Source organism: Clostridium sp. 1001275B_160808_H3 (genome assembly GCF_015550425.1).
GTDB lineage: Bacteria > Bacillota > Clostridia > Clostridiales > Clostridiaceae > Clostridium.
In genome coordinates this window covers 1-57671 of sequence record NZ_JADNAT010000003.1, presented here as the reverse complement: position 1 = coordinate 57671, position 57671 = coordinate 1, and the positions used below count along the sequence as shown (strand labels likewise).

General features: G+C 25.6%; 48 protein-coding genes and 2 riboswitches. Of the genes, 9 read left to right on the top strand and 39 right to left on the bottom strand.

Going from position 1 to position 57671, the window contains the following annotated elements:
* The 6 genes from I2A75_RS03355 to I2A75_RS03330 all read right to left on the bottom strand — a co-directional run bounded on the left by I2A75_RS03355 (position 1) and on the right by I2A75_RS03330 (position 6051).
* Entirely contained in the window at positions 1-399 is a 399-nt protein-coding gene (locus tag I2A75_RS03355) for a PTS fructose transporter subunit IIA (protein WP_195263062.1), read from the bottom strand.
* Between the two features lie 82 nt (positions 400-481).
* Positions 482-1357, bottom strand: a complete 876-nt coding sequence (locus I2A75_RS03350) for a DMT family transporter (RefSeq protein WP_195263061.1) — start codon at positions 1355-1357, stop codon at positions 482-484.
* A 91-nt stretch (positions 1358-1448) separates the two neighbouring features.
* Positions 1449-1640, bottom strand: coding sequence for a DUF1450 domain-containing protein (locus I2A75_RS03345; protein ID WP_195263060.1), 192 nt, complete (start codon positions 1638-1640; stop codon positions 1449-1451).
* Between the two features lie 385 nt (positions 1641-2025).
* Positions 2026-3222, bottom strand: a complete 1197-nt coding sequence (locus I2A75_RS03340; RefSeq protein WP_195263059.1) for an acetate kinase — start codon at positions 3220-3222, stop codon at positions 2026-2028.
* Between the two features lie 130 nt (positions 3223-3352).
* Complete coding sequence (locus I2A75_RS03335) at positions 3353-4627, bottom strand: metallopeptidase TldD-related protein (protein WP_195263058.1); 1275 nt, start codon at positions 4625-4627, stop codon at positions 3353-3355.
* A gap of 11 nt (positions 4628-4638) precedes the next feature.
* Positions 4639-6051 carry a TldD/PmbA family protein gene (locus I2A75_RS03330; protein WP_195263057.1) on the bottom strand — a complete coding sequence of 471 codons (1413 nt, stop codon included), beginning with the start codon at positions 6049-6051 and terminating at the stop codon, positions 4639-4641.
* A 203-nt stretch (positions 6052-6254) separates the two neighbouring features.
* Here I2A75_RS03330 and I2A75_RS03325 point away from each other — a divergent pair, with 203 nt between their 5' ends.
* Positions 6255-6971 (top strand): HAD family hydrolase, encoded by a 717-nt coding sequence (locus I2A75_RS03325; RefSeq protein ID WP_195263056.1) that lies wholly within the window; start codon positions 6255-6257, stop codon positions 6969-6971.
* A gap of 57 nt (positions 6972-7028) precedes the next feature.
* On the opposite strand, the gene metH is transcribed toward I2A75_RS03325, so the two are convergent.
* The gene (gene metH, locus I2A75_RS03320) at positions 7029-10679 is read right to left on the bottom strand and encodes a methionine synthase (protein WP_195263055.1); all 3651 of its coding nucleotides are present in this window, start codon (positions 10677-10679) and stop codon (positions 7029-7031) included.
* A gap of 120 nt (positions 10680-10799) precedes the next feature.
* Positions 10800-10896, bottom strand: a riboswitch (SAM riboswitch).
* A gap of 304 nt (positions 10897-11200) precedes the next feature.
* On the opposite strand from metH, the gene aspD reads away from it, so the two are divergent.
* Positions 11201-12829, top strand: a complete 1629-nt coding sequence (gene aspD / locus I2A75_RS03315; RefSeq protein WP_195263054.1) for an aspartate 4-decarboxylase — start codon at positions 11201-11203, stop codon at positions 12827-12829.
* 59 nt (positions 12830-12888) lie between these two features.
* Here the strand turns inward: aspD and I2A75_RS03310 are convergent, their stop codons facing one another.
* From I2A75_RS03310 to I2A75_RS03285, 6 genes are all read right to left on the bottom strand, one after another.
* Positions 12889-13218, bottom strand: a complete 330-nt coding sequence (locus tag I2A75_RS03310; RefSeq protein WP_195263053.1) for a hypothetical protein — start codon at positions 13216-13218, stop codon at positions 12889-12891.
* Positions 13219-13424: 206 nt separating this feature from the next.
* The gene (locus I2A75_RS03305; RefSeq protein WP_195263052.1) at positions 13425-15218 is read right to left on the bottom strand and encodes a WG repeat-containing protein; all 1794 of its coding nucleotides are present in this window, start codon (positions 15216-15218) and stop codon (positions 13425-13427) included.
* A 491-nt stretch (positions 15219-15709) separates the two neighbouring features.
* Positions 15710-16585, bottom strand: coding sequence for a PHP domain-containing protein (locus tag I2A75_RS03300; RefSeq protein ID WP_195263051.1), 876 nt, complete (start codon positions 16583-16585; stop codon positions 15710-15712).
* A gap of 127 nt (positions 16586-16712) precedes the next feature.
* Positions 16713-16991, bottom strand: coding sequence for a YciI family protein (locus I2A75_RS03295; RefSeq protein ID WP_195263050.1), 279 nt, complete (start codon positions 16989-16991; stop codon positions 16713-16715).
* Between the two features lie 21 nt (positions 16992-17012).
* Complete coding sequence (locus I2A75_RS03290; RefSeq protein ID WP_195263049.1) at positions 17013-17249, bottom strand: hypothetical protein; 237 nt, start codon at positions 17247-17249, stop codon at positions 17013-17015.
* Between the two features lie 183 nt (positions 17250-17432).
* Complete coding sequence (locus tag I2A75_RS03285; RefSeq protein ID WP_195263048.1) at positions 17433-17951, bottom strand: AAA family ATPase; 519 nt, start codon at positions 17949-17951, stop codon at positions 17433-17435.
* Between the two features lie 880 nt (positions 17952-18831).
* Between I2A75_RS03285 and I2A75_RS03280 the strand changes: the two genes are divergently transcribed.
* Positions 18832-19146, top strand: coding sequence for a hypothetical protein (locus I2A75_RS03280; RefSeq protein WP_195263047.1), 315 nt, complete (start codon positions 18832-18834; stop codon positions 19144-19146).
* Positions 19147-19456: 310 nt separating this feature from the next.
* On the opposite strand, the gene I2A75_RS03275 is transcribed toward I2A75_RS03280, so the two are convergent.
* From I2A75_RS03275 to I2A75_RS03225, 11 genes are all read right to left on the bottom strand, one after another.
* Positions 19457-19888 (bottom strand): GNAT family N-acetyltransferase, encoded by a 432-nt coding sequence (locus tag I2A75_RS03275; protein WP_195263046.1) that lies wholly within the window; start codon positions 19886-19888, stop codon positions 19457-19459.
* Positions 19889-19912: 24 nt separating this feature from the next.
* Entirely contained in the window at positions 19913-20110 is a 198-nt protein-coding gene (locus tag I2A75_RS03270) for a DUF4177 domain-containing protein (RefSeq protein WP_195263045.1), read from the bottom strand.
* 346 nt (positions 20111-20456) lie between these two features.
* The gene (locus tag I2A75_RS03265) at positions 20457-20900 is read right to left on the bottom strand and encodes a hypothetical protein (RefSeq protein ID WP_195263044.1); all 444 of its coding nucleotides are present in this window, start codon (positions 20898-20900) and stop codon (positions 20457-20459) included.
* Positions 20901-21169: 269 nt separating this feature from the next.
* On the bottom strand, positions 21170-21325 hold the full coding sequence (locus tag I2A75_RS03260) for a hypothetical protein (RefSeq protein WP_195263043.1): 156 nt from the start codon (positions 21323-21325) through the stop codon (positions 21170-21172).
* 172 nt (positions 21326-21497) lie between these two features.
* Positions 21498-21689 carry a hypothetical protein gene (locus I2A75_RS03255; protein ID WP_195263042.1) on the bottom strand — a complete coding sequence of 64 codons (192 nt, stop codon included), beginning with the start codon at positions 21687-21689 and terminating at the stop codon, positions 21498-21500.
* Between the two features lie 797 nt (positions 21690-22486).
* Positions 22487-24196: a S8 family peptidase gene (locus I2A75_RS03250; protein WP_195263041.1), complete on the bottom strand. Its 1710-nt coding sequence runs from the start codon at positions 24194-24196 to the stop codon at positions 22487-22489.
* A gap of 4 nt (positions 24197-24200) precedes the next feature.
* Positions 24201-26006, bottom strand: coding sequence for a S8 family peptidase (locus I2A75_RS03245; protein ID WP_195263040.1), 1806 nt, complete (start codon positions 26004-26006; stop codon positions 24201-24203).
* Between the two features lie 82 nt (positions 26007-26088).
* Positions 26089-26862 (bottom strand): peptidase MA family metallohydrolase, encoded by a 774-nt coding sequence (locus tag I2A75_RS03240; RefSeq protein ID WP_195263039.1) that lies wholly within the window; start codon positions 26860-26862, stop codon positions 26089-26091.
* A gap of 1 nt (position 26863) precedes the next feature.
* On the bottom strand, positions 26864-27391 hold the full coding sequence (locus tag I2A75_RS03235) for a flavodoxin domain-containing protein (RefSeq protein WP_195263038.1): 528 nt from the start codon (positions 27389-27391) through the stop codon (positions 26864-26866).
* A gap of 302 nt (positions 27392-27693) precedes the next feature.
* On the bottom strand, positions 27694-27969 hold the full coding sequence (locus I2A75_RS03230) for a hypothetical protein (RefSeq protein WP_195263037.1): 276 nt from the start codon (positions 27967-27969) through the stop codon (positions 27694-27696).
* A 173-nt stretch (positions 27970-28142) separates the two neighbouring features.
* Entirely contained in the window at positions 28143-28940 is a 798-nt protein-coding gene (locus I2A75_RS03225; protein WP_195263036.1) for a DUF368 domain-containing protein, read from the bottom strand.
* Positions 28941-29388: 448 nt separating this feature from the next.
* Here I2A75_RS03225 and I2A75_RS03220 point away from each other — a divergent pair, with 448 nt between their 5' ends.
* Together I2A75_RS03220 and I2A75_RS03215 are read left to right on the top strand one after the other, a co-directional pair.
* Entirely contained in the window at positions 29389-31107 is a 1719-nt protein-coding gene (locus tag I2A75_RS03220; protein WP_195263035.1) for an ABC transporter ATP-binding protein, read from the top strand.
* A gap of 16 nt (positions 31108-31123) precedes the next feature.
* The gene (locus tag I2A75_RS03215) at positions 31124-32857 is read left to right on the top strand and encodes an ABC transporter ATP-binding protein (protein WP_195263034.1); all 1734 of its coding nucleotides are present in this window, start codon (positions 31124-31126) and stop codon (positions 32855-32857) included.
* Positions 32858-32928: 71 nt separating this feature from the next.
* On the opposite strand, the gene I2A75_RS03210 is transcribed toward I2A75_RS03215, so the two are convergent.
* From I2A75_RS03210 to I2A75_RS03190, 5 genes are all read right to left on the bottom strand, one after another.
* Entirely contained in the window at positions 32929-33423 is a 495-nt protein-coding gene (locus tag I2A75_RS03210; protein WP_195263033.1) for a hypothetical protein, read from the bottom strand.
* 5 nt (positions 33424-33428) lie between these two features.
* Complete coding sequence (locus tag I2A75_RS03205) at positions 33429-33839, bottom strand: crosslink repair DNA glycosylase YcaQ family protein (protein ID WP_243241980.1); 411 nt, start codon at positions 33837-33839, stop codon at positions 33429-33431.
* Positions 33840-34052: 213 nt separating this feature from the next.
* Positions 34053-35429 carry a HAMP domain-containing sensor histidine kinase gene (locus I2A75_RS03200; protein ID WP_195263032.1) on the bottom strand — a complete coding sequence of 459 codons (1377 nt, stop codon included), beginning with the start codon at positions 35427-35429 and terminating at the stop codon, positions 34053-34055.
* A gap of 4 nt (positions 35430-35433) precedes the next feature.
* A complete protein-coding gene (locus I2A75_RS03195) occupies positions 35434-36117 on the bottom strand; it encodes a response regulator transcription factor (RefSeq protein WP_195263031.1) in 684 nt (227 codons plus the stop codon).
* Between the two features lie 33 nt (positions 36118-36150).
* The gene (locus I2A75_RS03190; RefSeq protein WP_195263030.1) at positions 36151-37365 is read right to left on the bottom strand and encodes a hypothetical protein; all 1215 of its coding nucleotides are present in this window, start codon (positions 37363-37365) and stop codon (positions 36151-36153) included.
* Positions 37366-37696: 331 nt separating this feature from the next.
* Between I2A75_RS03190 and I2A75_RS03185 the strand changes: the two genes are divergently transcribed.
* Positions 37697-39043, top strand: coding sequence for an MATE family efflux transporter (locus I2A75_RS03185; protein ID WP_195263029.1), 1347 nt, complete (start codon positions 37697-37699; stop codon positions 39041-39043).
* A gap of 60 nt (positions 39044-39103) precedes the next feature.
* Here I2A75_RS03185 and I2A75_RS03180 read toward each other — a convergent pair whose 3' ends face one another.
* From I2A75_RS03180 to I2A75_RS03165, 4 genes are all read right to left on the bottom strand, one after another.
* On the bottom strand, positions 39104-39559 hold the full coding sequence (locus I2A75_RS03180) for a GNAT family N-acetyltransferase (protein WP_195263028.1): 456 nt from the start codon (positions 39557-39559) through the stop codon (positions 39104-39106).
* Positions 39560-39640: 81 nt separating this feature from the next.
* Positions 39641-39985 (bottom strand): phenylpyruvate tautomerase MIF-related protein, encoded by a 345-nt coding sequence (locus tag I2A75_RS03175; RefSeq protein WP_195263027.1) that lies wholly within the window; start codon positions 39983-39985, stop codon positions 39641-39643.
* A gap of 251 nt (positions 39986-40236) precedes the next feature.
* Positions 40237-40716 (bottom strand): PTS sugar transporter subunit IIA, encoded by a 480-nt coding sequence (locus I2A75_RS03170; RefSeq protein WP_195263026.1) that lies wholly within the window; start codon positions 40714-40716, stop codon positions 40237-40239.
* Positions 40717-40761: 45 nt separating this feature from the next.
* Positions 40762-41688, bottom strand: coding sequence for a GNAT family N-acetyltransferase (locus tag I2A75_RS03165; protein WP_195263025.1), 927 nt, complete (start codon positions 41686-41688; stop codon positions 40762-40764).
* A 232-nt stretch (positions 41689-41920) separates the two neighbouring features.
* Here I2A75_RS03165 and I2A75_RS03160 point away from each other — a divergent pair, with 232 nt between their 5' ends.
* Positions 41921-42490 carry a serine/threonine protein kinase gene (locus tag I2A75_RS03160; protein ID WP_195263024.1) on the top strand — a complete coding sequence of 190 codons (570 nt, stop codon included), beginning with the start codon at positions 41921-41923 and terminating at the stop codon, positions 42488-42490.
* A gap of 264 nt (positions 42491-42754) precedes the next feature.
* Here I2A75_RS03160 and I2A75_RS03155 read toward each other — a convergent pair whose 3' ends face one another.
* Complete coding sequence (locus I2A75_RS03155) at positions 42755-43867, bottom strand: L,D-transpeptidase family protein (RefSeq protein WP_195263023.1); 1113 nt, start codon at positions 43865-43867, stop codon at positions 42755-42757.
* A gap of 323 nt (positions 43868-44190) precedes the next feature.
* Positions 44191-44291: riboswitch (TPP riboswitch) on the top strand.
* Positions 44292-44352: 61 nt separating this feature from the next.
* Here I2A75_RS03155 and thiT point away from each other — a divergent pair.
* Complete coding sequence (gene thiT / locus I2A75_RS03150; protein WP_195263022.1) at positions 44353-44997, top strand: energy-coupled thiamine transporter ThiT; 645 nt, start codon at positions 44353-44355, stop codon at positions 44995-44997.
* A 196-nt stretch (positions 44998-45193) separates the two neighbouring features.
* On the opposite strand, the gene pulA is transcribed toward thiT, so the two are convergent.
* The 3 genes from pulA to I2A75_RS03135 all read right to left on the bottom strand — a co-directional run bounded on the left by pulA (position 45194) and on the right by I2A75_RS03135 (position 52607).
* Positions 45194-48100 carry a type I pullulanase gene (gene pulA, locus I2A75_RS03145; protein WP_195263021.1) on the bottom strand — a complete coding sequence of 969 codons (2907 nt, stop codon included), beginning with the start codon at positions 48098-48100 and terminating at the stop codon, positions 45194-45196.
* A gap of 353 nt (positions 48101-48453) precedes the next feature.
* On the bottom strand, positions 48454-50514 hold the full coding sequence (locus I2A75_RS03140; RefSeq protein ID WP_195263020.1) for a hypothetical protein: 2061 nt from the start codon (positions 50512-50514) through the stop codon (positions 48454-48456).
* 14 nt (positions 50515-50528) lie between these two features.
* On the bottom strand, positions 50529-52607 hold the full coding sequence (locus I2A75_RS03135) for a HAMP domain-containing sensor histidine kinase (RefSeq protein ID WP_195263019.1): 2079 nt from the start codon (positions 52605-52607) through the stop codon (positions 50529-50531).
* 330 nt (positions 52608-52937) lie between these two features.
* On the opposite strand from I2A75_RS03135, the gene I2A75_RS03130 reads away from it, so the two are divergent.
* Positions 52938-55358, top strand: a complete 2421-nt coding sequence (locus I2A75_RS03130) for a family 10 glycosylhydrolase (RefSeq protein ID WP_195263018.1) — start codon at positions 52938-52940, stop codon at positions 55356-55358.
* A 180-nt stretch (positions 55359-55538) separates the two neighbouring features.
* Here the strand turns inward: I2A75_RS03130 and I2A75_RS03125 are convergent, their stop codons facing one another.
* Positions 55539-56552: a sensor histidine kinase gene (locus I2A75_RS03125; protein ID WP_195263017.1), complete on the bottom strand. Its 1014-nt coding sequence runs from the start codon at positions 56550-56552 to the stop codon at positions 55539-55541.
* Positions 56549-57220, bottom strand: coding sequence for a response regulator transcription factor (locus tag I2A75_RS03120; protein WP_195263016.1), 672 nt, complete (start codon positions 57218-57220; stop codon positions 56549-56551). Before I2A75_RS03120 ends, I2A75_RS03125 begins: the two co-directional genes overlap by 4 nt.
* Positions 57221-57671 lie beyond the last annotated feature (451 nt).

Below are 57671 nucleotides of genomic sequence, written 5' to 3'. Positions count from 1 at the left end.
TTAATTCAACATGTGAACCAATGTATTTGGAAATTCATTTTTTAATGTTTTAACAAGCTTTACTGCATTACATTTATTATACTGTCCTATCATTATTCCTTCCAAAACTATGGGTAAATTCACTCCAGATAATATAGTGAATCTATTACAATCATATATAGAATTAATTAATGATAATTTGAAGGGACTTCCGGAAAATAAATCACAAAATACTATTATATCTTCATAACATCTTAACTCTTCTAAAACCAATTTAATTTTGTTATCTAATTCATAAATACTGTCACTATCAAGAAAGTCAATTGCCTTAACATTTGAATAAGTTTTATCAACCAACTTACAAGCACTATACATACCTGTTGCAAATTCACCATGCCCAAGAATAATAAAACCTACCAATTAGTCACCACCAGTTTTCTTAATGCTTATATAATAATATTATATGTTTTTTATATAATAGTGTTTAAAACTATAAATTAATTTATTTACCTTCTGCCTTATCTAACTTTTTATTATAAATATACATATAATAAGATGCAGCAAAAATAATAAAATATCCAATGAAACTTAGTGTATCTGGTAATACCCCAAAAATCAAAAAGCTTATAATAGCTGAAAATAAAATATTGGAATAATCAAAAATAGAAATTTCTTTTGCTGGGGCATATTTGTATGCAATAGTTATACCAAATTGGCCTATACTTGCAAATACACCAGCCATTAATAAATAAAAAAGTTGCTGAATAGTCATAGGAGTATATACTGCCATCATAAATGGGAAAATTACTATCAAAGAAAATAATGAAAAATAAAATACTATTGTATAATGCTTTTCTCTTCCTCCAAGTACTCTAAGACAAGTATATGCCCCTGCAGCAAAAACTGCACCTAATATTCCCATAATAGCTGGAATCATATCTAAATTAAAACTAGGTTTTATTATAAATAATGTTCCAATAAAAGCTATAATAATCGCCATAAATTGTTTATAATTTATCTTTTCACTTAAGAACAATGCTGAAAAAATAATTACAAAAAACGGACTCAACTTATTTAACATATTTGCATCTGATAAAACTAATTTATCAATTGAATAGAAATTTAAAACTATTCCTACTGTTCCTAATGCCGATCTTAATAATAAGACCTTTTGATTTTCTTTTTTTCCAAAAAAACTTTCTTTATTCTTTATAATAAAAAATAGCGCTATTATGCAAGATACTAAATTTCTAAAAAATGTTTTTTGAAAGGAAGGTAAATCTCCTGCTAGTTTTACAAAAGCAGACATTACCGCAAAGCCAAAGGCTGAAAATACTAAAAATAGTATACCTTTAGTTCTATTACTTAAATTATTCATATAATCACTCCTTACTTATATATTACCATATTATTAATATATTATAAAAAATTTAACACCCTAGAGTATTATTCTCTAAGGTGTTGTATTACTACTCTTCTATTTCGTTAATAAACTCTTCTTCTGTTTCAGTTTCAATGTATTTTCCATTAGCATATCCTATTATAAGGCCATCTCTTCCGCCACATTCTCCTATACATCCTACTTCTACATTATCTTTTCCAAACTTCTCTTCTAATTTTTCTATATCTATTCCTGAACATACTGGGCAAACTGATATCATTTTTCAATCTCCTTCTATCTTTATTTAATTATTAATTAATTTTATTATATTAATAATGATTATTATTTACAAATCTTAATTATTTTAATAAATTTTATTTATCTATTAAAATCTTTAACTTTCTTAATATTAATCGAATTTTTACAGTTTTTAATTTTATAAAATTAAATTTTCATCAATAATATTTAGCAAAATTCTTTTCATATTTTTTTTACAAATACAATATAACCTAGCTTATTGCTATATACATCTAACTTATAATCATATATTAATTTTTTCTTTGAAATGTATTTTTTCTAATTTCTACAGATTGTAAAATATAAAAGCAGACCTTAGTCAGATCTGCTTCCATAGTGTATAATTATTAATTTTATTTAAATATTTATTACTTATTTATTAACCTTACAGTATCTCTAGCAATCATAAGCTCTTCATTAGTTGGAATTTCATAAACTTTTACTCTTGAATCATTAGTTGAAATTTCTTGAATTTCACCTCTTACAGCATTTTTTTCGTCATCTATCTTAAATCCTAAAAATTCAAGACCATTTAAGCATTCCTTTCTAGTTAAAGAAGAATTTTCTCCTATACCAGCAGTAAATACTATAACATCTACTCCACCCATTATACCTGCATATGCTGCAATTTGAGCTCTAACTTTATAGTGGAATATATCTAATGCAAGTTTAGCTCTTTCATTTCCTTTATTAGCTGCTTCAATAACATCTCTAAAATCTGAAGATACTCCTGAAATACCTAAAACTCCAGATTTTTTATTTAGTAATTCATCTATATCACTAATTTTATATCCATGTTGTTCTGAAAGGAAACTGATAACTGAAGGGTCTATACTTCCTGATCTAGTTCCCATCATTACTCCTGCTAAAGGTGTAAATCCCATAGAAGTATCTATTGATTCTCCACCTTTTACTGCTGCTAATGAACATCCATTGCCTAAGTGGCATGTTATAATTTTTAAATCCTTTATGTCTTTTCCCATTACGTCTGCAACTTTTTGAGATACGTATTTATGTGAAGTACCATGGAATCCATATTTTCTTATGCCATACTTTTCATAAAGCTCATATGGTAGTGGACATATATAAGCTTCCTTTGGCATAGTTTGATGGAATGCTGTATCAAATACTGCTACCATTGGTGTATTTGGCATAAGCTCAATACAAGCCTCAATACCAACTATATTTGGTGGATTGTGAAGTGGAGCAAGAGATATACAATCTCTAATTGAATCTAATACAGTGTCATCTATTATAACTGAATGAGAATATTTTTCTCCTCCATGAACTACTCTATGCCCAACAGCACCAATTTCATCCATTGATTTAATAACGCCATGATCTTTGTTAACTAAAGCTTCTAAAACTAACTTAATTGCCGCCTTATGATTTGGCATAGATTCTCTAATAATATATTTATCTTTACCTTCAACTTTTTGAGTTAATATAGAACCTTCAATTCCTATTCTTTCTACTAATCCTTGTACTAATGAATTTTCTGTTTCCATATCAATTAATTGATATTTTAAAGATGAGCTTCCGCAATTAATTACTAAAGTCTTCATAATTATTCTCCTTTGCATTCATTTGTTTCATTATTTATATAATACACTAAAAATCTATATATTCAAATTGATAGATTTTTCTATATTTCTTAAATAAAAGTAAAAAGGGCTATATATTCAGCCCCTTCCTCTATTTTCCTGAAACTTCCACGCCATTTAACTTTATGGCTAATGGTAATTTATAAGATTCTAAATTTTGTACTTCTTTAGATAAAATAAAATCACCTTGAACATCTTTTATATTAGCAGATAATGACCCTCCAGTTAAAGGAATTATATTATCTCCATCCTTTAATAAAGCAAGTCTAATTTCACCAAAAAAATCTCCTGTTAAAGAATCCATTTGGAAATCTGAAAATTTAATAATGTGAAGATCTCCATTTTTTATCATATCATTAAAAGGTGTGTTTCCTTCCGATATTATTGCCCCATCATATTCACCAATTGGCTCTAATCTTAAGTAGTTCATAAATCTTGAAGATCCATATATACTCTTTAATTCACAATTATCAATTAAAGTTCTATCTATCAATTTAACACCTTCATTACTAAATGGTACGCTAGATGTTAGTTTAATGTTTATTTTATCTCCCTTTACATCTTTTCCTTGAACACTACTATTTATCTTGAAATTTGAATATCCTTGGTAAATCATTGAAGCTTCAGAATTTTCCAAGTAGTAGCTTAATAATGTTTTCACTTCTTCACCTGATAAAATTACATTATAGAAATCTGTTTTAGGTGGATTTAAACTCTTTTCTCTATAACCGGTATTTATAATTGATTCTTTAACTTTTAAACTTAGCTCATCTTCTTCTAAATCATTATAACTAAAGCTATTATATAACTCTACATCTTCTTTATCTATCCATTGAGTTACATATTCTCCATTAGTGCTATATTTTGTATATTCTATATCAGTTCCATTAGATCCTACAATTTTCTTTCTTACCTTTTCAACAAAGATTTCTGCTGAATTAATAAATCCCTTATCTATATTATTATTTTTAAATAGTGCTTTTTCTAATTTTATAGCATTTTCTTCCAAAGTACTTTCAGAAAGTTTGCTTTCAATTAAAATTTTTTCATTTTTATTCCCCTTAGGTAAATCATAATATTTATTCTTAACTAATGAAGCAATATAATATCCTTCTTCAATAGCTTTATCTATCTCCTCCTTTGTCATTGAGGGATATATAGTTAATGTAGTTTCTCCTTTAAATTTTTCTCCATTTTCATCAAAATTATTAAATATTTTAACTGAATAATTCAATAAATGCTTTGACCTCTTCATATCAAGTGAATCTTTTATAAAGTAAAGTTCTACATCTTCGAATTCAGTTTCTGAAACTATATATTCTTCTATATTATGTTTCTTTAATAATTCTTTAATTAAATTTATCATAAAATTCACCTCTATCCCAATCTAGCCTTACATTTTATATAAGGCCCACCTGCTGAAACTTTAACAAATTCTTTATAACCTTTTCCACAATATCCTGTACCACTAGTTCCAAATTCACTTGATATCATTGAAATAGATTTTAACAAATCAGGAACATATCCTGTAATTATTATAGGTGAAAATATCTTTCCAGTTAATTTACCATCTTTTATTTCCCTTCCTATATTTGCAATACATTGAATTCCCCAATTTTTAGGATCTTCCATTCCACTTTCTGCAGAATCTATTAAAAATCCATATTTTACTGATTTTATCATTTCTTCTACAGTACTATTACCATATTCGATATAAGTATTTGTCATTCTAGTATAAGCTTTTCTATCAAAACTTTGCCTTCTTCCATTACCAGTAGTTTTTTCATTTAACGCTAAAGCTGTCAAGCTATCATTTATTCCAGTTTTTAATATCCCATTTTTAATTATTATAGTGTCACTTGCCATATTCCCTTCATCATCAAAGAAATAAGATCCTGTTTCTTCTATAGATGCTGCTCCATCATGCATAGTAACTATATCTGATGCAACATACTCTCCCATAAAGTCTTTGGACTTTGCCCTATCTTTTAAAAACATGTCCATTTCTACCCCATGTCCAAAAGCTTCATGAACTATTAATCCAGTGATATCTGGAGTACATATAACATCATATTCACCTGGCGTAATCTTTTTAGCAGATAGAAGTTTGACTGTTTCATCTACAAGTTCATTTGCAACGCCATTCATTTCATTTAATAATTCTCCACCCTTAGCACCTGAAAAAATTCTTGTTCCAATTTTATTTCCATTTTCATCAGCAGCTATACAAAGGCACATACCATTTCCCCACATTAAACTTTGCTCTAAGTCCTTCTTAGAAGATAAAAATATTTTATTAACGTTCATATATTCGTAAAAAGCTCGAAAATCTACTACATTATTATTTAATGATAATCCTTCATTTTTTATTTTTGATAATGATTCCAATATATTTTTATCACCAATATCTTTAGGATGAATTTTTATCTCTGTTCCTTTAGAGAATTTTATTTCATCTTCATCTATAATCTGATAACTATTAATATTATTGTTAGTAGAATTTTTTGAATTGTTTTTTATTTCTTCAATTATGCCATTAAAATTTTCTTTATTAATATAATTAAAAGCATACTCTGAATAATTTACACCGTTATAAACTTTTACAACAAATCCTCTTTCTATAAATGCCCCATCATTTATACTTACTGTATTTTTAGACACAATAAATCTTTTACCAAAAGAATCTGTAGCCAAAATGGATACATATTTAAAATCTTTTAGTAACTCTTCTAAAAGATTATTTAAAATAGGTTTTATTTCTTTCAAATATTTACTTATTTCTAATTTCATATTATAGCCTCCTTTTTTATTAAGTTTATCACTAATAAATACTACAGTCCACATTATGGTAAAAAATATTAGTATTAAATATAAATTAAATAAAAGTATTTTTGTTTAAAAATACAAATCTTCTATAATTATATATTAATTAGAGGATTTATTCCTTATAAAAGGAATTAGAGTATATATAACTTGATTATGGAGGATTGCACATGTTTAAAAACTATATATTTGATTTGTATGGAACATTAGTTGATATAAATACAAATGAAGATTCACAGCTACTTTGGGAAAAGTTAGCTCTATTTTATTCATATAAAGGAGCAAATTATTCTAGTAAAGAATTATATTATCAATATTCTCGATTAATACGTTCTAATTTAAAATTAAATACAAATACTAATTTTCCTGATTTTAATATAGAAGAAATATTTAAGGAACTATTTAATAAGAAAGCTATTTTTCCAAGTGATGATACAATTAGAGATACAGCACAAATATTTAGGGTACTATCAATAAATAAATTATCTCTTTATAATGGTGTTATTGAATTTTTAGAAGATCTAAAATCTAAAAATAAAAATATATATCTATTATCTAATGCTCAAAGAGTTTTTACTCTTTATGAAATGAAATTGCTCGATATTGATAAATATTTTGATGAAATATTATTTTCTTCAGATTATTGTGTTTGTAAACCAGATAAACTTTTTTATAATTCATTAATTGAAAAATATAATTTAAATCCAATTGAAAGTATAATGATTGGAAATGACTATATTTGTGATATACAAGGTGCAAAAGAAGTAAAATTAAACACCTTATATATTCATTCTAACTTATCTCCTGATTTAGTTGATGACGTTAATAGTAACTATTCAATTTTAGATGGAGATTTCAATAAAGTTAAACCCTTAATATTAAAATAAAAAAAGAGAACTTATAAAGAATGGTTAAACTTTATAAGCTCTCTTTTTTGTAAATAATTATATTAATATATTTGGAAGTCTATTTTTCAATTCTTCTAAGTCTGAATTATTTCTTTTTGCATAATCTTCTAATTGATTGTTATCTATTTTATAAACATCGAAATACTTAGCTACACTATTTGCAAAATATAATCCACAAACTGATGATGGAGGATCAATCATATTACTTTCCGTAACTTTTGCACCAGTTGATTCTTCTCCATTCAATAACTTAAATATCTTTCTTATTTCTTTGTGATCCTTCATTGATGGATAACCTACAGCTGGTCTTATTCCTCTATACTTTCCAGAAAGTAATTCTTCGTGATTTAACCTTTCTTCACTTGAATAACCCCAATAATATTTTCTAACATCCAAGTGTAATTTTTCTGCAAAAGCTTCTGCTAATCTATCACAAACAAAACTTAAAAGCATAGAACTATAATCATCTCCATTTTCTTTCAACTTCTTTGCATATTGTCTTGCCTCAGTTCCACTTGTAACTAAGAATGCACCAATATAATCATCAATTTCTAATTCTTTTGGAGCTATATAGTCACTTAAAGAAAGATTAATATTATTTTCATTTTTCTTTTGTTGTCTAAACATATTAAAAGTTTCTATTAAATTGTTATCTTTATCAAAAAGCATTATATCATCTTGGTAAGAGCTTGCTTTAAACAATCCAAATACACCTTTAAGCTTTACTATTTCGCTATTTTCTAAATCATTTAATAACTTATTTGCATCTAAATAAATTTTCTTTGCTTCTTTTCCATAATTATCATCTTCCAAAATTTTAGGGAATTTCATTTTCATTCCCCAGGCTGCAAAAAAGAAACTCCAATCTATAAAAGGTCTAACATCTTTTATAGTATAATTATAAATTTCTTTTACGCCTAAAAAATTAGGTTTTTTAATATGAGTATTTTTCCAATCTATTTTAAGTTTATTTTTCCTTGCTTCTTCTAGAGAAAGAAATTCAAGTTTCAGATTTTTATAATTTTCTCTTTGCACTCTATACTCTTCCTTAGTTTCCTTTATAAATTTATCCTTATCACTTGATATTAACTTCTTACAAATCTCAACAGTTTTAGATGCATCATATCCATAAATTACTGGTCCACTATAATTCGGATCTATTTTTAACGCTGTATGAATTTTAGAAGTAGTTGCACCTCCAATAATAAGTGGAATATTTAGGCTTCTTTTTTCCATTTCCTTTGCTACATTTATCATTTCATTTAAAGATGGAGTTATCAATCCACTTAAACCAATTATATCAACATTTTCCTTAATTGCTTTATCAATTATTTCTTCACACGGAACCATAACCCCTAAATCTATAACTTCAAAATTATTACAAGATAAAACAACCCCAACTATATTCTTTCCTATATCATGAACGTCACCTTTTACAGTAGCTATTAATATCTTTCCATTCATAGTAAACTTACCATCGTTTTTACTATTTATATATGGTGTTAAAAAAGAAACAGCTTTTTTCATGACTCTTGCAGATTTCACTACTTGTGGTAAAAACATTTTTCCACTTTCAAATAATGAACCTACCTTTTTCATTCCACCCATTAATGGCTCTTCTATTATCTGCAAAGGATTGTCATATAATTTTAATGCTTCTTTTAAATCTTCTTCTATATAATTAGTGATTCCTTTTACTATAGAATAATCTAATTTTCCCTTACAAGCTAAATTTCTCCAGTCATCTCTACTTTCTTCATCTTCTTTCGAATCGTTTTTATATAAAGATGCAGATTCTAAAAGTATTTCATTTGCATTTTTAGATTTATTTAAAACAACGTCTTCTACTAACTTAAGTAAATCTTTAGGGATATTATCGTATATTTGAATCATACTTGGATTTACAATCCCCATATCCATGCCATTTTTTATGGCATGATATAAGAAAACTGAATGCATAGCTTCTCTTATTTTATTATTACCTCTAAAAGAAAATGATAAATTACTAACTCCACCTGAAACCTTAGAATATGGTAAATTTTCTTTTATCCACTTAGTTGCATTTATAAAATCTAAAGCATAATTATTATGTTCTTCAATTCCTGTAGCTATTGCTAAAATATTTGGATCGAATATTATATCCTCTGGTGGAAATTTAACTTTATTCACTAAAAGATCATAAGCTCTTTTACATATACTTATCTTTTTTTCATAGCTATCTGCTTGGCCTTTTTCATCAAAAGCCATTACGACAACTGCTGCTCCAAAATCTTTAATAATCTTTGCTTTCTTTAAAAAGTCTTCTTCTCCATTTTTTAAAGAAATAGAATTTACTATATGTTTTCCTTGAATTACTTTAAGACCTTTTTCTATAACTTCCCATCTTGATGAATCAATCATTATAGGTTTAGCTGAAATATCTGGTTCTGAAGCTAAGAGTTTTAAAAAATACTCCATTTCTTTTTCACTATCTAAAAGTCCATCATCAAAATTTACATCTATTATTTGAGCACCATTTTCAACTTGTTCTTTAGCAATTTCAAGAGCTTCTTCATATTTCTTTTCCCTAATAAGTCGTGCAAACCTTAAAGATCCTGAAACATTTGTTCTTTCTCCAATATTAATAAAATTACTTTCTTTATTCACCTTGGTTATTTCTAATCCACTATATACACTTTCTATTTCAATTCCTTTTACAAGTCTTGGTTTATAGTTTTTAGCTATATTTGCAATTGCTTTTATATGTTCATAAGTAGTTCCACAGCATCCACCTACTATATTTAGATATCCTTCTTTTAGCATTTCTTCAATACACTTTGACGTTATTTTAGGTGACTCATCATAAAGTCCTAATTCATTAGGCAACCCTGCATTTGGATAAACTGATATAAATAACTCCTGAGTTTCTGATAATTCTTTTATAAAAGGATTTAAATCTTTCGCTCCAAAAGAGCAATTTAGTCCTATTGAAATGATATTTTCATTTTTCATAGAAGCAGCAAAAGCAGAAAGATTTTGTCCTGATAAAATCCTTCCTGATTTATCGGATATAGTTCCAGATATCATTATTGGAATAACTTTATTTTTTAATCTGAAAACATCATTAGCCGCCATAATAGCAGCTCTAGCATTTAAAGAATCAAAGATCGTTTCTATTAAAACTAAATCAATGCCACCATCAATTAATGCACCAATTTGTTCTTCATATGCCTCTTTTAACTGGTCAAAAGATATATTCCTATACCCAGGATCTTCAACGTCTGGAGATAATGATGCCATTCTATTTGTTGGCCCTATAGATCCTGCTACGTACCTTTTTTTGCCATCATTTTTTGAAAAATCATCACAAGCCTTTTTAGCAATCTCTGCACTTTTATAATTTAAATCGTAAACTAAATCTCCAAGCCCAAAATCAGCTTGAGATATTCTATTTGAATTTAATGTATTAGTTTCAATTATATCTGCACCTGCTTCTAAAAATCCTCTATGTATTTCATCAATTACTTCTGGCTTTGTTATACTTAACAAATCATTATTTCCTTTTTGATCTAGGTTGAAGTCTTTTAATAAATTCCCCCTATAATCAGATTCCTTCAACATAAATGATTGAATATTAGTTCCCATTGCCCCATCTATTACTAAAATTCTCTTTTCTAAGTCTTTAACTATTTCAAAATTTCTCTTCATTATATAGCCCCCTTATAATATCGATTAATAATATTTAAAACTAACATCAATATTTTTAGAAATAAAAAATCCCTTCTAAATAAGAAAGGATTATATAAAAATTATATATAAATTCTATTACTCTTATTTTTCAGAAAATCTGTAGGATTTAGCACCACACTAGAAAGTAGGTTGCTGGGTTTCAAAGGGCCAGTCCCTCCACCGCTCTTAATAAGATATTATTTTTATATAATTATATAATCTCTTTCATTTATTGTAAATATATTTCATTAAATAAAAAAATCTAAGTTTAGATTATATGATATTGAAATAAAGATTTAACATTTAATTAAATTATAATTTATTTATATAAATAGTATTTTGTAATTTATATAAAATGTTAAATGATTCGTGTTCTTATATTGAATTTTACTTGATTAATTATATAAATATTAATGTATTTTTAGTATTAATTATTTATAAGAATAATATTTAGATTCATAACAAAAAATAAGATAAATTTTTTAATTAAGGAGAAAACTATGGACAAAAATTTACAACGTGAAGAAATTGAAAAGATTTATGGTAAAATAAGTCCATTTGAATTTAAAAATAGGCTAATAGAACTAGCTAATGGAGAAGATGAAAAAACAGCTCGTATTCTTTTAGATGCTGGTCGGGGAAATCCAAATTGGACAGCATCTACTCCTAGAGAAGCCTTTTTTACATTTGGTCTTTTTGCTGTTAATGAAACTAAAAAAGATTTTTATAATGTTAATCTAGCTGGAATGCCTAAAAGAAATGGTATTTACCATAGATTCATAAAATTTGTAGATGAAAATAATACTTTGCCAGGAATAGAATTACTAAGAAAAATAATTGAATATGGAATAAATGAAAAAAAATTTAATGCCGATGATTACTTATATGAATTAGCAGATGCAATTATCGGAGATAACTATCCTGTTCCAGATAGAATGCTATTTCATATTGAACAAATAGTTCATGATTATTTAGTGCAAGAAATGTGTTACAACAAGCCTCCAAGTGGTAAATTTAATATTTTTGCGGTAGAAGGAGCTACTGCAGCAATGTGTTACATATTTGATACTTTAGGATCAAATATGCTTCTTAATCCCAAAGACAAAATAGCAATAATGGTACCTATATTTACTCCATATCTAGAAATACCAGTTTTGCCTAGATATGATTTAGAAATAGTTCCTATAAAGGCTACTGAAACTACCACGGATGGAACACATACTTGGCAATATCCTTTACATGAACTAGAAAAACTTAAAGATAATTCTATAAAGGCTTTATTTATAGTAAATCCAAGTAATCCACCATCTGTTTCATTAAGCAGTAAATGTAGAAAAAACCTTGTTTCTATTGTAAATGAGTATAATAAAGATATAATGATAATATCTGATGATGTTTATGGTACATTTGTTCCTGAATTTAGATCATTAATGGCTGATTTACCTTATAACACTATAGGGGTTTATTCATTTTCTAAATATTTCGGAGTTACAGGTTGGAGATTAGGAACTATAGCTATTCATGAAAAAAATATATATGATAAACTTCTTAAAGAATTGTCAGAAGATAAAAAGAAAATTTTAAATAGAAGATACGGTGATATGAATTTAAATCCAGAAACTATACCATTCATAGATAGAATAGTTGCAGATAGCAGACAGGTTGCCTTAAACCATACAGCTGGACTTTCTACACCTCAACAAGTGCAAATGGCATTTTTCTGTGCATTTGCATTATTAGATGATAAAAACATATATAAAAATCAAACTATAGAAATATGTCATAGACGTCAAAAACTACTATTTGATAGTCTCGGACTAAATTTAAGAAAAGATATATATGACGCAGCTTATTATACAGAATTTGATTTATTAGAATGGGCAAATTATAATTATGGTTCAAAGTTTGCAAATTATCTTGAGAGCAATTATAAGCCTGTTGAAGTGTTATATAGATTAGCTGAAGAATCATCTATTGTATTATTAAGTGGTTCTGGATTTCAAGGACCAGAATGGTCTATAAGAATTTCTTTGGCAAATTTGAAAGATGAAGATTATACCACTATAGGAAAAACACTTCGTATAATTCTTGATGAATTTGTAAGTAGATGGAAAGAAAGTGAAATATGAAACTGTGTAATAGAGATAAAAGATATTAAATTGTAGTACTACTATAAAATATAGTAGTACTACAAAACTAAAATAAGGATATTAGAAGATATTATTAAAACAGCAGTTTTTATTAAAATTTCTTTCACATTTTCTTGTGATTTCATTAATTCTTGACTGTATTGATTTTTTTGATGTCCTTGAAACATATTTATGTTTCTCTCATTATTTTGATTCATTGTATATGAACTTTTTAAATCAAGATTCATATTATTTAATCCTTCTTCTAGATTATCCCTATATTTATTATTATCTAATTGTTCATAATCGGTATATGAACAATTTTCATTATTCATACTCATTATTTTAAAATAATCCTCATAATTATAATCTGAATTATTATAGTTCATCTTAGTCTCCACTTTCTAAATATCTTTTGTTTATTTATATATAGTATATATTATTCTTTCTATTTGTTTTGTTTCTTTGTTTTTTTTGATTTGCTTTCATTTTTTTATTCTATTTATACTCATTTACGAGTATATTATTTAAGATTATATTTAACATTAAAAATAAAGCATATAAGAATACTTAAATTCTAATATGCTTCTTCTAATTATCCATAGAATGCTTTATAAAAATCACCTTGATTATCTAAATAAATTTGTATTTGTATAAGTGGTATTTTAAAAGTAATAACCCCAGCAGAATAAGGACCTATTTCATTTGGAAGATAATAAATATATAAATTATCTTTATCTAGGTAAAAGTCATGATTCTCCGATATTCCTTTAAATGAATCTGGAAAAACATATTCATAATTAGGGTCATTTTCTATAAAATTCTTAATTATATCATTTAACCTATTTATCCAGCTCGTATTACTTTTAAATAAATCCTTTAATTTATAAAATTTCCCCGTCAACAAATCAATAGCACAGGTTTTTCTTATTGGTGTTACATGAACTTCTCCTAATGGATAATAATATCCTAATAAATCTATGATTATTGAATTATCTCTGTAAAATAATATTTGAAAATTTCCGTAGTAATTGTATGATAATACCTGATCATTTATAATATTTCTCTCCTTACCTATCAATTCTCTTTTTGATGGTATGAAAAATGACATTTCCCTTAATCTTGAATTAACTTCTTTTTCTATATTATCATCATGCATCCCTTTCACTTGTGGAATATATATGAGATAATTTATATTTGGTTTATATTTATCAATTATTATAAAATATCTTTGATCTAAAGGAATCTCTTTATTCGGTTGATAAATTACTTTATTATTTTTATCTAAATAATACGGAAAATAATCTATATTAGCATATATAATTTCACCTTTAACTCTAAGTTGACCACTTCCATCAACTATAGGTAGATTTTTTATTATTTTCCCATACTCATCTAAAAAAAATGTTTTTTTATCATCAGATCCATATGATAATCCTTTAATGTAGCTATCAATCTCAAGATAATTAAATTTTGTTAAAAGAGTTCCTTTGGTATCTCCTATAGCATAAATACTTCTTGGAAATATCCTATTATCTCCTATCGGTAAACCTAATGCTACCTTACCTTCACCTAAATATTTTACATCACTATAGATATCTCCATAAATTTGCTTTCCTAATTTATCAATGACTCCATGTGTACAGCTTATATTATTACCTCTACTGACCACAGCTACTCCATCATTAAATTCTTGGGCATCACAATAAATTGGACTAATAACTATTTCTCCATCCCTGTTTATATATCCATATGGTCCACCTAATAATATTGAAAATACCATTAAGTCTTCCCCATATGATCCAACATATTCAAAATTATAAGTATTGCTAATATTCCCTTGTCTATCTATTAATGCATATTCTCTTTCTTTTATTTTTATTAAGCCAAAACCATCATTGAAATCACTTGCATTCATATATTTAACTTCTGTAATTTCTTTTGCATCTAAATCAATATATCCATATTTATAACTTTTCCCATTTCTTTTTGCAACAACCGCATGTCCATCATTGTAGTTTCCTATATAATCGTAAACTATATCTCTTAATTTATTTCCTTTTTCATCTAAAACCCCCATTTTAGATTTTTCAGTATAAATGGCCCTACCTTCTTTATACTGATTTATATTATCAAATTGAGGATTAACATAATAATTTCCCTTCATATCAATTATTCCAAACTTGCTATTTTCTTTAATTATTGCTAATCCAAGTTCATTAAAATCATATGCCCTTGTAAACTTAAATGGAATTGCTTCTTTACCTTCCTTATTTATATAGCCATATCTATCTCCATCCACAGTATTTTTAAGTGCAGGATATAATCCAAATTCTCTTTTTTTTGTATTTTTCTTCTTACTTTGTTTATTATTTTTCCCCCTACTCATATAACCCCTCTAAAATTTATTGATAATGTATATTATATTTGTATATTACCTATACGATACACTATTATGTATACTTATTATGAATAATTTATATTTTATAACCTACTGATTCTTTTACCTGATTTAAATTAGGAATGAATATTTGTTATCATAATTTAAAGGAATATGGGAATTTTTTAAATTATATGGAAATATGGAATAAAAAATTTAAACTACAGTTCTTTTTATAAATTTTTATTACAATAAATTAAAAGCCAGTAAATATGCTTATGATTAATTTACTGACTTTTATTTAATATACTTCTTATATTCATATATTATAATTTATATACTATTTAAAATCATTTAAGATTAGCTACCTTACTATTTTAATTAGCTTTAAATTTACCAATTTTAGTATTATCGATTTTTTAAATTCAATATTTGTTTCCATTAAATAAGTTAAAGAAGTAACTTTCATAAATTTTAAATGCGAAAAATATTAATATCACTTACTTAAATATTTTATCTATTGAAATATCTTTAGGCTCAAACTTAAATTTCCCAATTTCTATATTAGGTTTTGTCTTTCCATGAAAATCACTTCCACAAGTTATTATCATATCATTTTTTAAAGCCTTAATATAAAAATAATCGGTTTGCTCTTTTGTATGATAACTACTAAAAACCTCTATACCATCTATTCCTTCTTTTATCAATTCATCTATTATATCTAGATTTTCTTTTAAATTATTTCCTGGATGCGCAATTATTGCTTGACCACCATGCCTATGAATTAATTTAATTGCTTCTTTTAAAGTTATAAATTTTATTGGTACATAAGCTGGTTTTCCTTGTGAAAAATAGTCCCAATAAAAATTTACATAAGGCATATCACTTCTACTTCCACCTTCTAAATACGGCTTCATTATAGTAGAATTCCTATTTTCCTTATCTTCTAATAGTATTTCAGCTATTAACTCACCTGTAACAACTCCATTTGTCGATCTTTTAAGAACTTCCTCTTCGTGTATATTTAAACCTGTGTGTTCCTTTATTAACCCTATCTTTTCTTTTGAAGCACTTCTTTCTTGATTTAAAATATCTTCTTCAATATTATAGAAATCCTTTTCTTTATAATCTATATTGTATCCAAGTAAATGTAAGTTTATACCATTAAAGGTGCAGTCTATTTCTATTCCTGGTATAACTTTTATCTCCTTATCCTTTGTATAATTTAAAGCTCTTTCTATTGCCTTTACTGAATTATGATCACTTATAGAAATTATTTCAACATTATTTTTTACTGCTTTATCGATAATTTCTTCTGGAGTATACTCTCCATCATCACTAAAGCATGAATGCATATGCAAGTCTATATTACTCATATCAATCTCCCCATAACTAGTTATTATTTTAAATGTCTTAATTTATATTATACAATGATTTCATAATATTTAATTTTCAAATATAGATATTTTTTATAAATAAGCTTATAAATTTTAATCACTATTTTCAGATAAAATAAATAAATTCCCATTCATATAAATCAAAAGTAAAAAACTTTCCTTTTATTATTGGATCCTCTTCTGCAATATTTCTTGCATCATTTATATCTTTTGCTTCAAATAAAATCATGCCTCCATTAGTATTATTAAATCCTCCACCTAAAAAATACCTCTCCTTAGAAATTTTATTTAGATAGTCTACATGTTTTGTGAAATCAGTCGACGTATATTCTAAATCTTTATTCTTATGATCTATTCTAACAAATAATTTATCTCCCTTTTTCATAAATTCATCCTAAAGACTTTATTATTCTTCTATTTTATGAGTAGTAATTCCTATAAAATCTCTCCCCTTTGGTCCAATTGTACCGTCTACATCCATATCCATTGGAATTACTTTTCTTGATCCATCATTATATTCTACTAATGCAAAACATACTATTGGCAAAGTAAAATAGCCATTTTCTTCATTAGAATATTCAGAATAAATATCTTTTGAATTCGATATTATTTGAATTATTTCATAATCCCCCATTTTTTTCATCCTTTCTCCACTTTACTAATACTATCTAAAATTTCAGTTTTAGATTTCTACATAACTATCCCAAAAGCCTTCATGATTTTCTATAGTTCTTACTGATAACTCTATTACTCCTTAATTAAATACTAGATTTTATATTTGTATAAAACCTAATATAACTTTCGGTAATACCTTAATAAATAAAATTTATTTTTTAATATGATTAATTATATTATTTGTTATCAATTCAACTACTTCTAATATAGAGAGATCAGTTGTATCAATTTCTTTTGTATCCATATTTTTATATAAGTCTAGATATTCGATACTCCTATTTATAGATTCTTCAGTTCTTAAGTTAAGCTTTACATCTCTTAATACTCTATTCCTCAATGTATCTTTAGAGCATGTAAGAGTTAGCTTAATAACTTCAAAATCTAAGTCCTTTAAAGGTTCTAAAATATTGTTATAAATTTCTTCTCTATGTATAACCCATGTAAAAATAACATATTCTATTGTTGAATTCCTAATAAATCCTCTAAGCAAATATGTTATATTATCTATTACCATTTTTTTATTTTCTTCATTAACAACAAAAGGATTCATCATCCAACACCAGTCTCCATCAAGCAATACGGAATTTTGAAGACTTTTATTTAACTCCTTACAGGTTGTAGTTTTACCTACTCCCATAGCTCCATTAACTATAATTAATTTTTTATTCATTTTAATCTCCTCTTGAATTTTATTATTTCATCTCCAAATTCCATTGAAATTTTATCATTGTAAAGTATAATTTATTAGATAATTTTTTGTGATATTAATCTATTAATACTTTATATTAATTCTAATTTAAAAGTTGATCTTCCCCTAACAGATTGTTTTATCAAATGATTCTCCAATGTCATAAAGCTATACTGGATGGTTGTAATCACCCATACTTTTTCATATCATAAATTATCTAATTTACCTTTTGCTTCTGGTAAGGTTTTCCGATCACAGTAAGCTAATTACTATTTTATCTATAATTAAATATTTTCATATTCACCATAATTTTCATTATTGTCCCTAGAATTTAATAAAAAGCATTAAATTTGCTACAGTTAGTGCCATCTTTTAATTGGAAAACCTTATATTTTCACAATAATTAGCTTACTTTACTGTAACTTCTAATTAAAATTTTACTCTATACCTAGTAACACTTATGTGACGCTTGGAATATATTAAATTATATACTATAGAGAGGTGAATAATATGCCATTTTGTGGATTTAATAGATGCTGCTGTAGATGTCGTAGATGTCGTAGATTCAATAGATGTTGTGGATTCAATAACTTCTTTGGAAATTGTGGAGGTTTTTGGTTCTAATAATACTATGAATTAATTTCCTGTAAATCTTAATAATAAACTAATATTAAATGGTGGATTATTATATGGTCCACCTCTCTATAAAATATAGTATAAATTATTCATTTCCTTACAAAGCCCCATTAACATACCAAGCTTAAATAAATTATATATCTTACTTAATTTCTTATTTAACTTTGCACACCTTTGAATATTTATTTCATATTTGATTAAAATAAATATGAAAGGTGGTTAGGCTATGAAAAAATCAATACTTTTATTTATAATTTCATTATCTTTGTTTTTTAGTACTTTTACACAACATACTTATGCTATAAATTTATTTGAAGAAGGTGTTTACCAAGCTTCTGACTTAAATTTTTCTTCTGAAAATAAATATATAGTGCAAAACATATCTGAAACCAATAGTGTTTATTTACAGGTGTTTGATGAAAATCAAATTATTGTCCAATCCATTCGTCTTACTCCTAAATCCGATAAATTTAACTTAACAGCCTTACTTCCAGGTTATAGAATTGTTATAGTTGGTAAGGGTAATGTTTTCATTTCTTAAAGGGCACTAAAGGTGTCTTTTAAGTCTTGTTATAGAACTACTACACTCATTCTTTTTTCTTAATTCTAATTTGATCTTACTATTAAGAATGTACAAAAATCAAAGTGGAAATTATAATAACTGTAGAACCTATTATCATTAAATTTTAATAAGGAAAATAGTATGATAAACCCACTTACAATACAAACAGTTATATAAATTGCTTTTTAAAAACTTTTCATTTTACCTGCAGCCTATATTTTTTCTATAATTATTCCTTTTAATCTTAAAATTTACTTAACTTTATTTATAGAATTGTATGAATATAAATCTAACTAAATAATTTAATAAAATTCTTCTGTTCTTTTCTGTAAATATAACCATTTCTCTCATAAAATCTATGTGCATTTTCTCTATCAATTCCCGATACTAGCCTTATTCCAGAATATTTATTTTTTCTTGCTACTTCTTCTAATTTATCTATTAAGGCTTTTCCTACACCATTTTTTCTATAAGATTCTCTAACTACAAATCCTAAAATATTTATTAAAGAATCAGAATATAGTAACTCATATTCACTACCATGTATATATCCAATTATATTATTATCTATATAAGCTACTAAAATAATATCTTTTTTGTTTTCTATTATATAATTAATTTTTTCTCTAACTCTTTCTTCTGGATATAAATAACCTAATTCTTTATTTAGCAAATATATATCCCTATAATCAGATATAGAAATGGTTCTAATATTTATCATATATACCAGCCCTTCAAATAATTTTTATAGTGATTCATCTATTTCCTTTTCAAATACTAAATCAAATCTCTTTATTCCTCCATTATTACTATAAAATTCTGAAGGTATTGCCGTAACAAACCTCCATCCTTCTTTACTATACTTATCTATGATTTCCCTATGATTTGCATCACCCCTAAACAATCCATGTGTTTGAGCCTCTTTATACATATACTTGTACATATGCTATCCTCCGATTAAATTTAAGTAATATTTATATAAACATTATATAATATTTAGGATTAAATGTAATTATAATACATATAATAATTGGAATTTTATTTATTCTATTAAATACCTTAATAAATTTAGGTATTTACTCCTCTTAATAAAAATCTTTAAAATATATTATTATACCAAAATACTAAAAAGCCTAACACAGTTCTATGTTAGGCCAAAAGGCTTATATTTAATATTCTGAAATCTTAGAAACACCTATATCATATATAATATTTCTTTATAATAATTTATTAATCTTGTAAGTGTAAATATACAAAATAGCTCATTACTATAATAAATTGCTTATTCTCTAACCCCTAGTCATGTATTTTTGAAATAATTTATCTGCTATTTCTGGATTAGATTCTTTTAAGTCATTTAAATATACAAGAGCACTTCCTTTATATTCTTTTTCTTCGCCAAATAAAATAACTTCATAGCAGCTTCTTAAAATATTTACAACACAATTGTCAAAATGATTTTCCTTACAACTTTTACAAGTTCTTAGAATGTCTGCAACTCCATCCATTATATATTCTTTGTCATATATTCTTGTATCCATAATCGGAATGTTCTTACATCCATCGATTACATATGTAACTTTATTAATCATACAATTTTTAATACATTCCGTTCCATATCCAACTAAACAGGTTTCTCTCTCGCACCCTCCACAAACATTCTCAGAAAGACAACAAGGACTAAGCTTGTCTACCAATCTGCTAAAATTCACATCTTTAAATGCAACTCCCATCTTTTCATCCTCCATTTATAAAAAATTTTATAAGGATATCTCGTCCTCTATATTTGTCTTTAGTGTATTTCATATGAATATTAATAAATGCATTAAGTATCATTATTAACTAAAAAAATTATGATAATATGAATCTCTTTCTACATTATACCATTTTTATTTTTTTAACCAATATAAAAATATATAATATTATTTTAATCTTATTCCGTTCCTACTCCCCCACTACTATTTTTATTTTTTTCTTGTTGGAATGATTCTAAGCATTGTTCTTACGCTGCAATTGTTAACATTAAACATTCTATTCCAATAATAAAATTCCCAATAACATTTATTTCATCAGCACTTTTATTTTTATATAAAGCTTTTGCACTGGCATCAGTTAGAATTATTAAATCTTCACTACTTAAATTATCTGTATATGCCATTAATTATTCTCTTATATTAAAAAATTAACTAAATTCTTTAAATATTATATATTATGATTTCTATTTTATATTATGATCATTTAAAATAAACTTTGCAAAAAAATACTCAACATTATTTAAACTAGTGTTGAGTATTTTGACTATATTATATTTTATAAAATTTTTACTTATACTAAAATATCATTTTCACTAATATTTTAAGATTCTTTAATAATCTATTGCTTTTATTCTTTGAAGATTTATAAATTTCTCGTCTAACCTCAATTGAACTTAATTTTTCATCTTTGCAATATCTTTCGAATTCAATCGATTCTCTTTTACTATTAACTGAATTTGTATTAATTATTTCTCCGATAATAAACATTCAATATTCCTCCATTTATATTTATTTTACCTATTTCAATTTGATTTTTTTGATATTTTCCTAATTTCATCATTCAATAATATCCTCCTTTAAATTATTTTTTATATAAAAATGACCCTAGTTTACCCAGGGTCATTAAAATATCACTTATTATTAAATAATTAAGTCCTTAAAAAAACCATGAGTTTAATAACTCACGGTGGAACGATTAACAAACTAATAATCCATAAAAATTTACAGATTATCTCCACTGGTAGAGCTACTAATTAAAAAAAGACTATATTCTATTTTATTTTCATCAGATTTTAAATTAATAAACATAACCCTACCTCCTAAATTAAAATTTGTAAAATATTACTATATTATTATATAACATTATCCACTTTCTGTAAATACAAAAATGTAAAAATATCGTAATTAAGGTATTTATTATACATACTTAATTCTTAAAGAAAACTATCATCACAATCTAATTAATTTTATACAATCATTCTAAATAAAAAGAAAAATCACATTATATTACTTAAATGTGATCTCTCTTTATTTATATTGATAAGCATGTTAACTTTAATTTAAATAACTTTTTCTTTTATATGTTATCATCTATAAATTAGAAGTGAATTAAATAAAAGTTAAATAATTTTAATCTTAGTTAAACTAATTTAACCAAAATAAATTTGTTCCATTAGCAAAATATTAATTTGTATCGATATATTTGCATTAAGTGTACCTTCTGATATAAGAAAAGAAGGTGATAGCTAGAATGTCTTAATCATACTTATCTCTTAAGATATACATCAAATCATACTTCTAAAAATTTCAAATACATTTAATATTCCATATCCCCATTGAGGATTAGGATATATATCTCCCTTCCTTTTATATGTTCCTCTCTCTAAATATGCTTTAATTTTTTGTGAATAAATATATAAGTCATTTCCTTCTATTATCCCCCATTCTAAAAGCAATGCGCATACCCCTGCAACTACTGCTGCTGATGCAGCAGTTCCACTTGTTAAAGTAATCTTATTCCCTGGTGCTATAGATAGTATATTTACACCTGGAGCAGCTAAATCTATTACATCTAAGTATTCATCAAGACTTGCAACTCCTGAAAAATTAACAATATTATTATTTCTTTCGTTATAGCTTGCTACAGTTACAGTATACTTTGAGTTTGATGGGTTTGTAATAGTATTATATGGATCAGATGGACTGAACCTTGTATTTTCTGGTCTAATACCCCTTTGAGGTAACCATAAATTAAATGTACCATTTATAATTAATTTTCCTATTATTCTAAATTGCCATATACCTGGAACTAGATTATGAAATGTAACTCTTATAAGTTCATCTCCAGATGTTTGTTCTGGTATAAAGTATGAAATCTCAATATTGGTTTCCTCTAATATATATTTATAATTCATTGTAAAATTCATTAAAGATGGATTCAAACCAGTACTTTCTCCTGCTGGTGAAACAACTTCAATAGTCATAAAATTAGGCGCATCTATCCATATTTCTACAGGTAAAATTTTTTGTCTCTTATTAACATCTAATTGAATTATCTTCATCTCTCCTTCAGATTTTATTATACCCGAGGCATGTCCGCCATTAGCCCCTTCATTTCCTGTTCCCGATACAACTACTACGCCTCTACTCATCGATATTAGCTCAATATATTCCTCTAATATCCCACTTCCTTTATGATTTCCAGAGTTAGTTCCTAGAGGAAAATATATAACAATTGGAGTTAGATTTTTTAATTTATATTCGTATAAAAATTTTAATGCTATATATATTGAAGGTAAATTATATATAGGTATTTCTACTTGATATTCATTTTTATAATACTCAGTTTCTTTTAATTTAATAACTATAAAGCTACATTTACTTGCTATACCTTTAAAATTATTATCTCTATTAAATCCTCCTATAATACTTGCTAGTGTTGTTCCATGACCATTAACATCTATACTAGGTACTATGCTATAAGGGTTTCCTCCATTTCTAGCTAAGCTAATGGCATTATTTATCATTTCATTAGTATATATACTTCCATAATAAGCTTGCTTATCTTCAGATTTTCCATTTGAAGGTATAGTTTGATCCCAAATTAACTCTATTCTACTTTTCCCATCTTCTGTAATAAAGGTATTAGATAAATAATCTATACCTGTTCCTATAACTGCTACCATAACTTTATTACCGGTTAAATCTAATGGATTTTTTATATCTATAACATTACTCTTATTCTCTTGATTTAGTTTAATATCTTGTAATGTATATAATTCCGGATACATTACATAAAAAATTGATTTAAACATTTTATAATTTATCTCTAATTTCTCTTCCGTAGCAACTACTGCATATTTTTCATCTAGTATAAGTACATGATATCCAGGTACTTTCTCTACTTCGCCCTTTATATCTCCTTCATATTCAACTATATATTGCTTATAATTTGGATTTATAAAATAATAATCAAAATTTTCAACACCATTCATACTTTTATATCTCCATATCTTTTGGAAGTCTTATAAAAAGATTTCCAACATAGTATTCATTATATTTATAATCTCTGCTATAGCTTTTATATAGTCCAGCAATAAATTTAAACGTTCCTAATATATCTAAATCCCCATACCCGAACTCCCTACTAGGGTAAATAAAATCACTTCTTCTTTGTGCTCCATACATAATATATGATCTAATTTTTATTGAATCCATAGTTAAATCATTTTTATCAATTATTCCCCATTGCAATAATAAACAACAAGCTCCTGCACATACTGCTGTTGCTGCACTACTTCCAGAAAGTGTACTAACTCCTCCTAATGGCTTTGTAGTTAAAATATTTACTCCTGCTGTTACAATATCTGGATTTATTAGTCCATTAGAATTGAACCCTCTCCCTGATTCAGAAACGCCTCCTTTTTTTTCATTATTATAATAACCTACAGTGACAACCTTTCTAGCAGTTGAAGGAATAGTAAGCGTTATATTAGGATCAGGCTCCAAAAAAACTGTTCCTTCAGGTAATACTTCTTTTGGTGGAAGCCATATATCATATATACCATCAACTATATACTCTCCACTTAGTTGTATCTTCCATATTCCAGGTACTAAATTCCTAAAACCTATTATTATAACTTGATGCCCTGTAAATGTTTCTGGTATAAAATGATATAAACTCATAATCGTATTGCTTAATACGTATTTTATTTCTGTTTTACTTTTTCTCTTAGGTGAAATAAAATTTGATTGTTCTCCTACTGGTGATATTATATTTATTGACATTTTATTAGGCCTTTTAATCCAAATATAAAAAGGAAGCTCCACAAGGAATTTAGGTATTTTTAACTCTATAGTTTTAATCTCACCTTGATTTTTAATGGCCCCTGAAGAATGTCCTTGAGCAGCTCCTTGATTTCCTGTTCCACAAACTGAAACTACCCCTCTATTTCTAGAAACATTAGTTAAATATCTTGATATCAGGTTATTACCATCATGACTGCCTTCTGTAGTCCCAACCCCCAAACAAATAACTAATGGTCTCTTTGCTTTTAATGCATATTTTTTTAAATAATCTATACCAGCTAAAATTTCTGATGCATTATAAACACTTCTATCTGGAAGTCCATTTTCTCTCAACACTTTTTTAAAATTACTAGATTCTAAAAGCTTAACAATTACAAATTCACAATCATTTGCTACACCTTTAACATTACTATTAAATCCTCTGGCTCCAATTATACTTGCCATCTTTGTTCCGTGCCCAACCGTATCTTTTGTTGGTACAATATTGTATGGATCTCCATTATTCTTAGAAAAACTTATTGCTTTATTTATGTCCTCAGCACTAAATATTCTACCAATATATACATTTTCACTTGTACTATTTACAATAGTTTGATCCCAAATACTTAATATTCTTGTTGATCCATCTTCTCTTGTAAATTCTTCATTTAAATAATCTATTCCTGTATCAACTAAACCAACTAATACTCCTCTTCCTGATAAATTTAAATACGGATCATTATTTATTGTATAAAAACTATCTATATCAATTGGTGAAATATCCTGAAGAACATAAGTACTTCTTGGCTCTAAAAAAATTATACTTGGTACTTCAGTCAATAATCTATCTAAATTAGCAGTATTTACTGATACTACTCCTATTGTTTCTGTTATTCTATCTCCACATGCGTAATCTATCTTTTCCATTTCCTCTTGAAATCCTAAACCATATTCCACTAGAAAATTTGGTGAATCTTCATTGTAGTAATACTTATTACACTTATTTCTGTTAGCCATATATATCCTCACTAAATATTTATTTATAATATAAATATTTAATTTGTATATATAATATTCTAAAAAGTTCCTTCATCTTTAATTACTTATAATTTTTTTCTACATAGTTAATCCAATTATTTTTTAGTTCCTCAATTGATAAATCTAAAATATTTTCTATATCATTAGGAGATTTTATAACTTGAATTAACTTTTCATATCCAAATTCATTTACAATGAAATCTACTATAGATCCTGAATATAAATAACTAAATTGATTATTATAAAAATTATCATTTATATCATCTATAGTAATATCTGTATTTTGGGATAGATTTTCTCTTATGGCTTTCTTTTCATAATCTGTTATTTGATTAGCTTCATAAACTGATATACCTTCCATAAACCAAGTAGGTATATTATTTTCTTTTTGATTATTAATATTAAATGTTACTATATGCACAAACTCATGTACAATAACCTTAAGAAGTGATTCCTTGTTATGAATTGAACCTGGATTTAATGGTGATACCATTTTTATTGTATTGTCATATGCAACTCCAACTATTCCATCACTAGCATCTTCATTTCCAATAGCCTTATGAAATTCCTTTATATTCGGATAAATTGTTATTTCTACTTTTGTTTCTAAATTAGTGTCAAAACGCTCTGTTATAGCACTATAATTATCATTCAATACTTCGCTTAACTCCTTAATAGCCTTTGAATCATTTTCATTTGAATAATACTTAAAATATTTGTCTTCTTCTTGCAGTTTTATCTTATCTTCAATAGTTCCTAACTTTCTATAACCAAAAGTAATAATAATTATCATAATTAATATAAATATCCCTATTATTGAAACCTTTTTATTCATACTATACCCCTAAGAACTTTCTAATTTCCTTTAAATTATCTCTGCTCGTCCAATCTGATACATTATCCATTGACTCTACAAGCGCCTTTTCCCAAGGCTCAAATTGAGATGAATCCTTTTTACTTAAAACTCCCTTTAACATCCCAATTAGTAATTTATCCTTAAATGTCATATTCTTCAAATCAAACATTCCCCTTAAATAAAAAAGTTTAATATTTTCTAAATCTCCAGATAAATTATGTTCCTTTAGATGATTATAAGCTTTTTCATCATATGGTGATGCTCCAACTGCAAAGATTGTTATATTTTTATCTTTTAACTTACTATAATTTTTTTTAATAAAAGATAATCCAGCTATTCCAGAAGCATAAATTCCTCCACCGTAAATAATAGTGTCATAACTATTAAGAATTTCAACTTTACAGTTGTCTTGCAAATATAAATCTGCTCCAATATCTTCTGATAACCATTCTGCATATTTTTTTGTTGCCCCATACTTACTTTTATATACAACTGCTATCTTTGACATACAACCTTTCCCCCTTATATTTATTTTTTTATTTATTGCTTATATAAGTTTATTTATAATTATTATAAAATTATTTTAGCTCTAGCTTCACTTTTTTTAATTATTGAAATCTGAATCCTTGTATAGAACCTTTTAATCCATATATCTATTAATTCATATATCTATTAATTCATAATAAGTAATCATCTATTATATCCATTCCAAATCTTCCATTCTAACTTTATAGACATCATGAATCTATAAATTCTCTCTTTCAGTTGAGTTAATCTAAATTACTAATGTCATTTTCCTACTTTACTTGTCTAAAAAAATATTTGAAATATAGCCATTAAGAAAATTACAATCCCTATAATAATTGAAAATATCCCAACACTTTTATTTCGTTTTCTTACTGCATTCGAATTTGTTCTATTTGATAATTCTATTTGGCTTACTCCAGAAAATAATTGACTTAATCCTAATGTCATAATTACAAAATCAAACTTTATATATCCTCCAAAATACATTCCAATTAATATTAATGTCATTACAGAAAAAATTACGGCTATTATTGACCATATTTTTTTATTTATCTCCATTTATACTTTCCTTTCTTCTCTTTCTTAAATTAAAATTTAATATACATTTTATAATAATTATACACAAACCCCAGCACTTATTAAACATAATTTACCATTTTATAATCTTAATATTTCTTAATTTTTCTAAAACAAAAGATTGAGGTACTTACCTCAATCTTAATACTTCCTAATTATTCATTTCTACTAATATAATATGTAAATATAAATCCTCCAATTCCAAGAATTACACCTATTATACTACTTACTCCATCAATGCCTGGGAATACTGAAAATACTGAACCTAATATAAATCCAAATATTAATATATATGTTTGTTCTGGATACTTTAGTAATAACATTTCTATTATTTTAGCTGTTGCCAATGTTCCGACAATTCCGCCTATTGCTATTGGTATTAAAACTGGTATATTCATTTGAACTACAGCTGTTATAACTGTATTGTACAAACCTAAAACATATAGCATAAATGAACCACTTATACCTGGTAAAATAAGAGCTACTGCTACTACTACCCCACCAATAAAAAGCCATAAGAAGCTCCCTAAACTTAATGAAGTAATTATTGCTGATGCATCATTATTTGGACTACCCATCATTAAAACTATTATTATACCAGCAACTAAATATAAAAGACTACTTTTCTTAAATCCTTTAACTGTTGCTTTTCTAAACATAAGCGGTGCCCCACCTAATATTACACCAATAAATAAATATCCAACTGGAATAGGAAAATTATCAAATAATGTTTTAACTATATTACTAAATAAGAATATTCCTACAACTGCCCCAATTCCTACCTGCATCAATATCTTATATTGATTTTTAAAATCTTTAATAATATTATTTACTGCATGAAGTAGCTTATCATATATTCCAAGGATCATTGCAATAGTTCCACCACTAACTCCAGGAACAATTTGCGATATACTAATTGCCACTCCTTTAAAAAAATTTTTTAAAAAATCCATTTTCACACCTCTATCGAAAATTATATTGTATTGTTTCCCATACTAGCATATTCTATACAAAAAAGTCAAAAGCCTTAACATATATTTAACATAAGTATTTATTATTTTATATCAATATAAATTTGTATGCTTATTTAATATACTACTATTTTATAAGATATTGACACATGTATTCTAGCTACCACATAATGTTATTTTAAATTATACCATTGGTATTTATAATTTAATACACTAATTATCCTAAAGAAAATAAACATTAAAGAAAATTATTCTAAAGAATTTCTTAAGATGTATAAAACTATAGAAAATTAAATACTAAACTATAATTTTACATACCTAATATTTTATTAGTTTATCTCATTTTTAGAAACTATAATATACTTTCATTATTAGGACTTAATGTTATAATAATGTTTAAGTTTAAAATTATAACAAAGGACTGATAATATTGATAAAACTAATACAATTCATGAAAGATTACAAAAAAGAAGCTATACTTGGTCCAATATTCAAATTAATAGAAGCAATTCTAGAATTATTTGTTCCTATAGTTATGGCTAAAATAATTGATGTAGGCGTAAGAAATAATGATATAGTTTATATTCTTAAAATGGGTGGTGTACTTATTCTTCTCGGAGCTAGTGGGCTTGGATTCGCTTTAATTTGCCAGTATTATGCTTCTATAGCCTCTCAAGGTGTTGGTACTTCAATTAGAAGTGCTCTATTTAAGCATATAAATAGTTTTTCTCATGCTGAAATTGATAAAATAGGTACTCCAACATTAATCACTCGTTTAACCAATGACATAAATCAAATACAAACCGGTGTAGCTATGATGATTAGATTGGGATCTAGAGCTCCCTTTATAATAATTGGCTCAACTATAATGGCAATAGCTTTAGATTTAAAGCTTTCTATTATCTTTATAATCACAACTCCGCTTATTGCACTTGTGATTTACTTTGTAATGAGTAAATCTCTTCCTTTATACAAAATAATTCAAAATAAACTTGATAATATTTCTTTAATAACTAGAGAAAATCTTGATGGTACAAGAGTTATTAAAGCTTTTTCTAAGGAAGAAAGTCAAAAGTTAAGATTTAATGATGCTAGCAATGATTTAAGTAATACCTCTATAAATGTAGGAAAGATGTCTGCTCTTCTTAATCCAATTACATATATAATTATGAATTTATCTATAGTTGCTATATTATGGTTTGGTGGAATCAGAGTAAATTCAGGTTCATTGACTCAAGGTGAAGTAATAGCATTTGTTAATTATATAACTCAAATTCTTCTTGCCTTAATAGTTTTTGCTCAATTAATAGTTACCCTTACTAAAGCATCTACATCAGCTAATAGGGTAAATGAAATTTTAGAAATTAAATCTACAATAACAGAAAACAGTATTGTTAAGTCTTATAGGTTTTCATCAGCTCCAATTATTGAATTTAAAGATGTTTTCTTTTCATATGCTGACTCTAATGAATATTCATTAAGTAATATATCATTAACTATTAATAAAAACGAAACTATTGGAATTATAGGTGGTACCGGTTCTGGAAAATCTACTCTAGTAAATTTGATCCCAAGGTTTTATGATGCTACAAAAGGGCAAGTACTTATAAATGGAACAGATGTTAAAGATTATTCATTAAAAACTCTTAGAAACTTAATAGGTATAGTTCCTCAAAAAGCTGTTTTATTTAAAGGTAAATTAATAGAAAATTTAAGATGGGGAAATAAAGATGCCACTATTAAGGACATTGAAGATTCATTAGAAATTTCTCAATCATCATCTTTTGTCCAAGCTTTACCTGAAAAATATGATACAAATATACTTCAAGGCGGTAAAAATTTATCTGGTGGTCAAAGGCAAAGACTTACAATTGCAAGAGCTTTAGTTTTAAAACCTAAAATTTTAATATTAGATGATAGCTCAAGTGCTTTAGATTTTGCTACAGATGCAAACCTAAGAAAAGCCTTAAAAGAAAAAGTTAAAGATACTACAGTGATAATGGTATCTCAAAGAGCTAGTAGTATTAAAAATGCAGATAAAATAATAGTTCTAGATAATGGTGAAATAGCAGGTATCGGCAACCATGATTATCTAATTAACAATTGCGAAGTATATAAAGAAATTTATTCTTCTCAATTAAAAAATTAGGAGGTGACTTCATATTATGAATATTTCATTAGTAAAAAGAATTTTAAGATATACTAAATCTTATAATAAATATATAATTCTTGCTTTTTTTAGTGCAATAATTAATATAACTCTTACACTTTTAACTCCAATTATTATCGGTGAGGGAGTAGATTTAATAATCGGTCCAGGTAATGTTAGCTTTAATGGATTATTTAAAATACTAATTCCCCTTTCATTAACAGTTATATTTTCTTCCATTTTCCAGCTTATTATGACTAGATGTACTAATATTGTGAGCTATAAAACTATTAAGGATATAAGAATCGATGTATTTAATAAAATCAATGCTTTACCATTAAAATATATAGATAGTACTTCTCATGGATCTATTATAAATGGAGTAATTAATGATATAGAAATTGTATCTGATGGTCTTTTACAAGGATTTTCGCAACTTTTTACAGGAATAGTAACTATAATTGGAACACTAATATTTATGATCTCCATAAATATTAAAATCGCTCTTATAGTAGTTGTAATTACTCCACTATCCTTATTTACAGCTTCTACTATAGCTAAACATTGCCATTCTATGTTTAGAAAGCAATCTCAAGTCCGTGGTGAGCTAAGTGGATATGTTGAAGAAATGATAGGAAATCAAAAAGTAGTTAAAGCATTTTCATTTGAAGAACGATCACAAGAAACTTTTGAAGAAATAAATAAAAGATTATATAAATACGGACAAAAGGCTCAGTTTTATTCAGCATTAACTAATCCTTGTACAAGATTTGTTAATGGAATAGTTTATGCAGCAGTAGGAATAATTGGTGCTGTTAGTGCTATTAATGGTGCTATAACAATAGGTCAGCTTTCATCATTCTTAAGTTATGCCAATCAATATACTAAACCATTTAATGAAATATCAGGTGTTATTACAGAACTTCAAGCTGCCTTTGCATCTGCAAGTAGGGTTTTTAAAATTTTAGATGAAAAAGAAGAAATTCCAGATCCTAAAGATTCAACTATTCTAAATTCTTGTGAAGGATATATAGATATAAATGATGTTTCATTTTCATACAGTAAGGATAAAAAGTTAATTGAAAACTTCAATTTAAAAGTTAAACCTGGAGATAAAATAGCAATAGTTGGTCCAACTGGTTGTGGAAAAACTACACTAATTAATTTACTTATGAGATTCTACAACATAAATTCTGGAGAAATTAAAATAGATAATATTAATATAGATGATATTACTAGAAATAGTACAAGAGGTTTATACGGAATGGTCCTTCAAGATACATGGTTATATTCTGGAACAGTTAGAGAAAATATAGCTTATGGAAAGCCTGGTGCGTCTTTTGAAGAAGTAATAGCAGCTGCCAAAAATGCTCATGCTCATAAATTTATAATGAATTTACCTAATGGCTATGATACTATCCTTACTGACGATAATTCTTTATCCCAAGGTCAAAAGCAGTTACTATGCATTGCTAGAGTTATGTTATCTAAGCCACCAATGCTTATTTTAGACGAAGCCACTAGTAGCATAGATACACGTACAGAAATTTATATTCAAAAAGCTTTTAATAAATTAATGGAAGGTAGAACAACTTTTATTGTAGCTCATAGACTTTCAACTATACGTGAAGCAGATTTGATTCTTGTTATGAATAATGGAAAAGTTATAGAACAAGGTACTCATGATGAGCTATTAAATAAAGGTGGATTCTATGCTAATTTATATAATAGTCAATTTGCTTTATCTTAAAAATAATGAGTGGTACTAAGAAGTACTTCTTAGTACACACTTTAAACATTTAATTATTAATTTAAATTATTTTAGTTGTATATTGTTATATTTTCAATTTCTACTTTCTTATTTTTAAATTTTTCATTATCACATTTAGTAAATATATCAACACTATATTCTTTATCTTCTTTAAATATTAAGGTTTGATTATTATCTAATGTCATGGTTAGTGGAAAATCTCTTATTATATATTCTTTAAAAATTTTCTTTATTAATTCTATATCATTAGTAGTAATTGGGCCCTTTACTATAATCTTCTCTATTCCTAAAATTTCATTATCTATACTATTTGGAACCATATATTCTTCCATAAACTTACGTGATTTATCATCTTTCATCTCTTGTAAACCAATTTGGAGTGGAATCCCCTCCAAAAAGTTAACATAACTATTTCTCCAAGGCATTGTTCTCGTAAATAAATTAAAGAACCATTTAAATTTTAAAAACTCTGGCTTTGAAATATTTATATTTCTATTTTTAAATATATCATAAATCTTATCAAGACTATTTGTATCTATCATCAAACAAACTAAGCCCCTATGTATTCTTTTACTAAATCAACATAGTTTATTGCATCAATTGAATTTCTATGTCTTATTACATTTTCAACTTCCTTTTTTCTTTCTGATCTTACTCTCTTAAAATACTGCCAATCTTCAGCAGAATAAATAGCCATCATTTTATCCCATCCATCTATTAACTCCCTTTTCTTATAAAGCAAATCCTCTAGCATTATAGGATCATAATCTTCAATTCTCGATTGCATAACAAGATCTGCATTTCTTCCTACAACATTTAATGGGTCATATTGAACACATCCTACTCTTTTTATAAAATCTTTAATCCCTTCTTCTCCAATAAAAGTATTAGTAGTATATAGCCCTTGATATACTACTAGGAATTTTCTTAGATCTTCCTTTGATATGGTAATTGCTTTCATATTTTCACCTCTCAAAAACCTTATGCTTACTTAATTTAAATCCATATAACATGACAATAATTAAGCTTATTTTTGTAGTTAAATTTATTCGATAACTATACATTTCAAACACATATTTTATAAATATAGTTTAACATATTTTTACAAAACAATATCTCTTTATTATAAAAAACCTATGCATTTATTAATTTTTAATTTTGCATAGGCTTAATTTTATATATTTAATATTAAGGTGAATATAATATCATTATCTATAAATTCATAATTCAAACTCCATTCATTTTCTTTAGCAAGTTCACTACATAAATATAGACCAAGACCTGAACTACTCACTTCTTTAGATATATCATCGTAATAATTGTATTTTTTAAATGGTTCAAATAACCTATCCTTTATATCAATAGGAATTTCTAAACAATTATTCTTTAATTTTAATACTATATTTTCATTTTCCTTATATAATTTAATTGAAATCTCATTAGAATCTGAGTATTTTATGCTATTATCTAAAAGATTTAAAATAATTTGTTCAAAGTCTTCTAAAACTCCATATATCATAATTTCTTCTAACTCTTCTTTTATATAAAGATCTTTATTTTTTAACCTTAATTCTAAATCCTCTATTATTTCTTTTATTATATTAGTTAATGAAAATTCACTCTTATTTTTACCTTTACTTATTTTACCTCTTGAACTTTCTAAAATCTTCTCTACTAACTTTTTCATCTTTTCACATTCAAGAACTATTCTATTACTTGCTCTTTTTAAAAATTCCTCATCAATTTCTTTTATATCTTCGTCTCTTATTATTTGAGAATATAAAGAAATAGCTGTAACTGGAGTCTTTAATTCGTGAGTTGCATTATTAAAAAATTCTATTAGAGCTTTTTCTTGATTATTAATTTGATTTTTCATAGAATTATAAGTTCTAGTCAAATCTGCTATCTCATCTTGTGTATTTATCTCTATATCTTTAATATCTTTTCCTAATTTAAATTCCTTCATAGAAGTGGTTAAATCTCCAAGTGGTTTTGTAACCTTCTTAATTATAAAAGATATAACATATATAATTGTTAAGATAGCAACTACTTGACCAAAAATGATAATTCCTATTGTCTTTATCATTTCATTATACTTAATTGTATAATCTTTTTGTATTATTAAATTACCACTAAAGCTATCATTAATATATAATGGATAATTATAAGTTACAAAATAAGAGTTATTTTCATGTTTAAATTTGATTACTGATTTAATATTATTACTTTCTTTAACTATATCAATTATTTCTTCATTATTTATAACTTTTCCTATTGATTGATTTATATTTCCATAATCATCAGATATAGTAACATATCCTTGTGTTATTTCATTAATTGGTGATAATGCTTTCCAAATAGGTTCTTCTATTATTTCATTTTGTCTAATTATATTTAAAGAAGTTAATTTAATCTTATTCATTTCTTCTATAATATCATTTTTAAAAGACTTATCTAAAAATAATGAAATAAATATGGTAAATATTGTATTTATCGTTACCACTGATACTATTGTCCCAATTAAAAGCTTACCTCTTAAGGTTTTACTCAAAACATCACCTAATTATATATCCTATTCCAAACACTGTTTCTATAATAGAATTATCTTTATCCTCATTAAGCTTTTCTCTTAGCCTTCTTATATGAACATCTACAGTTCTCGTATCACCTTCATAATCATATCCCCATACTTTATCTAATAAATCATTTCTTGAAAATACAATTCCTTTATTTTCATATAGAAAATTTAATAAATCAAACTCCTTTCTTCTAAGAATAACTCCTTCCCCATCTTTTATTACACTTCTTTCTTTTGTATTAATTTGTATAATTTCATTTTTCTTATCTCCATCTAAGAAATTATTTTCTACTAGTCTTTTTTCATTTCTTCTAAATATAACTTTTATTCTAACCAGTACTTCTTTGATTTCAAAAGGTTTTACTATATAATCATCAGCACCAAGTTCCAACCCAAGTATCCTGTCTATTATTTCTCCTCTTGCAGTTAACATTATTACATAAGTGCTTTTAGATATTTCCTTACAAACATCAAAACCATCTATATCAGGTAACATTAAGTCTAATAATACTAAATTAGGCTCAAACTCTCTAACTTTTTCTAATGCATCTCTTCCTTTAAATACACTTCTTACATCATAACCTTCTTTTCTAAGTGCAAATGTTACTGCATCATTTATTGAATATTCATCTTCAACTACTAATATTTTTTTCTTTCCCATAGTTCCCCCACAATTTTTTATCAAAATATATATTTAGTTTTTATTCTTATTTATGTCTATAATAGAGTATTTTATATTTTCTTTTATTATTTGAGTATCACTCTTATCAACATTTTCTTCATTGTATTTAATTCTTACTATAAATATACTACTTCCATCTTCATTAGCAATATGAGACATATATTTGTATCCTTCTGAATCGTCTAATTTATATATTAAATCCATTTCTCCTATATCATTTAATTCTGCTAAATATTTATCGTCATTATATGAAATTAAAAAGAAATCTGTATCTTCAATTTTTCCTAATAAAATTTTTTCAGGATTCATTATAGTAATCTCACTTAAAGTAAGATTATATAAAATATTTGATCTATCTGAGTAATCCTTTTCCATTGTATCATTATCTATATTAAGGATTAAATTATCATTTTCCATGTAACAGCTAAAGTATCCATGCTTATTATATAACCTTAGGTCATTCAAGTTTATATCTTTATAAAATTCGCATATTACTTTTCCTTCTTCTAATCTAACTTTATAAATCTTACCCAAATTATCTATTGCCATAATTGATCTCTCTTTTTGATCATAATAGAAATAATAATATTTTGTGTCTGTTGATTCCATTGTATAAAATATATTATTTTTCAAATCTACTATTAGTATTTCTTGTAATCCTTCTAGTTGACCTTCATTATTACAATTTTGATATAAATGTATATAATAATTTTCATTTCCCTCTAGTGTATATCCGCCATTGGATTCTATATTAAATTGCGGCTCTATTTTATTATATATTTTTTCATATCCTTCTAAATTTATTTTAATGTTATTTTTTAAATCTATATAATAAAACTTCCTTTCACTTGCTCTAATTCCTTCCATAAAATAAACTCCATTACTTCCATTACTTCCTTTATCTTTTATAAAACCTATCTCTTCATCAGTAAAGGTTCCTTTATCAACCTCTTTAAATGTACCATCATAATCTAAGTAATATGGAATATTATAATCATCAAAATTATGACTATTAAAATTATTTAAAGTTCCAAATATTCCTTCTGAATCATAAAATAACGGCATAAACAGCATATCTTCATTAATATTAGCAATATTTCTTTCTGCTATTGTATATTTATCGTTACTTTTAATCTCTTTTGTATTTTCTTCTAAAACTTTAGTATTATTACAACTAACCATACTTATTGAAAGTACTCCTATCATTAATGATATTATTTTTTTCATAATAAAAAACCTCCATGTACTATTTTATTATATATTACATAGAAGTTTTTACATAGTTTATTTAAGTTGTTACAAAGTTGTTAAATTTAAAAATTCTTTTATACTTTTATATATTTTAAATAAAAATTTATATTTTTATATAATCATTATTTTACTTTTCTTCTAATTATATAATATTTATTTATATTAAAAATTCACATTTATTTTCTAAATTTGAAATAAAGTTGATAATAATTATTTATAATGCTATTATTGTAAATGTTTGTACAATTAATGAAATTAGTAAGGCATATTTAGTTTATTATAGATATGTATATGGAGGGGATTATTTATGACAAAAGATATGACAACAGGAAATCCTGTAAAACTTATTTTAACATTTTCTATTCCTTTACTTATAGGCAATATATTTCAACAGTTTTATAGCATGGCTGACACTATAATAGTTGGTCGCTATCTAGGTGTAAATGCATTGGCTGCAGTCGGATCTACTGGTGCTATGGCTTTTTTAGTTAATGGTTTTGTTATTGGACTAACTAGTGGTTTTGCAGTTTTAGTTTCACAAAGATTTGGTGCTAATGATGAAGAAGGTGTAAAGAAAGCTTACGCTAGTTCTTTAATTTTATCTGCCATCATGACTATAGTAGTAACTATTATCAGTATTGCTTCTGCAAAACCATTACTTCAACTTATGAATACACCTGCTGATATTATGGATGAAGCATTAGCATATATAATAGTTATTTATGCTGGTAATATAGCAATAATATTTTATAATATGTTTGCAAGTATTTTAAGAGCTTTAGGTGATAGTAAAACGCCTCTATACTTCTTAATTATAGCTTCAATCCTAAATATAATTTTAGATATTGTGTTTATTGTTAATTTTTCAATGGGAGTAGCTGGAGCTGCTTATGCCACTATTATTTCTCAATCAATATCAGCTATATTATGTGCATTATATATAATTAAAAAATTCCCTATATTGAGATTACAAAGTAGGCATTGGAAAATCAGAAAAAACTATGTTAAAAGCCAATTAAGAATTGGTATTCCAATGGCACTTCAATTTTCAATAACAGCTGCTGGTGCTATGATTCTCCAAGGTGCTTTAAATAATTTTGGTTCTAAAATAATAGCTTCATACACTGCTGCATCTAAAGTTCAACAACTAGTTATGCAACCTGCCGTTACATTTGGTGTTGCTATGGCTACTTATTCTGGACAAAATCTTGGTGCTGGAAGAATAGATCGTATTAAAGAAGGAGTTAAAAAATGTACCATTATTAGTATTATTGTAAGTATAATATCCACAATTGTTGTAGTTACATTTGGTGGTACCTTTACAAAGTTATTTATTGATGGAAGTGATTTAGAAGTAATAGAATACGCAAGGCATTACTTAAATACAGTTTCCATATTTTATATACCTTTAGGATTAATTTTTATATATAGAAATACTCTTCAAGGAATTGGAGATAGCTTTGTACCTATGATGGCTGGAGTTGCTGAAATGATAGCTAGAACAGTTGTTGCATTTACATTGCCAAGCTTAATAGGATTTACTGGAATTGCTTTAGCTGATCCTGCTGCTTGGTTTGCCGCTGCTATTCCCCTTGGAATTACTTATTTTAAAAGAATTAACGTAATTTTAAAAGAAAAGCAATTAGCTGAATAGAAAAAACAAAAGAAAATTTCTAATAAATAATGCTACATTTATTAGAAATTTTCTTTTACTTTAGTTATTATATTTAATATTTCTTAGCATTTCTATGTGAGGTATATCATCTTCTAAATATGCATTAGAAACTTCTATAAATCCTAAGCTTTTATAAAAATCTTTTATGTAAACTTGTGCAGATATTCTAATTGGACTTTCACCATAAGTATTATTAATAAATTCTAAAGCCTTTTTCATAGCTTTTCTACCTAAATCTCTACCCCTATATTTTTCATCTACTACTACCCGTCCAATAGACACTTCATCATAAGAAACACCTTTCTTAAGTATTCTTAAATATGCCACTGTACTATTATCATCAGTACAGAATAAATGATATGCCTCTAAATCTTTATAATCGCAATCTTGATAAATACATTCTTGTTCTATAACAAAAACTTTATTCCTTAAAGCTAGTATACTATAAAGCTCTTTAGTACTTAAATCCTCAAATTTTTTTATCTTCCATTCCATATTAACCACCCCCTAAACGACTTATTATTAGGTAATTAACTATAAAATTTATATTATATTTTATAATTAATATACAATCGCTTAAAAGTTAAAGCCATTAAATCCCCAGTTTTCTACTTGCTCATATTTAATATATATCGCATCTTTAGGGATATTTAACTCCTTTTCATATAAATCACAAATTTCCTTAGTTACTTTTTCTAAATCACTTTTTGAAGTTTCCCCAAAAATTTTCACCTCAACGAATGCTCCATATTTCAATTCTTCTCCTCTAAAATATAAAGAGTATTCATCTTGAAATCCTATCATAAGATAATTTTCACTTTTACCAGGAATTTTTGTAATTATATTTCCTAATTTAGTTTTTAATAATTCTTTTTCTTCTGAACTTAATTTCACAGTTACTTTTGAATCTATAAAAGGCATCACTTTCCTCCTTAATTTGCTTTATATATTTTCTTATATTGTAAGATACTAATTTATTAATACTTTCCTCATCAGTACCATATTTTATACTTTTAATTACTTTTTATACTATTCATAATATTTCCTTACTTTCTATAAACTTGATTATAGCATAATAAACTAGTTCATTAAAGAAGAGATTATTACAATTTAATGTATAGTCTCCTCTTCATGCAAATTAAAATGTTATTCAATAAATATATCTAAATATATTAATCCAGCTTTTCAGTTCCATCAATTAATGTATCTTTAAATACATCTTTTATATAATTAATCAATGCATTAATATCTGTAAATGTTTCTCCTGCCATTATAGCTTCTATTGTAATAGGCAAATTTACCCCTCCAAAAACACAATACTTTTCTTGATTATTAACTAAATTAATCATTACTCTATTAAAAGGTGTTCCTGCAAATAAATCACATAATACAATCACTTTATTATAAATACTTAAATTTAATAAGGAATCATTTAACTTCTTATCATAATCATTTATGCTGTCCCCTACAATAAAATCAACTACTTCTACATTATCATAATCACCATTTAAACACTTTAAAGCACTATACAAACCAGAAGCAAAGGTACCGTGTCCAGTTATTAAAAATCCTACAGATAATTTTTTTCTGTTACTAGAAACGATGTAATTATCAACTATATTATTAATATTATAAGTTATATTTGTATCCATTTACTCCTCACTAAAAATATTTATAGCCTACTATATTATATTTTATTAAGTATGTGAAGTTACAGGAAAAAGTATTTCTCCATCTCTAACCTTACCCTTGCAATTTTTTATAAATAAAGCATTATCATCATCTATAACATCTCTTGTAATAACTTTAAACTTATTAGATTCTGGTATAAAGTTAATCTTAATATTCTTATCATCACTTTCAATAACCCTAATTAATATATTATCAATATCTATAGGATTTTTACTTATAATATCATATATAATAACCTCATCATTTTTCCTTTCTAAAATAACTACAATATCATCATCTTGAAAATAATAAAGATTATCATTAAATATATAATTACAATATACTTTTAAGGGCCATTCATCCTTTATTATTCCAAATTTATTTGATACAGGATATCTATCTTTACATAATCTTTCCATAATTATTTTATCTGTTGGCAATGATAAATTTAACCTTCTTACACTTGCAACATTTTTATACCCCATTTTTTTATAATTAATCTTCCTAGAATTTCTATTTCTTATATCATTCATGCTTATTTTATATTCAGTTTCATTTTTTCTATTGAATCCAAACTTAGTATAAAAATCTAAGACAGAATTATTAGCAAATAAATATATATAGTCTACCTTATTCTTATAATCTTTAAAGATTTCATTTATTAATCTTCTTATTAAGCCTTTATTTCTATAGTTACTATCTGTCATAACAGTACCTAACTGAATTACTTTTTTTATTTCTCCATCTTGCATTATTGTAAATTTATTTATAGAAACATTTGATATTACTTTTTCATTGTATATATAAGAATATGTAATATAATTCTCATTACAATACCCTTCTGCAAACCACATCTCGAAATTTAATCCAAATATATCTGAAGCTAAATTACTAAAACTTTTTCTATACTTCTTATTTTTACTAAAATTTTTAAATAAAACAAACTCATCCATTTTCTTATATCCTTCTCTTTAATAAAATCTTGATATAAACTTATAATTACTATTATAGTATTCTATAAATTAATTTTATTTCTATATTCTTAGTAATTCCATACTTATATATATTAAATTATCTTTTATAATCTTAATATAAGTTTTGATTTCACTTACTTTTACATAATTTAATATCATATTATTTTTATTAGCATATAATATTTAAAAGCAATTAATAAAGTGTGATTTTATGAATTACCTATTAGAAATTCAAAACTGTAAATTATTAGGTTCCGGAGCTGAAGGCTCTGTTTACTTAACACCTGAAGGCTTTGCTCTTAAGACATTTAAAAATGTTAAAGCAGCTAAAAATGAAGAAGAAATACTTAGAAAAACTTTAGATAGTCCTTTCTTTCCAAATCCTTTATTAAGAGTAAGTAATATATTAGTGAGAGAATATGTAGGTGGAGAAAATCTTTTTGAATATATCTCTAAACATGGCCTAACTTATAATTTATCTATAGAAATTATAGATTTAATCGAGGACTTGAAAAGACTGAACTTTAAAAGAATTAACATAAGAAACGCTCATATATTTGTAAACTCAAAAGGTAAGATTATGGTTATAGATCCCAGAAAACCATATACTAAAGTAACACCATATCCTAAAGACATAATAAAAATACTAGCTAAACTTCATTTATTCGATAAGTTTTTAAAAGATGTTTTGGAATATAAACCAGAGCTGCTTCCTTATTGGACTTCTGCATATGATTATCTTGCATCTCCAAGGGAAAAGAGAATTTATCGATATGGTTAATCAAAATCAATCATTATATATTTATTTACATTTTATATATTTTATGGTAATATATCTTTAATGGAATAAAGTATATATCTTGTACATTTTATCATTATTTTTATAGTTGTTAAGCTGTAAATATAATCTTCAAATTATAGATAAAATTTTCTTTACTTAACTACAGTAGATACAATAGACATTCTTAAGCCCTTAATCTTATGAATTAATTATAAAAAATAAATGGTTAGTAAATATAAAATTTATATTTCTAACCATTTATTTTTAATAACTATAAAGCTCATTATAGCTTAAAGCTAACATTATTTTAGGATTATCTCCAGGATTTATCCATTGTAATATTTCCTTCATCTTACTTTGCTCAACTGCTACGCATCCCCAAGTAGGAACTCCAACATCTACGTGCAAAAATATAGCAGAACTTTTACCGCTTATAACAGGATACCTATTATAATCAATCACTAACGCATATTTGTATGAATTACTATGCTCTATTAAATACTCAGCTGAATTCCATCGTCCATTTGGCTCTCCAAATTGCATTGTATTATAATAAGGAGAGTTAACATCATCTACCCAATATTCTGACCCATCTAAAACTCGATATGGAACTCCACTTCCTGGGTTTTGGGCAGCTCCAAAAGCTTCTGTTAAACTATATACTCCAGTTGGGGTGCATAAGTCCATTTCATAAACATCATTTGCAGATTTCATTCCATTTTCTCCAAGTCTTGCAAACATACTATCATATTCATACCATTTTCCATTACTATCTTTTTGCCATAATACTAACTCTGCTGTACTACCACCTGTACTTACTACTGAAATTATTTGTCTGGAATTTTGTGCAACAGAAGTATTTGCAATTTTAGGCTCATTATTAGTAGAAACTGGTTGTTGTACATTGGTTCCGTTGCTTATATTTGATGTATTGGATTTATTTACAATATCTTCTTTTTTAGCATCTTCTTTTACTTCTTCTTCCTTTTTTTCAGTTTCATCTTTTGATGCCAATTCTCTTTCATTTTCTTCTCTTATTCTTTCTTCTTCCGCATTTTTCTCTTCTTCTTCTTTAACTCGCTTTTCAACAGAAGATTTTAAATCACTCATCGTTTTTAAAGTCTCATTAGCTTCAATTAAATTTTTATCACTTATAGATTTATTAAAGCTTTCTTTTAATTTCATATAAAGTTCTTCTTCATCACTATTCATATTAGAAATTTTCAAAGAACTAAAAACTTTATTTACCTCTTCTATTTGCACATTTAAGTTTTTTTCTTTGCTAACCTTTACAAGGTAAGCTCCAGTACTGCCTAAAATAATAAGTGTTACTATAAGTAAAATACTTATTATCTTCATCTTTTTAGTTTTTATCATCTTCTTCCCCCATATAATAAATTTTTTTGTTTAAATGTATTATAATAAACCCATTTCTTATAATACATTATTTTTTATTCTAAATAAATAGTTGATTCTTACAAAATTATTTTTTTAAATCCTATTTACATATATTCTTTTAAAAGATTTATACATAAATACCTTTATTTTTACTATAAGTAACATTAATCATTTTATAAAGTTATATATGTATATATTTTTATATTAAATTTTACAAATCTTCTATATAACCAAAATATTAAAACAATTAAATATTGACTTTTATAGCAAATTTATGTAAGCTTTACTTATAAATTAAATAATTTAAGTGCTAGGGGTGCCTTTTGGCTGAGAAATGATAATTCATTAACCCTCTTTACCTGATCTGGATAATACCAGCGTAGGAAAGTCACGATGTACTTTTATAGGAATGATTATATCAAAGCTATAAGTATACCTCCTAGCAACTTTTAGGAGGTATTTTTATGGATATTTTTATTAACACATTAAAAGAAGGTTTTATTGAAATCTTGAAAAACCCACTTTCTTTAGCTACACTTATTGGTGTAATAATATTAATATTATCACTTATTAGATTTAAGAAAATTAATCTAGATGCTAAAATTATATCTAGAATTGGTATTGCTTTAGCTCTTGCTACAATACTTCATCTTATAAAGATTGTGGATTTGCCTAATGGTGCTGGAAGTATTAACTTAGGGAGTATGGTTCCTATTTTAATTATCGCCTTTATGTATGGTCCTGAAATTGGTATGCTTACAGGATTTTTATTTGGAATTATATATTTGATTATAAGTCCTTATATACTCCATCCAATTCAAGTTCTTTTCGATTATCCTCTTCCATTTATGGCTATGGGAATTGCTGGATACTTTAAGAATAAAAAACTCTTAGGTATTTTCGTAGGCATGTTTATAAGATTTATATTTCACTTTATATCAGGATTCTTATTCTTTGGACAATTTGCCCCAGAAGGTTGGTCTCCTATGCTTTACTCCTTACTTGCTAATGGATTAGTGGTTGGAGGTAATTTCATTGTAGTATTAATAATTACAGCATTGCTACCAATAGATAGAATCATTGAAAAAAGTAGCAATTTCACAATATGAATTTTATAAATCATTATAAATATTATATTTTACTGTATTTATTTAATTATATACTTATGCATTAAAAACTTATTCTTAGTAATGATTGAATATTTTTGTTAAATAGTGAATAATCGGTCAATTAAAAATGGAATAAGAGCTAATTATAATTAGCTCTTATTCCATTTTCTTCTCTAATTTCACTTGTATAAAACTACTATGAATATAAGACTAAAATTGAGTATGATTTCAACTTTGGCACTTCTGATGTTTTAACTGTCTTTATTATTTCTACTCCTGCTTTATTAAAATCAGCAATTATATTCCATTCCCCTTTTTTTGAAGCTGGTATATATTGATTTATATCATAGTCATCTATTGATGTTCCATTGTATACAACAATTAAATCATTAATATTTTGTTCTATATGGTTTAAATTTTTAAAATGCCATTTAATTACTCCAACCTTTTCTTCACCATTTAAAAAGCTAATTTCAATATTGTTTAACTCTTCTCTCTTTTCTAGTCTAAACGCTTTAAAATTCTTCCTAATTTCTATTAATCCCTTCACATAGTTAAATACTTCAATATATTTTGCTTTATCTCTCCAAAATATTGCATTTATATTATCAGGACTCTTATAACTGTTATGATCACCATTTTTCGTTCTTAATATTTCAGCTCCACCCTGTATAAATGGTATTCCTTGTGATGTTAATATTATTGCAAGCGCTAATATATTTCTTCTCACCAAATGATTTTCAAATATATTTTCTTCTTTAATTTTTCTATAATCTTTCTCTTTAATGTCAGGTGTTAAACTTTTTTCAATTTGATCCCAAAGAGTATAATTATCATGTGCATCTACATAATTTATACTTTCTCTTGGATAATATGTCAATGTATTTATAGATCCTTTTAACCCTTCTATTATGCTCCATGCTGTAGCTCCATCATGTTGACTTCCATTGACAAATCCATTAGATGGGTTATTATTTCCTCTTATAAAATCTCTAAAGGAATCATTAAATATGGAAAAATCTTCACCCCTTTGACTACCTTTATAAGTTCCATTTGTAAGTGATGACTCTCCACCTTTCCATGGCTCACCATAAATTAATATACTTTCATCTATTTTCTTACTTTCTTTTACAACTTCCTTCATAGTATCAATGTCTATTAATTCCATAAGGTCAAATCTTAATCCATCTATATTATAATCTTTTAACCAATGTTTTATAGAATCAATTATAAACTTTCTAACCATAGGTCTTTCGGTTGCTATTTCATTTCCACATCCTGATCCATTTGTAAATCTACCTCTATAATTAGTTCTAAAATAATATGCTGGAACTATATTATCTAAACTTCTTGTTTCCTGCATATGATTATAAACTACATCCATAACTACCCTTATTCCGTTTTTATGAAGATTTTTAATCATTTCCCTGAGCTCGATTATTCTCGAAATTGGATCATATGGATCACTTGAATAACTACCTTCAGGCGCATTGTAATTCTTAGGATCATATCCCCAATTTCTATTACCTTTTTTATTTGATTTTCTTTCATCAACTGAGCCAAAATCAAATACAGGTAACAGATGTATATGTGTTATTCCAAGTTCTTTTAAATGATCAATTCCTGTTTTTACAGTAATCTTTCTTTTCTTATCTTTATAAGAAGTTCCCTCTTTAGCTAATCCCAAATATTTACCTCTGATATTTTTATCTATTCCACTATCATCACTTATAGTAAAATCCCTTACATGTACTTCATAAATTACAGAGTCTTCTTTTCTTAAAAGCTGTGGTCTTTTATCACATAACCATCCAAATGGCATTGATTTTACATTATTTATATCTACTAAAAATCCTTTTTCTCCATTTATTCCTACTGATACTGCATAGGGATCTACTGCATAATTTATCTTTATATATTCTAATCCATTTCTATCTATATCCTTGAAATATAGTTTATATAGATAAAAGCTACATTCATTTTTTTTTCTACTAATCTCAGTAAAATAAGTTCCGCTTTTTTCATCTTTATCCATATGATATATGTTTTTTTCACTTTCATTAATATCATACCAATTTTCATATAAACATAAATCTACCTTAAATGCTGTAGGAGCCCAAATTCTTAAATATATATTTTCCTCATCATATACAACTCCCATATCAGTTCCATCATAATAATAATTATCTAAAAAGTTTCTCATGGTTACTTTACAAGGTAAAAATGTATTACTAGCCCTTATTTCAACTAAATCACTTGGTGATATTTTGGCATCTAACTTTTTAAACTCAACCTTTTTAAATAATTTATCAATTACATACTCGCAATTTTCTTTTTTAATTCCATTAATGTATAGATAAAATTTAGTACCATCCAAAGGAGTTTTAGATAAAAATGCTGTAATGCTATCTTTATTATCCATTATTGCAATTTCAATCCTAGGCTTTATATATTCAATTACATCTTCTAAATTTGTTATAATTTTATTTTCTCCATAAACTATATAACAATTTTTTATTCCTTTTGGTATTTCAAATGTTGCTGTTTGCTCAGACCAATCATTTCCCCAGTTATCTCCCCAGGCTTTTCTTCTTGCAATTATATTTTCTTCCCTCACAAATGCACATCTACCAAAATCACTTTTATTTTGTAACTCAACTGCATATGAAACTCCATGATTTGAAAAGCTCCATAAATCCCACTTGTATCCATTTCCAAAATAATCGCCATCATTTTTTATGAAATGTATTAATGTTCCTTCTACTTCATTTAAAATAATAGAAAACTCTCTGCAGGCTCTTTCTCCTGTAATTTTATCTATACAAGTTACTTTAAGAGAGTTTTTATTTCTTAATAGTTTACTTATTTTAATTATATTATTTGAAAGCGTGATATCTTTTCCTAAATAATCAATTGTCCAATAAACATCTCTTATTTCTTTTATTCCAAATATCGATTCTTTTAATGCTACTAATTGTATTTCCTCACCTAAAAAAAATACATTACTAGATGCTTTTATTTCTAATGAGTTAATATTATATATTTTATTAGAGTTGTTATTGTTTATATAATTATGTGTTATATTATCGCTATAGCTTATCATTCCTTCAACTCCTAAAACCTTGCTATTATATTTTATTCATATAAATAATTATTGCCCCTACTTGTTTCTTCTTAATCATTAGTAAAATTTATTTGATTCATAAAATAATATTATTAGACTTTAATTTTATACTTCACCATTCATGAACTTTTTCATTATATATCCTACTAATTCTTGTATTAATTTGATATTGATTTGTGAAGATCACTATGTTAATAATCCCAATAATTGTAATCAATATATAACTTACTTTAAATATAAAAATCAAAAAATAAAAACTATAGATATAATTTGTAGCTTACTTACATAAACATCAAATTCCTTTATAGTTTTTACTCATATCTTAATCCACACTATAATATTAAATCACAAAATTCAATTGCAACATTTAAATCATTTATTTGATAGTTTTCAATAGTCATATTTTTATTTAAATCTTGAAACATTAACTTTGGTAGTAATATTGTTAATTCATTTCCATGAGAATATTTATTATTAACATATACTTTTCCATTATGAAGCTCTAATAAAGATTTAGCTATTGATAAATTCTTAGCATAAAATTTAAATGAGTAACTGTTAATATTATTTCTTAATGAATTAAATATACAATTATCAACATCATTTCCATTATATTTAAATTTAATTTTTACATAACTTTTTGTCTCTGAAATGCTTATAAATATATCGGAATTTTCTACTGATACCATTAATGTATTTGAAATAATACTTAGTATTATTTTTTCAATTAAATTTGGATCACACTTTATAATTAATTCTTCTATTTCTGTATCAAATATTAAGTTATTATTTTGAAGACTTGCATATTTTACAGTTTTTGATACAATGTCTTCAACTAAGTAAACTATATTATAATTTTTAAATTCCACCTTTAATTCATCTGCATCTATTTTTACTGCATCAATTAAATTATTTATAGTTTTTAATACCTTTAAACAATTTTTTGTAACTACAGAATTGTATTTTAAATAATACTCCTTTAATTCACAACTCCCAATATTACTCATATTATCTATTAATTGAATACAAGAATAAATTGAGTTAATTGGTTCTTTTAAATCATACGACAATTTCGAAAAAAACTTTTCTTTTATCTTATCATATGACTTTAGTTCATTATATCTAGCATTTATTTTAGTTACTTTTTTTTCATTTTCTATATTAATATCCTTCAAAATCGAATTGATTCTTTTTGCAATTATTAATGCTTTTTCATAGTCACCATTATTCTTATAAGCTAATTTAATACCATTATAGCATCTTAAAGTATACCTAATATTGAATTTGTAAGAGCTTCTTAATGCATCATTATAATACTCTAATGCTTTTAAATAATCTCCTTCTGAAAAACTAATATCTCCTTTTATTATTATTATCCAATAATATATGTCAGAGAACTTAAAATTTTTCTTATACTTAATATAGGTTTCTTCACTTTCCCTAATTAATCCTTTAACTATAGATAGATTTTCCCTTTTAGATACATCTTCTGCTATTTCAAGCATTATTTTTCTACATATTAATATATTTACTTTAACCTTAAACTGCTGTTGCTTTCTCTTATCTAACTTCTTTAAGATTTTATTAATATAAGCAAGCAATACTTCTATATCTTTATTTATTTTCTTCTCATTTATATATATTTCAAATATCTCTATAGCTAAAGATAATTTTGTCATTATATTCAATTTTTTTTCATACGTTTCTATAGTTTCAATAATTATTTCTCTCGCATCAGATAATCTGTTATCAATTACATAAATATCTTTCAAAAAACAAACTGTAAATGCAATTTCATCATATTTATTATTAAGCTTTGCATATTTCATAGCTTCCTTAAACATATTTTTAGCCGATTCATAATCTTTTATATAAATGTACACTTCACCAAGACAAACATAAATATTAAATACATCTTCGTCTTTTAACAAAGTTATCATTTCCCTAGTTTTCTTTAAATATTTTTTTATATAATAATTTTCTCTTCTTTTTAATGCTTCAGTGTACATTGTTGATAAATATAGCTGAATTAAATAATAATATGACTTTTCTTCTATAAAAATTTCTTCTGCTAAATTAAAATATTTCTTTTGAAGATAACTTTCATTAAGATCAGAATAACACTTAGTCATATATAAAAATATTTTTCCTCTTTCATGTAAATCATTTATCTTATTGCTACTTAAAGTTCTACTAAAAAATTTAGCTGCTCTTTTTTTGTCTTTTTCTAAATAATAATAAATAGCTTTTGCATATTGTACATATTCATATTTTTTTTCTTCTTCTATATAGATTTGTATATTGTCCTTAACTTTTTGCAAATCTTTATTCCTTAATATATTTAAATATCCATGATCTACATCATTTATTGACTTAGCAAATAATCCATCCATTCCTATAACCCCTATTAATTATATAAATCATAAATATCAGATAATTCTACTGATATCTTTTCAACATTTAGTTTATATTCTTCTTTATATTTATTATTTTCCTCTATTAACCTATATTTAGGTAAACTTACCACAAATTCGCTTCCATCTTTATATTCTGTATTTAAATATATATTCCCATTCATTAAATCTAATAAGGATTTTACTAAAGATAAACCTATCCCACTTCCTTCGGTACTTCTATTTAATGACTTATCTACTTGAATAAATTTTTCAAAGATTTTCTCTTTCATTTCCTTAGGTATTCCAATTCCTGTATCTCTTACACGTATTTCTACATTATCTATTTTATTATAAATATTAACCATAATCTTACCATTTGCTGGAGTAAATTTTATAGCATTTGATAATAAATTCAATATAATTCTTTCTAGCATATAAGCATCACATTTTATTATTAGTTCTTCTATATCTGTATCAAATAATATTATTATTTTTTTTATTTCTACATATGGTGCTACTGAATTCGTAATTTTCTCTACTAAATCAACTATATTTATATTTTTAAAATTAGCTTCATAAATTCCTTTTTTTATTTTTGTTACATCTATAATATTGTCTATAAGTTTAAAACTCCTTAAGCAATTTTGTCTAATATTATTTTTATATTTTAAATAATACATCATAAATTCTTTTTCATCTTTATCTTTATATAAATTTAAAAGTTGCATTGACGAATATATTATATTAATTGGAGTCTTAAATTCATGAGAAATATTTGCAAAGAATTCACTTTTAGCCTTTTCTGATTCTTGTAACATTTCAAGATTTCTATACAGCTCTAAATACTTTTCTCTATATTTATTATTATCATATGAAAGCATTATTGAATTAGCTTTCTCCATATATTCCATAGCACATCTAAAATCACCAAGCTTTTCGTATGTTTTTGATAACCTTTCATATGTTTTTTCTATAAATCTATAACCATACTTTTGTGATAGTTTCGTTAAGTTATTATAATGAATTAATGCTGTTTTATACTCATTTAAATTATAGTATATATCACCATATAACATTTCTATATATAAATCAAAATTACTAAATCTAAAAGTATCACTATATTTTTCATAAATAGACTTTGCTTTATCTAATTCTTGCAGTATATACTTTCCCTTCTCCTTCATTTTAATAAAATATCTACACTTAAGAAGTATTAAATTTGCTTCAAATTGTTTTTTAGTTTTAATTGGTATTTTCTTTATATTTTCTTCAATTAAACTTATTAATGACTCTACCTTGTCCATATTTAAATTTAAGTCTATATATAATGTTGATAGCTCCATATAAATTGTTGTAATAATTAATAAAGATAAGTTATTTTCTTTGTTATTTATAATTTTATTATATAGCTCTATTGCATCTCTTCTTCTACCTATATATGTATATCCAACTGCTATATAATACATCAATAAAAATTGAATCTTTTTCAAATTATATTTTTTGGCTAATTTGTATCCTCTATTATATAAATCTATTGCTAGTTCATTATTATTTAGCTCTATAGAAAAAACTGATCCAACATTAAGATATTCTTCAGCTACCCAATATTCATCATTATTGTCTAATAAATCAATAGCTTTTTTTAATATATTTATTCCTTCACCCTTTTTTTCATTTCTGATAAATCTTGTTGCTACATTGATATATAAACTTACTAATTCTTCATATTTTTTTTCTGATGACAATGCTTTTTCCGCCAACATTAAATGAATTTTATATCCATTCATATTATTTTGAACTAAAAACATTTTTGTTAGCTCTGCATATATTTTCCCTGAAGATATCTTTTCAACATTTTTTATCAAAAACTCTTTTTCAAGATTTTCTATTGCATCATCTAACAAAATTTTATTCATATTAATTAAAGCTTTTAAATGATATGATTGCACTTTATCAATACTTTTTGAACCATCATCTACTTTTTCTAAAGCACTCATTGCACTTAAATAAGCCTTATTTATAGTATCTCTATTTTCTTTTGTTTCTCCAATATCCTGTATCTCATTAATTTCTTTTCTTAATGTTTTCATTTTATCCCCTTATAGCTACATATCAAATTAAATACATCCCAATATACTATATTATAGCTTTTACACTAAAATTTAACAATATTTTATTTAATTTTATTTAATATTTAGATGAAATTTAATTAATTTATTTATATTTATTGAAGTTTAGGATTATTTTTCAAATTAATAGTATATTTTTGAAAATATATTTCTCTTTTTAAAATATATCTTGAAACATTTTATCTCTTGGGTTACAATTATACTATCTTGTAAATGTTTCCATTTAATCTGATTTTTAATTTAATTCTATATTAATATTAAAATTATTAAAATTCATTTAGGAGGGGTATTATGAATAAGAAAAAAGCTTTGACATTATTTTTACTTGCTAGTATCTCTAGCCAAGCGATAACTTGGCAAAATTCATTTGCATCAGTAAATGAATCACCATTATTCAACTTCAAATCCTATGATTTTACTACAATGGATGCAACTTATGATGAAAACACACCTGTGTACCTTTATAAAAATGGTCCTAAGGTAACTATTCCTGATACGTTTGTTAGTCCAAAAGAACAATTTAGAACAGCTTGGCTATCAACCGTTGTAAATATTGATATTTCTGATGTCACTAGTGATCCAAACCTTTCAGCTGAAGAAGAATTCAAAAATGAACTTTCTTCGATTCTTGATAGATTTGAAGAGCTAAACTTAAATGCAGTTACTTTTCAAGTTAGTCCTATGCTTGACGCTTGGTATCCATCAGATATAGCACCTTGGTCTCAATATCTTCATAAAGGTGGTACTAGCTATACATTTCAAGGCAAAGACCCTGGTTTCAATGGTTTTGATCCATTAAAATGGCTAATTAGTGAAACTCATAAAAGAGGTATGGAATTCCACGCATGGTTTAATCCATATAGAGTTACTAACACTGTTGATAAAAGGTCTATAACAGAGAAATTGAATGAGCTTTCAGAAAGTAATTTTGCAAGAAAAAATCCTCATTTAGTTTACGAATTTCAAAACAAATTATTTTTAGATCCTGGTAAACCAGAAGTTATTGATTATGTAGTTCAAAGAGTAGAAGAAGTTGCTAGTAAATATAACGTAGATGCAATTCATTTCGATGATTATTTTTATCCATATAAATATAGTGAAAATGGTAAAGATATATACTTCTATGCTCAAGATTTAGATAAACAAACATTTTTAAATTATAATAGAGGGTTTGGTGAATACACTATTGAAAATGCTGCTAAATGGAGAGAAAATAATATTAACCTTCTTATTAAATCAATAAAAGATAAAATAACAAACATCAATATAATTAATAATAGATCAATACAATTCGGTGTTTCACCATTTGGAATATGGGGACATGCTGAGAACTATCCTGAAGGCTCTAATACACCTACTGGATCAACATCAAGTCTTAGAGACCAATTTGCTAATACGAGAAAATGGGTTAAAGAAGGTTTGGTTGATTATTTAACTCCTCAAATTTATTGGGCTTTTAACACCGCTGCTGCTCCATATGGAGAATTACTACAATGGTGGGATTCTCAATTTGAAGGAGTAAGTAACTCTCATCTTTATATTGGACATCCTAATTATAAATATATCGATGCATCTTGGGATAATAACTTTAAAAACCCATATGAAATAGCTAACCAATTAAGATTCAATCAAAAATTTGAAAACGTTAAAGGAAGTGCATTCTTCTCCTTTGATAAATTGTTGCCTAAATCAGTTACTACTCCTGGAGATAAATTTGATATATTAAATCATTCTAATGATATTTTAGAAAAGAGCTACTTAAACTTACCAGCAAATGTTCCAGGAAAACCTTGGCTTGACAAATTAGAAACTACCCCTGTTACTAATATCAAATATGAAATAAAAGATAATACTATTAAATTAAGTTGGGATGATACTAATGCTGATAGTAAATTCTATTGCATTTATAAACAAGAAGGAAACCTAGATACAATTGATATCACTAATCCACAAAATTTAATTGTTAGAAAAGGTATAGAATCCGGAAAAGAATTTATTGATACATCTATTGAAGCTAATAAAACATATACTTATGCTGTTACCATAATAGATAATGCCTCAACTGAAAATGAAGCCAAAATATTTAATAAAGTTGTTTTAGATAATGAAAATGCTGCTTTACCTATTATAGAGGCAATTAACAAAATTCCATCATTAGATATATTAACATTAGAGCATGAATCCCTTGTTACTTCTGCAAGAACTCTAGTTACAGCTTTAAATAATGATTCCTATGTTACTAATTTAGATATATTAATTGCTGCTGAAGGCAAAATATCTGAACTTAAGTCAGAAAAAGTTAAAGAGGAACAAATAGCAAAAGAAACTGCAGCTATTTCAGCAATAGACAAGCTTCCAATTTTAGAAAATATAACTTTATCAGATGAAGACTCTATTAAAGATGCAAGAAAATTAGTTACTATTGCAAATAATGATTCAGCAATAACAAACTTAGATAAACTGGTAAAAGCTGAAGCTAGAATTAAAGAATTAAAAGAAAATTCTAATACAAATCCTGAAAACAACAATAATAACAACAATAATAACAACAATAATAATAATCATAACAATAATAATAATAATAATAATAATAATAATAATAATCAAGGCAGTAAACTTCCAACTACAGGAGGAAGAAATTCATCAATATTATTGAGTTTTGCATCAATGCTTACCATAGCTGGCGTCACTTTATTTAAGAAAAATAAATAATAAAAACATATTAATCCTAGCAAGTTTTTCTTGCTAGGATTAATTATCCTTATACCTTATTTATTCTTCTTTAAAATTTATTGAATTTGTAGTTAATATATTTATAATATAAAATTCATTTATAAAATATATTATGATTATATAATAGTTCTACTTTATATTTTTATATTTTTATATGTTCTATTGAAATAATGTAAATTTTCCCAACGGGAAAATTATTTCTACCTTTGTACCAACGTTTTCCTTTGATTCTAATTTAATTCCTAAACCTAATTTTTTACATAGACTACTACATAAATATAATCCTATCCCTGTTGACTTTCCATATATTCTACCATTTTCTCCTGTAAATCCTTTTTCGAAGACTTTATCTATATCTCTTTGATTTATACCTACTCCATTATCTTCTATTATTAATGAATTACTGTTTTTATTAGACTTAGTATATATGGTTATTTTTCCTCTTCCCTTTTGTGAATACTTAATTGAATTTCCTATAATCTGATTAATAATAAAGCTTATCCATTTTATATCACTAAATATCATTATATCTATTTCTTTAAGATCTAATATTATTTTTTTATTTATAAAATCTCTTGAATTATTTCTTATTGCTATTTTAACAGCTTCTGATAAATTAAACTCTTTTATAATATAATCCCTGCTCACATCATCGCTTTTCGAATAATATAATACTTGTTCTATAAACCCCTCTACTTTTTTTATTTCATATGATATTTTTTCTGCAATTTCACTTTCACTATTTTCTAAAATTAATTTAGTTGAAGCAATTGGAGTTTTTATTTCATGAACCCAGGTTTCAATATACTCTCTATACTCTGCTTGTTTTTCTTTGTAATATTTAACATTTTCGTTCATATTTTTATTTGTTTCCTTTAAGACATCATAGACTATTTTTCCTTCTAAAAATTCAGGTTCTTCGATTATTTCAGGAAGTAAGTATTTCTTATCTAAGTTTTCCAATACAGAAATCATATTTTTATAGAAGCTATTTTGTTTAAAATATTCTAAAAAAATATTTATAAATAAAGGAAATATCCAAGTTAAAAATATTAATACTATAAACCAGTTATTAACACGTGCTACAAACAAAATTATAGATACAAGTATAAAAAGAAAAATATTTATTATTATTATAGCTCTTCTGTCCTTTATATAGTCTAATATATTCATGGCATTATATATCCTAATCCTCTTCTTGTTTCTATAATATTATTTAATCCTATTTCTTCAATCTTTTTTCTTAATCTAGTTACATTTACCGAAAGAGTATTATCATCTAAAAACAAATCGGATTGCCATAATGCATCCATTAATGCATCTCTAGAGACAATTTTACCTTTATTCTTTATTAAATATGCTAAAATCTTCAATTCATTTTTAGTCAGTTCTATAGTATTTGACTTATATGATATACTCCCATTTGCAAGATTTAACTTCAAATCCCCATAACTAATTATTTCATCATTGCTACTTTTTCCATAACTTCTTTTTAATATTGCTGATACTCTAGCAATTAGTATTTCAGTATTGTAAGGTTTTGTTATGAAATCATCAGCACCTAAATTCATACTCATAAGCTCATCAACTTGGCTATCTCTACTTGTAACAACTATTATAGGAACATCTGATTTTTTTCTAACTTCCCTACAAATATAATATCCATCATAAAGAGGAAGATTAATATCAAGTAAAATTAAACTTGCATTACTTTTATCAATATATTCAATTATATTTTCAAAAGAATCTGGAGTTTCAACTTCATATCCATATCTTTCTAAATATGTCTTAAGCTCTTCTCTTATAGATTCTGAATCTTCAATTATAACAATCTTATACATTATTTCACCTCTATACTAAGTTTTTATTTTATATATTCTTAAATCAATCTCATAAATAATTAATACTGATAGCTATTGATATTTAGTATAATTATTTAAGTAATGGCATAATTGAAATCATATGTTTATTATATACCAAATCCTACTATTTATCACACAGTCCACACAGTCATATCATTTTACTATAGAACCTATATATTTTCAAAAAAATAGGGCTGTATCAAAATGAATTTTGATATTATCTGATAAAAAGGAACGTTTTAATTTGAACTTTCCTTTTTGTGCATATATAAATAATAGATAAAAATTTCTATTTATGTTTTAAAACCGTCTTTAAGTAAGTAAAATCAATGGTTTAAAAGGGGCTCGCGTTTTAAACTGATACCTATAGACTAGACACTTAAATAAAAGGGTTTATGGCTATAGGTATTTTTTATATAATTAAATAAAT

What these genes read in the sequence shown, in the direction of transcription:
- I2A75_RS03350 (WP_195263061.1), bottom strand. Translation starts at nt 1,357, where the DNA reads ATGAATAATTTAAGTAATAGAACTAAAGGTATACTATTTTTAGTATTT.
- I2A75_RS03345 (WP_195263060.1), bottom strand. Translation starts at nt 1,640, where the DNA reads ATGATATCAGTTTGCCCAGTATGTTCAGGAATAGATATAGAAAAATTA.
- I2A75_RS03340 (WP_195263059.1), bottom strand. Translation starts at nt 3,222, where the DNA reads ATGAAGACTTTAGTAATTAATTGCGGAAGCTCATCTTTAAAATATCAA.
- I2A75_RS03335 (WP_195263058.1), bottom strand. Translation starts at nt 4,627, where the DNA reads ATGATAAATTTAATTAAAGAATTATTAAAGAAACATAATATAGAAGAA.
- I2A75_RS03330 (WP_195263057.1), bottom strand. Translation starts at nt 6,051, where the DNA reads ATGAAATTAGAAATAAGTAAATATTTGAAAGAAATAAAACCTATTTTA.
- I2A75_RS03325 (WP_195263056.1), top strand. Translation starts at nt 6,255, where the DNA reads ATGTTTAAAAACTATATATTTGATTTGTATGGAACATTAGTTGATATA.
- metH (WP_195263055.1), bottom strand. Translation starts at nt 10,679, where the DNA reads ATGAAGAGAAATTTTGAAATAGTTAAAGACTTAGAAAAGAGAATTTTA.
- aspD (WP_195263054.1), top strand. Translation starts at nt 11,201, where the DNA reads ATGGACAAAAATTTACAACGTGAAGAAATTGAAAAGATTTATGGTAAA.
- I2A75_RS03310 (WP_195263053.1), bottom strand. Translation starts at nt 13,218, where the DNA reads ATGAACTATAATAATTCAGATTATAATTATGAGGATTATTTTAAAATA.
- I2A75_RS03305 (WP_195263052.1), bottom strand. Translation starts at nt 15,218, where the DNA reads ATGAGTAGGGGGAAAAATAATAAACAAAGTAAGAAGAAAAATACAAAA.
- I2A75_RS03300 (WP_195263051.1), bottom strand. Translation starts at nt 16,585, where the DNA reads ATGAGTAATATAGACTTGCATATGCATTCATGCTTTAGTGATGATGGA.
- I2A75_RS03295 (WP_195263050.1), bottom strand. Translation starts at nt 16,991, where the DNA reads ATGAAAAAGGGAGATAAATTATTTGTTAGAATAGATCATAAGAATAAA.
- I2A75_RS03290 (WP_195263049.1), bottom strand. Translation starts at nt 17,249, where the DNA reads ATGAAAAAAATGGGGGATTATGAAATAATTCAAATAATATCGAATTCA.
- I2A75_RS03285 (WP_195263048.1), bottom strand. Translation starts at nt 17,951, where the DNA reads ATGAATAAAAAATTAATTATAGTTAATGGAGCTATGGGAGTAGGTAAA.
- I2A75_RS03280 (WP_195263047.1), top strand. Translation starts at nt 18,832, where the DNA reads ATGAAAAAATCAATACTTTTATTTATAATTTCATTATCTTTGTTTTTT.
- I2A75_RS03275 (WP_195263046.1), bottom strand. Translation starts at nt 19,888, where the DNA reads ATGATAAATATTAGAACCATTTCTATATCTGATTATAGGGATATATAT.
- I2A75_RS03270 (WP_195263045.1), bottom strand. Translation starts at nt 20,110, where the DNA reads ATGTACAAGTATATGTATAAAGAGGCTCAAACACATGGATTGTTTAGG.
- I2A75_RS03265 (WP_195263044.1), bottom strand. Translation starts at nt 20,900, where the DNA reads ATGGGAGTTGCATTTAAAGATGTGAATTTTAGCAGATTGGTAGACAAG.
- I2A75_RS03260 (WP_195263043.1), bottom strand. Translation starts at nt 21,325, where the DNA reads ATGGCATATACAGATAATTTAAGTAGTGAAGATTTAATAATTCTAACT.
- I2A75_RS03255 (WP_195263042.1), bottom strand. Translation starts at nt 21,689, where the DNA reads ATGTTTATTATCGGAGAAATAATTAATACAAATTCAGTTAATAGTAAA.
- I2A75_RS03250 (WP_195263041.1), bottom strand. Translation starts at nt 24,196, where the DNA reads ATGAATGGTGTTGAAAATTTTGATTATTATTTTATAAATCCAAATTAT.
- I2A75_RS03245 (WP_195263040.1), bottom strand. Translation starts at nt 26,006, where the DNA reads ATGGCTAACAGAAATAAGTGTAATAAGTATTACTACAATGAAGATTCA.
- I2A75_RS03240 (WP_195263039.1), bottom strand. Translation starts at nt 26,862, where the DNA reads ATGAATAAAAAGGTTTCAATAATAGGGATATTTATATTAATTATGATA.
- I2A75_RS03235 (WP_195263038.1), bottom strand. Translation starts at nt 27,391, where the DNA reads ATGTCAAAGATAGCAGTTGTATATAAAAGTAAGTATGGGGCAACAAAA.
- I2A75_RS03230 (WP_195263037.1), bottom strand. Translation starts at nt 27,969, where the DNA reads ATGGAGATAAATAAAAAAATATGGTCAATAATAGCCGTAATTTTTTCT.
- I2A75_RS03225 (WP_195263036.1), bottom strand. Translation starts at nt 28,940, where the DNA reads ATGGATTTTTTAAAAAATTTTTTTAAAGGAGTGGCAATTAGTATATCG.
- I2A75_RS03215 (WP_195263034.1), top strand. Translation starts at nt 31,124, where the DNA reads ATGAATATTTCATTAGTAAAAAGAATTTTAAGATATACTAAATCTTAT.
- I2A75_RS03205 (WP_243241980.1), bottom strand. Translation starts at nt 33,839, where the DNA reads ATGAAAGCAATTACCATATCAAAGGAAGATCTAAGAAAATTCCTAGTA.
- I2A75_RS03195 (WP_195263031.1), bottom strand. Translation starts at nt 36,117, where the DNA reads ATGGGAAAGAAAAAAATATTAGTAGTTGAAGATGAATATTCAATAAAT.
- I2A75_RS03190 (WP_195263030.1), bottom strand. Translation starts at nt 37,365, where the DNA reads ATGAAAAAAATAATATCATTAATGATAGGAGTACTTTCAATAAGTATG.
- I2A75_RS03185 (WP_195263029.1), top strand. Translation starts at nt 37,697, where the DNA reads ATGACAAAAGATATGACAACAGGAAATCCTGTAAAACTTATTTTAACA.
- I2A75_RS03180 (WP_195263028.1), bottom strand. Translation starts at nt 39,559, where the DNA reads ATGGAATGGAAGATAAAAAAATTTGAGGATTTAAGTACTAAAGAGCTT.
- I2A75_RS03175 (WP_195263027.1), bottom strand. Translation starts at nt 39,985, where the DNA reads ATGCCTTTTATAGATTCAAAAGTAACTGTGAAATTAAGTTCAGAAGAA.
- I2A75_RS03170 (WP_195263026.1), bottom strand. Translation starts at nt 40,716, where the DNA reads ATGGATACAAATATAACTTATAATATTAATAATATAGTTGATAATTAC.
- I2A75_RS03165 (WP_195263025.1), bottom strand. Translation starts at nt 41,688, where the DNA reads ATGGATGAGTTTGTTTTATTTAAAAATTTTAGTAAAAATAAGAAGTAT.
- I2A75_RS03160 (WP_195263024.1), top strand. Translation starts at nt 41,921, where the DNA reads ATGAATTACCTATTAGAAATTCAAAACTGTAAATTATTAGGTTCCGGA.
- I2A75_RS03155 (WP_195263023.1), bottom strand. Translation starts at nt 43,867, where the DNA reads ATGATAAAAACTAAAAAGATGAAGATAATAAGTATTTTACTTATAGTA.
- thiT (WP_195263022.1), top strand. Translation starts at nt 44,353, where the DNA reads ATGGATATTTTTATTAACACATTAAAAGAAGGTTTTATTGAAATCTTG.
- pulA (WP_195263021.1), bottom strand. Translation starts at nt 48,100, where the DNA reads ATGATAAGCTATAGCGATAATATAACACATAATTATATAAACAATAAC.
- I2A75_RS03140 (WP_195263020.1), bottom strand. Translation starts at nt 50,514, where the DNA reads ATGGATGGATTATTTGCTAAGTCAATAAATGATGTAGATCATGGATAT.
- I2A75_RS03135 (WP_195263019.1), bottom strand. Translation starts at nt 52,607, where the DNA reads ATGAAAACATTAAGAAAAGAAATTAATGAGATACAGGATATTGGAGAA.
- I2A75_RS03130 (WP_195263018.1), top strand. Translation starts at nt 52,938, where the DNA reads ATGAATAAGAAAAAAGCTTTGACATTATTTTTACTTGCTAGTATCTCT.
- I2A75_RS03125 (WP_195263017.1), bottom strand. Translation starts at nt 56,552, where the DNA reads ATGAATATATTAGACTATATAAAGGACAGAAGAGCTATAATAATAATA.
- I2A75_RS03120 (WP_195263016.1), bottom strand. Translation starts at nt 57,220, where the DNA reads ATGTATAAGATTGTTATAATTGAAGATTCAGAATCTATAAGAGAAGAG.